Annotated in this window: 16 protein-coding genes and 1 tRNA gene (1 of these 17 only partly in view); 13 read left to right on the top strand and 4 right to left on the bottom strand. The window is 61.5% G+C overall.

What is annotated here, in order from left to right; all coding sequences use genetic code 11:
- Positions 1–522 precede the first annotated feature (522 nt).
- The 3 genes from ACILSR_RS27885 to ACILSR_RS27875 form a co-directional block, all read right to left on the bottom strand.
- A tRNA-Cys gene (locus ACILSR_RS27885) sits at positions 523–597 on the bottom strand.
- Positions 598–794: 197 nt separating this feature from the next.
- On the bottom strand, positions 795–2,219 hold the full coding sequence (locus tag ACILSR_RS27880) for a DUF1501 domain-containing protein (RefSeq protein ID WP_395753100.1): 1,425 nt from the start codon (positions 2,217–2,219) through the stop codon (positions 795–797).
- Between the two features lie 89 nt (positions 2,220–2,308).
- Entirely contained in the window at positions 2,309–5,248 is a 2,940-nt protein-coding gene (locus ACILSR_RS27875) for a PSD1 and planctomycete cytochrome C domain-containing protein (protein WP_395753099.1), read from the bottom strand.
- Between the two features lie 66 nt (positions 5,249–5,314).
- On the opposite strand from ACILSR_RS27875, the gene ACILSR_RS27870 reads away from it, so the two are divergent.
- From ACILSR_RS27870 to ACILSR_RS27820, 11 genes are all read left to right on the top strand, one after another.
- Positions 5,315–6,853: a cryptochrome/photolyase family protein gene (locus ACILSR_RS27870; RefSeq protein ID WP_395753098.1), complete on the top strand. Its 1,539-nt coding sequence runs from the start codon at positions 5,315–5,317 to the stop codon at positions 6,851–6,853.
- Positions 6,850–7,326 carry a TspO/MBR family protein gene (locus tag ACILSR_RS27865; RefSeq protein ID WP_395753097.1) on the top strand — a complete coding sequence of 159 codons (477 nt, stop codon included), beginning with the start codon at positions 6,850–6,852 and terminating at the stop codon, positions 7,324–7,326. The genes ACILSR_RS27870 and ACILSR_RS27865 overlap by 4 nt, the downstream gene beginning before the upstream one ends.
- Before the next feature lie 3 nt (positions 7,327–7,329).
- Positions 7,330–7,623 carry a DUF3253 domain-containing protein gene (locus ACILSR_RS27860; protein WP_395753096.1) on the top strand — a complete coding sequence of 98 codons (294 nt, stop codon included), beginning with the start codon at positions 7,330–7,332 and terminating at the stop codon, positions 7,621–7,623.
- A 599-nt stretch (positions 7,624–8,222) separates the two neighbouring features.
- A complete protein-coding gene (locus ACILSR_RS27855) occupies positions 8,223–8,687 on the top strand; it encodes an SRPBCC family protein (protein WP_395753095.1) in 465 nt (154 codons plus the stop codon).
- Between the two features lie 37 nt (positions 8,688–8,724).
- Positions 8,725–9,543, top strand: a complete 819-nt coding sequence (locus ACILSR_RS27850) for an oxidoreductase (RefSeq protein WP_395753094.1) — start codon at positions 8,725–8,727, stop codon at positions 9,541–9,543.
- Between the two features lie 395 nt (positions 9,544–9,938).
- The gene (locus tag ACILSR_RS27845; RefSeq protein WP_395753093.1) at positions 9,939–11,009 is read left to right on the top strand and encodes a hypothetical protein; all 1,071 of its coding nucleotides are present in this window, start codon (positions 9,939–9,941) and stop codon (positions 11,007–11,009) included.
- Positions 11,010–11,071: 62 nt separating this feature from the next.
- Positions 11,072–11,596: an RNA polymerase sigma factor gene (locus ACILSR_RS27840; protein WP_395753092.1), complete on the top strand. Its 525-nt coding sequence runs from the start codon at positions 11,072–11,074 to the stop codon at positions 11,594–11,596.
- Positions 11,586–11,939, top strand: coding sequence for a hypothetical protein (locus ACILSR_RS27835; RefSeq protein WP_395753091.1), 354 nt, complete (start codon positions 11,586–11,588; stop codon positions 11,937–11,939). Before ACILSR_RS27840 ends, ACILSR_RS27835 begins: the two co-directional genes overlap by 11 nt.
- Positions 11,936–12,799, top strand: a complete 864-nt coding sequence (locus tag ACILSR_RS27830; protein WP_395753090.1) for a Spy/CpxP family protein refolding chaperone — start codon at positions 11,936–11,938, stop codon at positions 12,797–12,799. Before ACILSR_RS27835 ends, ACILSR_RS27830 begins: the two co-directional genes overlap by 4 nt.
- A gap of 19 nt (positions 12,800–12,818) precedes the next feature.
- Positions 12,819–14,249, top strand: coding sequence for a hypothetical protein (locus ACILSR_RS27825; RefSeq protein ID WP_395753089.1), 1,431 nt, complete (start codon positions 12,819–12,821; stop codon positions 14,247–14,249).
- Between the two features lie 172 nt (positions 14,250–14,421).
- The gene (locus ACILSR_RS27820) at positions 14,422–14,901 is read left to right on the top strand and encodes an RNA recognition motif domain-containing protein (protein ID WP_395753088.1); all 480 of its coding nucleotides are present in this window, start codon (positions 14,422–14,424) and stop codon (positions 14,899–14,901) included.
- Between the two features lie 51 nt (positions 14,902–14,952).
- On the opposite strand, the gene ACILSR_RS27815 is transcribed toward ACILSR_RS27820, so the two are convergent.
- Positions 14,953–16,251 carry an MFS transporter gene (locus tag ACILSR_RS27815; RefSeq protein ID WP_395753087.1) on the bottom strand — a complete coding sequence of 433 codons (1,299 nt, stop codon included), beginning with the start codon at positions 16,249–16,251 and terminating at the stop codon, positions 14,953–14,955.
- A 152-nt stretch (positions 16,252–16,403) separates the two neighbouring features.
- Here ACILSR_RS27815 and ACILSR_RS27810 point away from each other — a divergent pair, with 152 nt between their 5' ends.
- Together ACILSR_RS27810 and ACILSR_RS27805 are read left to right on the top strand one after the other, a co-directional pair.
- Complete coding sequence (locus ACILSR_RS27810) at positions 16,404–17,264, top strand: hypothetical protein (protein WP_395753086.1); 861 nt, start codon at positions 16,404–16,406, stop codon at positions 17,262–17,264.
- 470 nt (positions 17,265–17,734) lie between these two features.
- Positions 17,735–43,010: the 5' portion of a beta strand repeat-containing protein gene (locus tag ACILSR_RS27805; RefSeq protein ID WP_395753085.1), read on the top strand. The gene runs 7,409 nt beyond the window's last position; only the first 25,276 of its 32,685 coding nucleotides appear in the window; it begins with the start codon at positions 17,735–17,737; its stop codon lies off the right edge, out of view.

The raw sequence follows: 43,010 nt of genomic DNA, 5'->3' as shown, positions 1-43,010 counted from the left end.
GCAGCGTTGCCACCACGACGAACAAGATCCTGCCAGCGCAAAGTCCGACGCCCTGTGGACAAATGGCCACGCATGATCAACACCTCTTCGTCGTCCACCTCCAGAAACTTCGCCGTCACAACGATTGCTTAGCGGCATTATATTTAGACCAACTCTCAAAAATCTTGGCACATTGCGGAGCGGCCCCATTGGCTGCGTTAGTCGCTTGCCTGTTATTCTTCAATAGCAGACGGCGCTACCGCCTTGCCACTGGGGCCGCTGCGCTTGCCGGTTCAATATGACAATCTTTTCGAGAGCTGGTCTACTTCCTGCCTTCGCAGCTTAGGCGCGCCGGAAAATATCCCTCGGCGCGGCCTTTTCCTCTTTCGCTGGTGCCTCCATAGCGCGACTTGTCCACTTTTTCACCCCCCTATTTACACCCGCAAACGTTGGTAAACGTAAGCGTCCTTGCTTTAAATCTCGCCTGAGGTGCTAAGTTAAAAAGTTAGTTTATTCCAACTTAATTCATTGAATGTGAATGAATGGAGGCGAGGGCGGGAATTGAACCCGCGCATACCGGTTTTGCAGACCAGTGCATTACCACTTTGCTACCTCGCCGTTCTCGATGTCGAGAGCCGGGGACGGTAGGGGGTGTGGGGAGGAAGTCAAGGGGAAGGGCGAAAGGGGAGGGTCGAGAAAGTTTAAGGTTTAAAGTTTGAAGTTTCAAGTTGGCCGGAGCGCCCGGAGGGCGTGGTTGCGGGGGCCTGAGGGGGTGGAGGAAGGGGGGAGGTGATGTGGGGGTGGGGGAGGGATTGTTACGAGAGGAGGGGTTTTACGACGTGGGAGGGTTCGACGCCGGTGAGTTTGAAGTCGAGGCCTTGGGAGCGGAAGGTGAAGCGTTCGTGGTCGATGCCGAGCTGGTGCATGACGGTGGCGTGGAGATCGCGGACGTGGACGGGGTTTTCGGCGACGTTGTAGCTGAAGTCGTCGGTGGCGCCGTAGGTGGTGCCGGGCTTGATGCCGCCGCCGGCCATCCACATGGTGAAGCAGCGCGGATGATGATCGCGTCCAGCCTCGGGGCTGTCCCATTTGCCCTGACCGGCGACGCCGCGGCCGAATTCGCCGCCCCAGAGGACGAGGGTGTCATCGAGCAGGCCGCGCTGCTTGAGGTCTTTGATGAGTGCGGCGCTGGGCTGGTCCGTGTCTCGGCAGCGGGCGGTGCACCAGCTTGGCAGGCGGCTGTGGTGGTCCCAGTCGGGGTGGAAGAGCTGGATGAAGCGGACGCCGCGCTCGGCGAGGCGGCGGGCGAGGATGCAGTTGGCGGCATAACTTCCGGCGCGGCGGGAGTCGGGGCCGTACATCTCGAAGACGTGGTCGGGTTCGTCAGTGAGATCGGTGAGCTCGGGGACGCTGGCCTGCATGCGGTAGGCCATTTCATACTGGCGGATGCGGGTGGTGATCTCGGGGTCGTGGGTCTGCTCGAAGCGCATCTGATTGAGCTCGGCGAGGCCATCGAGCATGCCACGGCGGAGGTGGCGGGGGAGGCCGGCGGGGTCGGTGAGGTAGAGGACGGGGTCTTTGGAGTTGCGGAGCTTGACGCCTTGGTAGCGGGAGGGAAGGAAGCCGCTGCCCCAGTAATGATCGTAGAGGGGCTGGTCGCTGGGGCGCTGCATTTTGGAAATGAGCACGAGGTAGTCGGGCAGATTGCGGTTCAGGCTGCCGAGGCCGTAGCTGATCCAGGAGCCCATGCTGGGGCGGCCGGGGAGCTGATGGCCGGTGAGGAACTGCGTCATCGCGGGCGCGTGATTGATCTGATCTGTGGTCATCGATTTGATGAAGCAGAGATCGTCCGCGACGCCTTGAAGATGTGGCAGCCATTCGCTGATGGTGGCGCCGCTTTGACCGCAGCGGGAGAACTTGGTGATGCCAGGCAGGATGAGCTGCTTCTGGCCGGAGGTCATGGTGGTGAGGCGCTGGCCGTTGCGGACGGACTCGGGGAGCTCGGTGCCGGCGAGGCGCATGAGGCCGGGCTTGTGATCGTAAAGTTCTAGCTGGGAGGGGCCGCCGGATTGGGTGAGGAAGATGACGCGCTTGGCCTTGGGGGCGAAATGGGGAAGGGAGGGGAGGCCGAAGGTTTCCTGCTGGGCCAATGAGTCCAGAGCCATGGCACCGAGGGAGACGCCGGTGCATTGGCCTAGGAAGTAGCGGCGGGTGGTGTGGAGGGAAGAGGATTCACTCATGGGTGATGGTTTTGGGGAGAGCAAGAGTCAGGGGGGAGGCGGAGACTGAGGCGGCATTGGAATGCCGCGGTCCCAGGGCCAGAGTGCGGCTACTCATGGGTGATGGCTTCGTCGAGATTGAGGACCATGGTGGCAACCAGGGTGTGGGCGGCGTGGTCGGGGGTGGTTTGCAGCTTGCGGGCGTCTTCGGGGTGCGCGCGGTAGTGGGAGAGGGCGCGGTCGAGTTCGCGCTGGAGGATGGTGAGCTCCTGGGTGCTGGGTTTGCGAGAGAGGACAGACTGGTAGAGGAGGGGGAGGCGGTCTGGGGCTTTGGCGGCGAGCATGCGTGTGGCGAGAGCGCGGGAGGCTTCGGCGATGGTTTCGTCATTGAGGAGGGTGAGGGCCTGCAGAGGGGTGTTGGTGCGGGTCATGGCGACTTCGCAGACGCGGCGCTGGGCGCTGTCGAACAGGAAGGTGGGGGCGATGCTGCGACGCCAGAAGGCGTAGAGGGTGCGGCGGTGTTGGGCGGCGCCCTGGCTGGGCTCATAAGTGAAGCGGCCCATGAAGATCTCCTCCCATACGCCTTCGGGCTGGTGGGGGCGCACGGGCGGGCCGCCGAGGGCGGGATTGAGGAGACCGGAGGAGGCGAGGGCGGCATCGCGGATCATCCAGGCGGGGAGGCGGAAGCGGGGGCCACGGGAGAGGAGGAGATTTTGCGGGTCGGAGGGGCTGGTATGGTCTGATGCCTGCTGGTAGGTCTCGCTGGTGACAATGAGCTTGATGAGTTTTTTGATGTCCCAGCCGTTTTCCATGAAATCGACGGCGAGCCAGTCGAGGAGTTCGGGGTGAGTGGGGCGCTGGCCTTGCAGGCCGAAGTCATCGGGGGTGCGGACGAGTCCGGCGCCGAAGAGCATCTGCCAGACCTGGTTCACAAAGACGCGGGCGGTGAGCGGGTTGTCCTTGGACGTGATCCATTTGGCGAGGCCGATGCGATCGCGTGCGAGGTCTGCGGGCCAGGGAGCGATGGCGGCGGGGACATCGCGCTGGACGACATCGCCTTTCTTGTCCCAGACACCGCGGAGGAGGACGTGGGTGTCGCGAGGTTCTTTGCGTTCGGAGAGGACCATGACGTTCAGTTTGCCGGCGGCGGACTGGACTTCCTTGAGCTGGGAGCTGGCGCGATCGAGGGAGGCTTTGGCGAACTGGTAGGGGGCGTGGTCTTCGAGGAACTGGGCGAGAAGGCGGTCGCGCTCAGTTTTGCCAGCGGCGAGTTGTTCGAGCGGGGTGGGGCCGAGTTCGCGGACGGCGGGGCCGGGCTGGTCGGTGGCGGAGACGCGGAAGCTGGCGATGTTGGCGTCGCCATTGGTGGAGCGGTGGCGGAGTTCGAAGATGAGCTCTTCGTCGCTTTCGAGTTCGAGGGGTTCGGCGAGGCCATAGAGGGCGGTGTGGGGCTGGTCTTTGGGGAAGCCTTTGGTGGTCCAGCCATTGCGCGGGTCGTCATCGAGCGTGCCTTTGACATCGCCGTATTCGCGGGCCTTGCCTTCGACCTTGGTGTCTGCGATGGCGTATTTGACGAGGATGTCGCGGATCTGGGAGCTTCCTTTGCGACGGACCTGGACTTTGATGTCGGTGAGGATGAACTCGCCGTCCTTGCCGCGGGAGAGGACGCCGTTTTGCGGAAGGATTTCGAGCTTCAGGCCTGTAAGGCGGGGGAGTTTGACGGAGGTGGAGATGAGGCGGTAGTCGTCCTGTTTGGGATTGGGGCCGGTGGCGGTGACGATGCCATCTTTGGACTGAGCGAGTTTGGAGCCTTCCTGAGATTCCACGGTGCCGTGGATGATGTGCCAGGCGGTGAAGCCGTTTTTGACGGCGGCCTGTTTTTCAGCGAGCCATTTCTCGAAGGGTTTTGCGGCGTCTGCTTTGGCTTTGGCTTCGACGGGCTTGCGGGCATCGACGAGTTTTTGGGATTCCTCGACGGCGCGTTTGGCGTGGGGGGACTGGTAGCTGAGGTAGGGCGTGGCTTTGGAGCCTGCGGCGCCGTCTTCGTCGATGCTGTTGAAGAAGGCGTTGAGCGCGTAGTAGTCGTGCTGGGAGACCGGGTCGAATTTGTGCGAGTGGCACTGGGTGCAGCCGAGGGTGAGGCCGAGCCAGACGGTGCCCATGGTGTTGACGCGGTCGATGACGTAGTCGATGCGCGACTCTTCTTTGTCGCGGCCGCCTTCGCCGTTGGTCATGTGGTTACGATGGAAGCAGGTGGCGAGTTTTTGCTCGGGCGTGGCATTGGGCAGGAGATCGCCGGCGAATTGTTCGAGGGTGAATTGATCGAAGGGTTTGTTCGCATTGAAGGACTCGACGACGTAGTCGCGCCAGGGCCAGTTAGTGCGGGAGGCGTCGGACTGGAAGCCGTCTGTGTCGGAGTAGCGGGCGGCGTCGAGCCAGTTCATGGCCATACGCTCGCCGAAATGCGGGGATGCCAGCAGGCTGTCGATGTTCAGTTGCTCCGATGTCGGAGGGAGGCCGGTGAGGTCGAAGGAGAGGCGGCGGAGGAGGGTGTGAGAGGGGGCTTTGGGGGAGAGGGTGAGGCCTTCTTTGGCGAGTCGGGCTTTGACGAAGAAGTCCACGGGGTGGCCGGTGGCTTTGGCTTTCACGGGTTTTTCGAGGGACCAGTGTTTGCCCCACTTGGCGCCTTCGGCGATCCAGCGTTTGAGCATGGCGACCTGATCGGGCTTGAGGGCGGGCTTGTGGGACTTCGGAGGAGGCATGAGCTCCTCGGGGTCGGAGGTGACGATGCGGTCGATGAAGTCACCGGATTTTAAGACTTCGCGGGCGCCTGCTTCGGTATCGAGGCGGAGGTCGGCCTTGCGGTGTCCGGCGTCCTGGCCGTGGCAGGAGAGGCAGTTGTCTGAAAGGAGGGGCATGACCTCGCGGCTGAAGCTCACCGGGTCCACCGCATGGGCGGAAAATGGCAGGGCGAGGAGCAGAGGGAGGAATTTTGACATGCGATGCACCATGGAGAGACCAACGCCGAGGAACATGCAGCGTGCTTGCATGGGCTTTGGACAATCCTGATATTTTTGCGTGGCCCGGGAGGGAAGGCGGGACGTAACCCAACGCGCATGCCTCGTGTCTCACGTCTTATTCTTGTACTCGGCGACCAGCTTGATCTGAAATCGGCGGCGCTGGAGGATATGGACGCGGAGCACGACGTGGTGTGGATGGCGGAGGTGGCGGAGGAATCGACCAAGGTGTGGTCCACGAAGGCGAGGATCGCGATGTTCATCACGGCGATGCGGCATTTTCGCGAGGCGCTGCGGGAGAAGGGCTGGAGGGTGATCTACCACGAGATGGGAGAGCATCCGAGTTTTGGCGAGGCGCTGAGGGCTGATTTGGAAAAGCTGAAGCCGGGCAAGCTGGTGATGGTGCAGGCCGGAGAATGGGCGGTGCAGCGGGAGATTGAGCGGGTGGCGAAGGAAAACGGGGTGCCGCTGGAGGTGCGTGAAGACGGGCATTTTCTGTGCACGAGGGCGGAGTTCGCCAAACATGCGGAGGGGCGAAAGCAACTGCGGATGGAGTTTTTCTACCGCGAGATGCGGCAGAGAACGGGTGTGCTGATGGAGGATGGGAAGCCGGCGGGTGGGCAGTGGAATTTTGATCACGACAATCGAGAGAGCTTTGACAAGCACGGTCCTGGGCTGCGGGTGCCGCCGAAGAGGTTCAAGCCGGATGCGATCACGCAGGAGGTGATCGAGATGGTGAACGAGCGCTTTGCGAAGCATCCGGGGGTGCTGGAGGAGTTTGACTGGCCGGTGACGGCGCGGGAGGCGAAGGCGGCGCTGCGTGATTTCATCGAGAACAGGCTGGCGGAGTTTGGGCGGTATCAGGATGCAATGTGGACGAACGAGCCGTGGCTTTATCATTCACGGCTGAGCGCGGCGATGAACCTGAAGCTGCTGGATCCGCGGGAGGTGCTGGCTGCGGCGGAGAAGGCGTGGCGGGAGGGGAAGGCACCGCTGGCGGCGGTGGAGGGTTTTGTGCGGCAAATCCTGGGCTGGCGGGAGTATGTACGTGGCATTTACTGGCATTTGATGCCAGAGTATCTGGAGCGGAACGCCATGCAGGCGCATGAGCCGCTGCCGGATTTTTACTGGACGGGTGAGACGGAGATGAACTGCCTTCGAGATGCGATCACACAGACGCTGCGGCTGGGCTATGCGCACCACATCCAGCGGCTGATGGTGACGGGGCTGTTTGCGCTGCTGTTTGGCGTGGACCCCCGGAAGGTGCACGAGTGGTACCTGGCGGTGTATGTGGATGCGGTGGAATGGGTGGAGCTGCCGAACACGCTGGGCATGTCCCAATACGGCGACGGCGGTGTGATGGGGAGCAAGCCGTATGTGGCGAGCGGAAAGTACATCCAGCGCATGAGCAACTACTGCAGCGGCTGCCGGTATGACCCGGCGCAGAGCACGGGGCCGAAGGCCTGTCCGTTTACGACATTATACTGGGACTATCTGCTGCAGCATGAGCCGAAGCTGCGGCAGAATCAGAGGATGAGCATGCAGCTCAAAAATCTGGCTCGGCTGGATGACAAGCAGCGCGCGGCGATCCACATGCACGCAAAGAAGGTTCGGGAAACGAATTTAAAAATGCCATGAGTACATCCTCCAACCAAAAACGCAGCGGCTGGGCGCTGGTGGTCTTTTTGCTGATCACGTTCGCGGCGCCGGCCTTGAGCGCGTTTATTGAGATGCCGGGGCCGTGGTTTGATGCACTGCGAAAGCCGCCGCTGAATCCACCGAAAGAGGTGTTTGGGCCGGTGTGGACACTGCTGTACACGCTGATGGCGGTTGCGGCGTGGCTGGTGTGGAAGCGTGAGGGCTTTGGGCCGGCGTTGAAGATTTATTTTGTGCAACTGGCGCTGAATGCGGCGTGGACGCCGATCTTCTTTGGGGCGCATGCGCTGGGGCTGGCGCTGGGAGTGATCGTGGCGATGTGGGTGACGATCCTGATGACGTGGCTGAGCTTTCGAAAGGTGAATGCGGTGGCCGGGTGGCTGTTTGTGCCGTATCTGGGGTGGGTGTCGTTCGCGACGTATTTGAACTTCAGTTTCTGGCAGTTGAATGGTTGAACGATGAAACATGGACCGCAGCCTGCTGTTCGTGAAGCCGCGCATGGTGTGGATGCGGCTGCGATCCGTGAATGCCTGCTGAGGCTGGCGGCGGGCAGGAGCGAGGGGGCCACCTATTGCCCCTCGGAGGCGGCGCGTCAGCTGAGTCGTGAGTGGAGGCCGCCGATGCAGCGGGTGCGCGAGGTGGCGGCGGAGCTGGTGGATGAAGGGCTGCTGGTTTGCACACAGAAGGGTGTTGTCGCTGATCCGGTGGCGGCGAAGGGGCCGATCCGGCTGGCGAGGCGGGCGAAGGCGTAGGCGGTGGGTGAAGAATTGTGATGTCGTGGTATGGCGGCGGTTTGTGTCACCGCTATGCGGTTCTACGGTGTTCGGGGGGCGTGGGTGGTGCGGGACCGTGAGTTGGCACCCACGGCTATGGTTGTTCCAGCCCTACGGGCTTACGGAGGGATGTCGCGGCGGGTTGGCAGCAAGGAAGGCGCAAGTTTTCGTGGCATCGAATGCAGGTCCTCAAACAATGGCTGGTAGGAAATGGCACTCGATTAAGGGCAATTGTTGTGATTTTCGGTGCTGCTACACGCAGGCGTGCGGCGATGCATTTTGCAGACGCTGCTGGCACAGGGCAGACCGCGGCGAAGCGCTGGCTTTGCTTCCCGATTTGCTCGTCGTAACCCAGGGTCGCCTCGCCGAGGCTCGGCTGACCCTGGGCCGTAATCCGCAGCCCTTTCAGGGCTGATGCGATTTCGAAAGCGATGATGCCAAGGGAGATTTAGCGGATCAGAAACGCGCCGCGAAAGGGAGAAGCAACTTCACGATGCAAGCCGTTAGCCGAGTGCCATTCATGTCAGGTAGCTCCTTGTTGAATCTACTCCGCGGTCGCGCGCGTAATCCGCTGCTGCATGGCTGTGCACACTTTGATTTCTGAGCAGACGATCTCCGCGCCGGTGGGGGAGGTGTGGGCTTTCTTTTCGAATCCGCGCAATCTGGCCCGGATCACTCCGCCGGGAATGGGGTTCTCGATTGAGGAGAATGGCCTGCCTGCGACCATCCGGCCCGGGCTTATGATCATTCACCGGCTGCGGCCGCTGTTGGGCATTCCGGTCACGTGGCTGGCGGAAATCACCCACGTGGTGGAGGGACGGCGCTTTGTGGATGAGCAGCGCGTGGGACCGTATGCAGTCTGGCACCATGAGCATGAGTTTGAAGACCTAGGCGACGGACGCACCCGGATGACCGACCGCGTGACGTATGTGCTGCCGTTTGGCCCGCTGGGGGAGCTGGTGCATCCCTGGCTGGTGGCGCCGAAGCTGAAGCAAATCTTTGCGCATCGGGAAAAGGCGGTGCGGGAGATTTTTCCGGGCTGATTTTTTTCGTCAACCGACACTCTAAAACGAAACACACATGAGTTCTAAAAAGTGGCTGATCACCGGATGTTCCAGCGGCTTTGGCCGGGCGATTGCCGAGGCGGCGCTGGCGGCGGGGCAGCAGGTCATTGCCACGGCGCGGGACGTGCGCAGCATCGCGGATCTGGAGAAGGCAGGATGCTGCGAGGTCATGGCGCTGGACATCACGGATGCGGAGAATATTCGCGAGGTGATCGCGGCGGCGGGAGCGCTGGATGTGATCGTGAACAACGCGGGCTATGGGCTGATCGGCGCGGTGGAGGAGTGCAGTGACGAGCAGATTCGCCGTAGTGTGGAGACGAACTTCTTTGGCCCGCTGAATGTGATCCGCGCGGTGCTGCCGGGACTGCGGGCGCAGAAGCGCGGGCACATTGTGAACATCAGCGCAGCGGCGGCGATTTCGAATTACCCGGGCTTTGGCATCTATGGCGGGGCCAAGGCCGCGCTGGAGATGATGAGCGAAAGCCTGCGACTGGAGTTGGCGCCGCTGGGTATTCAGGTGACGCTGGTGCAGCCGGGGCCGTTCCGCACGGATTTCATCGCGCGCGGTTTGGAAAAGGCTGCCACGCAGATTGCTGATTATGATGGCAGTGCGCGGAAGTTTGCCACGTTTTTAGAGACGGTGACCGGAAAGCAGCCCGGTGATCCGGTGCGTGCGGCGGAGGTCATCGTGAAGATGGTGCTGGATGGCGAGGCACCGCCGAGGCTGCCGCTGGGCAAGTATGTGGTGAAGAAGATGCGGGCCAAGGCGGCGACGCTCACGCGCGAGGCGGAGCGCTGGGGAAACGTGGCGGCGGCGACGGATTTTCTGGGCTGATCTGCAACAGCGAGTGGCGGAAGCAGAGGAGTCGTCAGGCATGCGTCAAAGGATGCGGGGGAAATAGGCGCAATTGCTGAGCCTATGCCGAGATTTTTTTGGAATATGGCGGTTGTGTCACCGCCTGAGGCCGTGACTAGACCAACTCTCAAAAATCTTGCCACATTGCCCGGACGGCGGAGCGGCCCCATTGGCGGCGTTAGTCGCTTGCCTGTTATTCTTCAATAGCAGGCGGCGCTCCCGCCTTGCCACTGGGGCCGCTGCGCTCGCCGGTTCAATATGACAATCTTTTCGAGAACTGGTCTAGGTCCGCGACGGGAGGGGAATTAGCCCGAAGAGGGGATGATCGTTTGTTCGACTTAGGGGCAGTTGAGGCGTAAACAAAGGTACCCCGAATGAGAATCCCCGTTGTCTATGAGCTGAACGGCCGCCGCTTCTGCCTGCTGGTGCAGGATGGGGAGACGATCAGCGTGGGGAGCGGGGAGGGCTGCAGCATCCGGGTGGAGCGAGAAGGGGTGAAGGAGCTGGAGCTGAAGGCGCTGGAGCTGAAGGCGCAGTTTGTGAACAACTGCCAGCTTGTGGTGGTGACTCCGGTCAACGGCGGCGTGCCGTATGCGCAGCCGCTGCCGTGGAAGCTGAAGCTGGAGGGAGTGACGCTGGAGCTGTGCCGGCCGGGCCCGGGGACGAAAGAGACTGCAGGCGGAGCTGGGCGCGAGGTGGTGCTGCAAGGACTGGGAGGTGGAGAAACGAGGGTGATGATGCAGGCGGGAGAGCCGCTGCTGGTGGGGGCGGGGGATGAATGTGGTGTTTTGATTTCCGACGAAGGCTGTCCGGAGGTGCTGCTGGCGCTGTGGACGGCTGGCCGCAAGGTTCTGGTGCAGGTGGTGGACCCGCGGTACGTGGTGGGCTGGCTGGGACGCGCGGGCGAGATGGAGGCGGAGCTGGAACTGCCGCTGAGTTTGAGCATTGGAGGACGAGTGATCCTGATCAGCGCGGGGGATGCATCTGTGAGCAAGACGCAGGGGCCCATGGCAAAGCCGACGGTGCCAGCGCTGGCACCATTGCCGAAGGTGCCTGGGATTCAGGCGAAGAATGCGGACTATGCTCCGAAGATTGTCTCGCGTCAGGCCAAGGCGCAGGAGGCCCCGGAGGATGAGGGGACCAAGCCGGCGGGCAAACCCGTGGTGCAGGCTGCGATGTATGGGAGCAGCCCGGTGCCGCTGCCGCGACACCCGACAGCCGAAGATCCGGCGCTTTTGAAGGAGCCGGTGATCAGCGAAGAAAAGCCGTACAGCCCGACGTTTTTTCTGCTTTGCAGCTGGCTGCTGGTGGTGCTGATTTTTGCGGTGGCGCTGCTGCCCGGGCAGGGAGTGCTGACAGCGGAGCAGATGAAGCAGTTGTGGTATGCCGCGGGGGGGACGCTGATCGTGACGCTGGTGCTGGGGCTGGGGGTGATGCTGAAATGAGGCTGGTTTTTTAACGTGGGTGTCATACAGCGGAGCATGCCGCGTCACTGAGCGGGAAATGAATGGAACGCGCCATCGCCGACCAGCTCGAAGCTCTGCACGCCGACGCCTTTGGCTGGGCGCTGCACTGCTGTGCGGGGGATCACGGACGGGCGGAGGACGTGCTGCAGAACGCGTACCTCAAGCTGGCGCAGGAACGTGCGGGGCACGACGGGCGCTCGAGCTTCAAGACGTGGTGGTTCGGGGTGATCCGCTTCACGGCGCACGAGGAGTTTCGGCGGCTGCGGTATCGCGAGTCCCTGCTGGGCAGGCTGCTGCTGCAGATCACGGGGGATGGGTGCGATTCGCGTCCTTCGCCGGCACGAAAGATGGAAATGGACGAGCGGAATGCCGAGCTGAGGCGCTGCCTGGCGCAGCTGCCTGCGAGGCAGGCGGAGGTGCTGCATCTGGTGTTCTACCAGGATCTGACACTGAACGAGACGGCGAATGTGATGCGGGTGAGCCTCGGCTCCGTGCGCCAGCATTACGAACGAGGCAAGGCGCGGCTGCGCGCTCTGCTGCAAACGGACCCTGGAAATGAAACCTGATTCTGACAACGATCTTCTGGAAGTCTTTGCGCATGCGCGCCGGTGCGACCGTGAGGATGCGCCTGCATGGCGGCCTGAGCTGCTGAACGCACCCGGACCCGTAAGGCGGCGCAGCGTGTTGCGGCGGTGGATTGTACCCGCACTGGAGGTGGCATGTGTGATCGTCGTGGCGCTGCTGCTGGATGATGGTCCACGGCAGGAGAGGCCGCTGAGTGAAGCGCTGCCGCCGCTGCTTGAGTCGCAGCCAGGAGAGCTGTTTGCGAGCCTGGAGCCTTCGCTGCTGACATTTGAAGCGCCTTCAGATTTTCTTTTTGACTCCCACCTCAACCCACACATTCCATGAAAAAGATATTCTGCTGTTTGTATTTGTCCGCCGCCGCCTGTCTGCCTGCCGCCCAGGTGGAAGAGTGGCTGAAGAGCGGTCTGCTGCATCCGGACATGATCGCGACGGTGCGTGATGAACTGGCGCTGACGCAGGAGCAGCAGGCGAAGCTGAATTCGCAGCTGAGCGAAGCGCGCAAGCAGGCCGAGCCGCTGGAGCAGGCGGTGAAGGAGCAGCAGAAGGCGCTGGGCCACCTGCTGCAAGACCCGGGGACGAGTGCTGACGCGGCCGCCGCGCAGCTGGCGAAGCTGCTGGAAGCTGAGGGCGCGGTGAAACAGCTGCAGCTGCGCGCGTTGATCGGGGTGCGAGATGTTTTGACGCCGGAACAGCTGGCGAAGGCCCGCAAACTGGGACCGCCCAAGATGGCCGGAGGCTCAAGCGGCAGCAGCAGCGGAGGCGGGCTGCAAGCCAGGGTGACGGAGAAGGCTGAAAAACTCAGGGCTGCTCTCGAAGGCCTCGGGGTGCCGCCGACGGAGGCGATGAAGTATCGCGGAGAGGAGATCGAAAAGCTCATCAAAAGCGGGCAGTTTGCGGATGCGAACGCGAAGCTAGATGAGCTGTATGTGGACTCCCATTACAAAGAGCTGGAGGCTGAAGTGGAGAAGGTGGACTTTTCCAAGTATGAGCCGGGGAGCACTGATCTGACCACCCTGCAGGAACGATTTGAAAGCGTGAAAGCGGCCGGGCAGGAGATCGTTTCTCTGCCACTGCTGCGCGAACTGCTGCAGGCGAAGGAAGCGTTTGAAGCGGCGAAGGATGCGCAGGACGCGGAGAAGGTGGGGCGCATACTCACCTATGTGGAAGGCAAGCTGAAGAAGTAGGCCGCTTTCATTCCTGTGTATGCGCAGCTTTGTCTTTCTGCTGGTTCTGGGTGGAGTTTCGGCGGTGGCTCTGACGCCTGAGGAGGCTGAGGGGCGGCTGCGCATGGCGGTGCAGATCGCGCGTGAGCGCAATGATCGTGCGCTGGTGGCGAGGGTGGAGAAGCTGGGAAGGGAGTTCAAAGCGGAACTGCCGGCCGATGCGGAGGTGAGGCTGCGCGAAGCGGAGACGGCGGTGGGCATTGACCCCGGCGGCTGGGCGATGGCGGGACAGCCGCTGTTTCATCCCACCGCGGAGATGAAGGCGAGGCAGGCTGAGCTGAATGCGCGACTGGCGGAGGCGATGAAGAGTGATGATGCCGCGCAGGTGCGGGCGGTGACGCGTGAGATGCTGAAGGTGCTGGGCGATCAAGCGGGTGTGCCGGATGGACGACGAGCGGGAAAAAAGGCGGAGCCCGTCACGCTCGGCGAGGCGGAGGCGACGCGGCTGTTTGTGGAAGCTTTGAAGAGCGAAGGAAGGCGGGTGCGCCAGCTCAGTGAAGGGCGGCCTTTTCCTGACCAGATGCTGCGGCTGTATGCCGATGTTTTGAACGGGGTGACGCATGTGCGGCCGTTTGCGGAGAAGCATCAGCCAGAGGCGGTGGTGGAACTGGACCGGCTGACGAGCGGGGTGGCAGGTATGTTGGTCCGCCTGCAGCAGCCTGCGGGCTTTTTTCCGTTTCCCGATCTGCGCGGCAAAAACATCCGCTTTGGTGCCATGATCACGCGGCAGGTGGAGGCTGGCACGGTGGAGGTCAAAGATGGCTGGGTGATCTCCGCGGATCCGGATGGGGGCACGCAGTTTGACACGGGCGTGTGCGGCGCGGCGCTGCTGCAGGCGGGCGTGCTGCATCAGAATGCGGAGTGGAAGCAGGCTGGACTGCGGGCTGCTGACTGGGCGCTGGCGCAGAAATGCTGCGCGAACTTTAACTACAACGCCTTCTCGGTTTCTCTGCTGACGCAGGCGTACCTGGCCACGGGGGACATGAAATATCTGGAGGGAGCGCTGAAGAAATTTCGCGTGGGAGTGGCCCCGGGACAGGCACCGAACGGGCGCTGGATGGACGCGCACAATGCGCGCACGGTTTACCATGTGATCATCGTGCGCGGGCTGGGAGAGCTGGCGATGGCGCTGACGCTGCCGAAGGAGCGTCTACAAGAGCGGGAGGAAGTGGATGCCGTGCTGAAACCGGCGCTCCAGGCCCTGCTCGATGAGTTTGACGCCATGGGCCTGACGGTGGAGGCGCTGCCGGAGCTGAAGATTTTGACGGCGCTTTATCCCGAGGATGGGCGTTTAAAAACCGCGGTGCAGAGCATGGAGGGGAGCATCATTGGCAAATGTACGGACGGAAAACAGGTGAAAATGGGGGCCAGCGTGACCCAGCTGGCATGGGTGGTGGGGGTGAAACCGTAGAAAAGTTTCGTTTGCCTTTGGCCCGTTTCCGGCGATAAAACGCCGTAAGTCACCTGTTAAGGGTCAGGCTCAGTCGTTCATCAGGTGATTTTGAAATCCGTTGGTGTTCATATACCGATGATCGGGGCTGGTTCTGAAACGAGGCAGAGGACCGCACCCAACAAAGAAAGATATGAATACCAAGATGTACGTGGGCAACCTGCCCTTCGCCGCTCAGGAACAAGACGTTCGTGAGCTGTTTTCCCAATACGGTGGTGTCACCGAAGTCTTCCTCCCGATGGATCGTGAAAGCGGTCGTCCGCGTGGCTTTGCCTTCGTGACCATGGACTCCGCGGAAGCGATGAATGCTGCGATCAATGCGCAAAACGGCCAGGAATTCATGGGCCGCAAGCTTGCCATCAATGAAGCCCGTCCGCGTGAAGAGCGTCCGGCAGGCGGTGGTGGCGGTGGCGGACGTGGCGGCTATGGCGGCGGCGGCGGTGGCCGTGGCGGCTATGGTGGTGGCGGCGGCGGTGGCGGCGGCTACGGTGGTGGCGGCGGCGGCGGTGGCCGTGGCGGCTACGGTGGTGGCGGCGGCGGCGGCAAGCGCGGCGGTGGCGGCGGCTATGACCGTGGCAACCGTGGCGGTGGCGGCGACGAAGGCGGCTGGTAAGACCTGCCCCCTCTAATCAGAAATTTACGCCCGTGACACGGCGAGCGACGTTCAAGCGTCCTCCTGAGTCACGGGCTTTTCTGCGTTTACAAAGAGGGCGAAGACCCCGGCGAGGACGAAGGCGCCGGCGCACATCCACACGCCTTCGTGGTAGTCGTTGTTGGAGTCGAACACGTTCAGCACACGGCGAAACATGAGCGCCATGAGACCGGCGCCGATATTGCCCCACATGTTTCCCCAGCCGAAGAGCTGAGCCTGGTACCTGCCGCTGATGTCCTGCATGGTAGTCCACATGGCGGGGAGGCCGAAATCGGCGAAGAAGGTGACGAGGCCAAAGGCGATGGCCATGCCGAGAGGGGAGTCCGTCCAAAGCGCCAGAGGGTAGCACGCTGCGGCGGCAAATTTGGTGAGGGACATGGGCAGCATGCGGCCAAGCCGTTTGCCGAAGCGGCGAGTGAGGGCATCTGTGACGGAGCCGCCGAGTGGGAGGGCCAGAATGCCGATGGAAAGGGCGGCCGTAGTGATCCAGCCGGCATATTTCTCCTCCACGTGCATGACGATTTTCAGATAGTCTGAAAGGTAGAGGACGAGGAAGGCCCAGCCGATGTTGGTGAAGAACTGCACGGCATTGGCATTCCAGAGATTCACGCTGCGGCAGGCTGCGGCGAAGGGGAAACGGCGCGGCGGATTTTTCACAGGCTGGAAGTCACCGCGCCCTTCTGCGAGGAGATCGATCTCGGCCGAGTTGCACTGCGGGTGCTGGCGGGGGTGATCCCGGAAGACGCGCCAGTACCACCAGGCGACAAAGATGCCGGCGCCGCCGTAGATCCAGCCTGCATAACGCCAGTTTCCCGCAGAGATGATGACATAGGCCGTCAAACCCGGGGCAACGGCACCGCCGACCCGCCCACCCCAGGCGATGATGCTGCTGGCGAAGCCGCGCGAGCCGATGTGCGCCCAGCGGGTGACCAGGCTGCTGCCGGCCGGATAGTAGCCGGCCTCTGCGAGACCGCACAGCAGGCGGGCAATGAGCAGTGTGGCGAACCCGGTGGCAAAGCTGGTCATGGCGGTGAACAAAGACCAGGTGGCGATGTAGATGGTGATGAGGATCCGGCCGTTGAAACGATCGCTAAGCCAGCCGGCGGGCACCTGAAAAAGCGCGTAGGCCCAGAAAAAGACGAGCTTGACCCAGTCGGCCTGAGTGACAGAGAGCTGGATGTCTTTCTTGAAGGACAGAGAACCAATGATGTCCGCCAGGCAGATGCGGTCCAGGTACATCAGGAAGGACACCATGGTCGCCGTGGCAAGGATTTGATGACGGACGATGGTAGGGCGGGAGGAGGAAGACATGGGCACAGACAAGACGCAGAAATTCAGCCAGCCCTAGCAGGATTCCGGCTTGATGAACAGACCGAAGTCGTGCAAGAGCCGGGTAGTCGAAGGCCAATTGCGATGTATTGAATAGGATTGCAGGCCGCGTAGTCTCACAGAACCTTCCCGCCATGACAGCCATTAAAAACCTTACAGCCTTGCTGGTGCTCAGTTTCCTTGCTTCCGGGGTGCTGGGCTGGTTTCTGTTTCAAGCGAACACGGACCTGGCGTTATTGCGAGCGGAAATGGAGACGAGCAAGGCCGAGCACCAGGAAGAACTGAAGGCGAAGGAAGGGGAGTTTCAGCGCACCCTGGACTCACAGGCAGCGCAGCACCAGAAGATGATCACGGCGCTGAACGACGAGCACGAGAAGAAGATCGACGAACTGCGCAAAGGAGAGCGCAAACGGCTGGCGATCGCGGCGAAGGAGTTTGAGAACATCTTTGAAGGCAACAAGACGACGCTGCAGTACATCGACCTGCTGGAGGACAAGGTGAAGGCGGGGCAGACGCTTTCGAAGGCCGAGGTGGAAAAGCTGACGATCATCACCACGGGGCTGGGCTACCTGAAAAAGCAGTACCAGAAGCCCATGCAGGAGTTTCAGGAACTGGCGAACTACTTTGATGCGCAGGCGTCCAAACACATCGAGAAACCGAAGGGCGGCTTTTTCAAGAGGCTGTTCAGCAGTGATTTCCGCGAGGCGGAGAAGCAATACAACCGCCAGGAGGGAGCGAAGGAGGCGTTTGAACAGGCGCAGAGCAAATTCTCCACGACCTACAAGCAGGCCCAGAAGGTGATGGGGAGCGTCAATCTCGACGCGGACGCCCAGCTGAAGAAGCTGAACGCCTACATCGACGAGAAGCAGCAGCAGAACGCGAGCGATCTGTCGTCCTTTTTCGACAACGCGCGGAAGGCTCTGCGGACCCATCAGGATGTGCTCGATTTCGAGCCGGAAACCCCTCAGCTGCCGGGGCCGAAACCGCAGCTTTAAGACGCCTAAAGGGGTTGAGAAGGCTCGGTCAGTGATAGAGTGATGAGATCATGCCGTGCGTCGTGATTTGAGGAACAGCTGTGTAGGCGACAATAGGTGTATTTCTTGTTAAGCAAGCCTTGCGCGCTCCGGATACAGTCTAGCCTGTGGATCTTGGTCGGGTGGGAAGGGGCCTGCAGCGAACCGCCGGGGCACGCCTAGCTGCAACTGGGTGGGGAACGGGCCAAAAGGGCATTAAAAATGTGCTTTTCCCAAGTATGCCCTAAATAATATTCTAGAATAAATCCAAGATTTATTCCCAAATAAGGTGGAATCTTGATGGGATAAGTGAAAACTTTATCTCATAAATAAGAAAAGCTTGTCTTGCGGGCCCTTCTTTCTTTATACTGACAGATTCCCGAAAAATTCGATCATTTATGAACTTTCTACGCCTCCATCGCCAATTTATCAGCTCCCTGATGATTGTGCTCATGCTGTCCTGGCAAATCGGTCAGCCCCTTCGCGCGGCGACGCTTTACTGGGATCAGGACAGCAACACACTCAACGATGTGACCACGGGAGGTGGGCTTGGCGGAGCTGGTACTTGGAACACGACCTCATCACAGTGGTGGAATGGCAGCAGCTTGGGCGCGAGCACGCAGTCCGCGTGGAACAACCTCAATAATGACACGGCGCTCTTTACGGGCACGGCGGGTACGTTGACCTTGGGCGCGAACATCACGGTCGGTGGTTTGCAGTTCAATACCACGGCCTACACGATCTCGAACGGCTCCAACACGCTGACCTTTGGTCCAGCAACCACTCTCACACTGAACAACATTGCGGCCGCGACGATTACTGGGGCATTGGCAGGCACGGGGAGCAATGTGACCCTGAATGGCGGAGTTTTTGGGGGAATCACTGCTGGAACGCTCACTCTCAATGGAACCAGCACGGGGGGCTGGAGTGGCACCACCACCATCAACAATGGCATGACGCTGGCTCTTGCCGGTCTGAACCAGGCTTTGCTCAACACGAGCGGCATCGCCCTAAACAATGGTGCAATCACGCTGACGAACACTGTTGCTGGCGAGGCTGCATTGAACCGTGTCAACGATGGTGCCACGATCACCTCGAACGGTGGCACCATCACCGTCACCAACACGGCGAGTTCCTCGATCAACTATGCAGAGACACTCGGCAGCATCGTTCTCTCGAGTGGCCGCCTTACCGTCACCAGCACGAACAACAACACGTCGCCTTCCACTCAGACACTGGCATTGGGAACCATTTCGCACACGGGTGGTGCAGCCAATACGGCGCAAATGAATTTGACTGGCGCCAGCCTAGGCGCAACGGCGCAAAATGTGATCACGATTTCTGGTCAGGGTGCCACCGCGGCAAGCATCGCGCCATGGATGACTTATGGGGGCACGGATTTCGCCGCCTACAGCGCCACCAACGGAGTGATCGCTGCAACGACGAGCAACGTTGCTGCCACCTCAACGGGTGCGACCACGGACTGGAACGTCTCTGCGACGACGACGATCACCGCCGCCACGAATCCTTCCTACAAAACACTCAAATTCGCCGGAGGTACTGCGTTCACCCTGACTGGCACGGGCAACACCATCTCTGTGGGCGGCATTGTCGTCTCGGGTGCCACTCATCTGTTGACGGCTGGAACCGTGCAGGCGCTTACAGCCGGGGATCCGATCTACATGTTCATCGGTTCGAACCAGCTGACCTCCAGTGCCGTTTATCAAAACGTGGGAGCCGGTGCTACTGCTAGTGCGCTCGTTTTGGGTGGTGCGGGCACACTGGTACTCAGCGGTGTGAATACATACACGGGCGGTACGGTGATCAACAGCGGAATTCTGAGCATCGGTGCGGTAGGCAACATCGGTACTGGTGGCCTCACTTTCAATGGATCTGGGCAGCTCACCCTGAGTGCCGCCATCGGATCTCCGTTCTTCAATCGCACTATTGCTTTGAATAACGGTGCGATCGCCACCCTCTCGAACTCCACTTTCGCGAACACATATGCAGGCGCGATCAGCGGCACGGGCGGTCTGAACATCATACCCTCCACGGGTAACGTCACGCTAAGTGGTGCCAACAGTTTCACAGGTCCGGTTACTTTGAATCCCAGTGGCGCGGCAAACATCATTGTGACCAATGCATCGGCGCTGGGCAGCACGAACAATCCGGTCATCATGGGCAGCACTGCCTCCACGGGCAGCCTGCAACTGAGCGGCGTCAGCGTTTCGATCGGCTCTTTGTCTGGTGGTGCTGCGACGGGTGGTGGTGTGAATCTGGGTGGTGCCAATACGCTGACGGTTGGCAACAACAACGAGAATACCACCTATGCGGGTGTTATCTCAGGTGCCAGCGGCGTGCTCACCAAAGTCGGCACTGGCACCCTCACGCTCACAGGCACCAGCACCTACACCGGTGGCACCAACATCAATGGTGGTTTGATCAACATCGCCGCTCTGGCCAATCTCGGCACAACCGGTGTCACTTTCGGTGGTGGTGGGGTGCAGTTTGCCGCGCCTGGTCTCGATCTCTCGACCCGTGCGCTGACTTTTGCCGCTGGCGGTGCCACGTTCGACACCAACAACAACCAGATTATCTTCGCAAATCCTGTCGGCAACGGCGGTGCGGGCGGCCTCACCAAGGTCGGCAACGGAACTCTTGTTCTCAATGGAGCCAATACTTACACCGGTGCGACCACGGTGCGCAACGGCACCCTGCGCCTTGCCAACGCCCAGGCACTCGGCACCGGTTCCGCAGGGGTCACGGTGCAGAATGGTGGCTCGCTCTTGATTGTTGGTCTCACCACAGGCGGGGCAGGCTTGGGTGGTTCCCTCACCCTCAATGGCACCGGCGCGCTTGCAGGTCAAAACGGTGCCCTCGTCAGCACCGGCACCAGCAGCTATGCGGGCGATCTCGTGCTCGGTTCATCTGCCACCGTCTCGGTGGACAACGGCACGCTCAATCTCAGCAGCACCGGTGCGGTCACTGGCAGCGGTGATCTCACTTTGGGCGGTTCTGGCACCGGCACTCTTGCCGGCAGCCTGCAGACCGGCACGGGTGGCTTGAACAAGACCGGCACCGGCACCTGGACACTCACTGGCACCGGCGGCGGCAACACGGGTGCGCTCAGCATCACGGGCGGTATCCTCAACATTGCAGGTGGTGCGTTTGGCACCCTGAGCGGCACCACTTTGGGCGGTGGCACCTTGAATCTCACCGGCGGAAACCAGAACATTGGCAATCTCACCATCTCAGCGAATTCGTTAAACACTGTGACGCTTGCCGCAAGTGCCCTGCTCGGCACCGGAAGCCTCGCGCGAAGCACGGGTGGCACCGTGACTTTTGACATTTCAGCAACCGGAAGTTCTGTCTCTTCCTCGGGCAGCGGCACAGGTACTAATAACATCCTTGGCTATGCGGTGGTCAACGATGGCACCGCGACTGGGATGGCCCAAGTCAGCGGCGGTAACATCGTTCGGTTTGATTCCACCTCTGCCACCGTGCTGGCCGACAACAGCGACAACGCCGCCACCGACTTCACCACCCTCGGCATGGCCAGCAACCCCCTGCTCTGGAGCAACAGTCTCACCACCCGTGCGGTGAATTCACTGACCTTCGATTCCTCCGCCGGAACCCAGACCATCCACATGGGGGCGACGGGCAACATCCTCACGCTCACCAGCGGCGCGATCCAGAAGACCAACGCCAATAACGCCACCCTCCTCGGCGGTCAGATTGGCGCGAACAATTCTGAGGTCATTGTTCAGCAGAACGGCACCGGCACCCTGTTCCTCAAGAGCCCCGTCAGCAGCGGCACCGGCAGCCTTGTGAAACTCGGCGCCGGCACCTTGCAAGTCTCTGGTGGCATTGTCACCCAGACCGCTACTCTGAATGGCACCACCACCGTCACTGTCACGGACGGCTCCGCTCTCGCTGTCGGCCAGGCCGTCACCGGCGGTGGCATTGCAGCTGGCACCACCATCGCCAGCATCAGTGGCAACACCGTCACTCTGTCCACTGCGGCCACGGCTTCCATGTCATCGCCTCTGACTTTCGGCACCGGCAGTACTTACACAGGTGCCACGATCATCAACGGCGGCACGCTCCAGGCCGGCTCTTCCAGCATTCTGACGCCGGGCACTATCAGCAACAATATCGCCTCCTTCCAGACCTACACCGGAGGTCCTGTCGGCCCGAACTCCGCCGTCTCTCTCTCGAACCTGTCCGGTGCGGCCTTTGACATCAATGGCTTCAACGTGGTGGTCGGCTCGCTTTCCGGCGGCGGCTTGACGGGTGGCAACGTCCTCCTTTCCAATGGCGGCACCCTTACCGTGGGTGGTGGCAACCTGATCCAGAACGTTTCCACACCCACCACCAGCACGACTTTCAGCGGCCTGATCTCTGGCACGGGCAACCTCACCATCACGGGCGGTGGAGGTCTTACGCTGACGAACAGCGGCAACACCTTCTCCGGGCAGGTCAACGTCAACAGCGGCACCCTTGTGGTCAGTGGCAATCTACCCGTCAATGCCAACAGCGTGCTCGGCAACAGCAACACGGTGATCGCCGTCAACGGCATCGCTTCGGGTGCGTTGAACAGTGCGGGTCTGCCCGGGGGTTCTCTTGTCGTGCAAGGCGGTCTGGGAGCCACGGGGCTGACCATCAGCCGCAGTATCTCGGTTTCCGGCCGTGGCAACAATGATGTCGGCAGCGTCTTCAGCAACATTGGCAACAACACCTACAACGGCATCTTCACCACCACCAACAGCACGGAGTCCCGCCTGGGTTCGATTGCGGGCACCTGGACGATCGGCAATGCCGGCACGCTCTATCTTGGCACGGCGAACGGTTCATTCTTCACTACCGTTGGCGCGGGCAATATCGTCCTCAACGGGGTCGTCAGCGGAGGCGCCCTCAATATCTATGGCCTTTACATGGGGCAGTCGGGCGTCGTCAACAAGACGATGGTGATCAACAACTACAACAACACCCAGATCGGCGACATCCGTGTGGACGCTGGCACCATCCGGGTGTCCAATGGCGAGGCACTTGGCCAGGCGACTGCGGCGGGCAATATCTCCAAGCTGCGCGGCAACAACAGCGCCGGCTTCGAAATTCGCACGGATGCGCCCGGCACGTTCAGCAACATCAGCGGCACCGGCTCGGACACGGCGATCGGTTTCGTCCTTGATCGCGCCGTCGGCGGTGCGGGGCTGGGCACGCAGGTGCAGAATGCGAGCACCGGGATGCTGAGCTATGCCAGCGCGGCGGGCAACATCGTCTTCGGCGAAATGCTCATCGGCACCGGCGGCGGCCGGACCTGGACCTTCGCGGGCCGCGACGGTTACGGTGCCACCTGGGGCAGCGGTTCGGACGGTCTCTTCAACACCGCCACCAACGGCAGTCCGACTTTGGTGAACAACTCCAATGGTGTGTTGACGGTGGACGGTTCCATTACCGTGAGCAGTGATGGCACGGCGCGAAACTTTACTTTTACCAGCCTCGGTGACTCGGTGATGACAGGCTTCGTCCGGCAAGGTGGCGGTGCTAACACGACCTTCGTCAAGAACGGTTCTGGAACATTGGTCATTACCGGAACCAATACGGTCGCGGCTACCTCCAGCAACTTGACGACTGGCTACGCCGTTAATGCAGGCACCCTGCTGCTTTCGGGCAATGCCGTGACCATCAATAATGCCATCGGGGGAGCGCTCCGTCTGAACAATGGCGCGTTTGATTATCGGGGCCCCGGTGAGACCACGACCAAGCTGATCAACATGGATGGAACCTCGGCCAATGCCATCCTCCTGGCCAACCAGAGTGCGGCATCGCCGCTCATCTGGAGCGGCAACCCCATCGCCGCCGGGCAGCTGGGGGCCAAGACCTTGTTCTTGGGTGGAAGCAATACCTCCGCCAATGAAATCGCCGGGGTTATCGCGGGCGATGGCTCACTCGCCAAGGTGGGTTCCGGCACCTGGCTTTATGACCCGGCTACCACGACCTACCTCGCTGCTGGCGCGAGCACGGGATCATCGGGTGGCGCTGCCAATTCGAATACTTTCACGGTTACGGGAACCTCTGGTACCATCACAGTGGGACAGAGGGTCACTGGCGGCGGCGGTATTCCTGCCGGCGCCATTGTTACCGCCTACAATTCTGGCACTGGGTTGGTCACGATTGACCGCAACATCGGCACCTCCCTCACCGGGGGCGCCGTCACCTTCAATGCCGCCACCAACTTCACCGGCAGCGTCACGGTTTCCGGCGGCACCTTGCAGGTGAAGCCGACCGCGAACGCGGCTGGCGGGGCGACCGGTGGCAACCTGTTTGGCACAGGGCAAGCTCTGATCTTCGCCAACGACGCTCTGACGAACAACGGTTTCGCCGGCGGCACCTTCCAGGTTAACGCTTTTGGGACCATGAATGCGCTCCAGTCCCAGACCATGGGTGCACTCACCCCCACGGCGGGTCACGGGAAGATTGTGGTGGACGCGGGCACTGGTGGGTTTGTGAACAATCTGAACTTCGCCAGCTTCGGCACCCGCGGCGCTGGTGCCACGCTGAACTTTGCTCCTGCTTCGAGCAATGCGACCATTACCTTCACGGCGGCACCCACAGGGTTGAGCGGACAGATCGGCGGCTACGCCTACATTACCGCCGGCACAGGTGCCATTGACTTTGTCACCAATTCCACGACGCCTTCGGCCCTCGCGGCTGCGACAGCGTTCTCCACCGCCACAGGCAGCACGGGCACGAGCAATTTCATTCTCTCGGGCACCAGCGTCCCTGCTGGAGCGGCGGCGGCCAACACCGTCCGCATTGTGGGTGCGGGCCAGACCATCACTCTGGGTGGCGCGCTGACGATTACCAATACCAGCAGTGTGGCCACGGGGGGCATTCTGTTCGACAACACGAGTGGCGGAGCCACGATCAATGGGAGCAACATCGCAGGCACTGTCGCGGCGCAGGAACTGATTTTCATCGTCGGCGGCAATGCGGGCAGTGCGTCTGCCAACGCGCTGACTCTCAACTCCACCATTGGCGCGGGCGCAGCATCCATTTTCACGAAGTCCGGCAATGGCATGATGATCCTCGGCGGTACGAACACGTTTTCGGGCAATGCTTTCATCAATGAAGGCATCGTGCAACTCGCCGGCACCACCACGGCGACGATTGGGTCGCAAGCAGCCGCCAGCACCTTTACACTGCGGCAAGGTGCCACCCTCGACATCAATAATTCCGGTGCCTCTGTGGCGCCTTACACGGGTGCGACAGCGCTGAGCACTACGACGATCGGCGCCCTGACCGGCGCGGGCAGCATCACCAACGGCCTCAGCGGCACTCCTGCCGCAGCCGCTATTTCTATCGGGGTTGCAGCGACCAATGTCGGCGGCGTCTTTTCCGGCATTATTTCCGACGGCACCAGCGGCACCGGTGGAATGACGGTCATTCGCAACGGCGCCTCCGGCGCGGTCGCGCTCACCGGACTTAACACCTACACTGGCGCGACCATTCTCAGCGGCGGTGCGACCCTCACGGCAAACGTTCTGGCCAACGGCGGCACGGCCTCCTCCATCGGCCAATCCTCCAACGCTGCCGGCAACCTTGTCTTCAATGGCGGCACCCTGCGTTACGAAGGGAACAGCACGACGGTTTACTCGGCCACACAAACACCCTCGGTTTCCATTGACCGTCTCTTCACCCTGGCGGGGAACGGCGCTATCGACTCCTCCGGCAGCTTCGGCAGCCAGCAGTTCAACACAAACGTTGCCGCCAATCATGCCGCCCTTGTCTTTAACGGCACCAGCGGGACGGGTGGCGTCACCGGTACGGATGCGATTGCTCTTGCCGGCAATGCGGGGGCTCGAACCTTGACGCTGACGGGAAGTTCCGCTGGCGACAACGCGATCAACTTGAAGATCGCAGACCAAGTCTCGCCTGCCATCACCATCGCCGTGACCAAGACGGGTGCCGGGCACTGGGTTTTGGGCAACGTCAACAACACTTACACAGGTGCCACCACCATCACTCAGGGCCAGTTGGTCGCGCAGGATGCCAACTCCAACGCCACCAGTGCCACCACGCTGGCTGCCGGGACCTCAACCACGGATTTCTACGTCAACAGCACCAAAGGTCTGAGCATCGGCCAGGCCGTCACGGCGGGCGGCACCGGCACCATCGCCGCGATCCTTGATGAGACCCACGTGCGCCTGAGCACGGCCCAGACCATCGCCAGCAACACCGTGCTGACCTTCGGCAGCATCAACAGCCTCTCCAGCAGCAACCTCCTCTTCAACCAGGGCACGAACACCAACGAAGCGATCCTCGAAAGCGTGGGCACCTTCACCCGGTCCATCGGCACGGGTGCCAATCAGGTGCAGTGGGGCGCGAACCAGCACGGTGGTTTTGCGGCTTCCTCCTCGCCACTCACAGTCACCTTCGGCGGCAGCGCCAGCTTCGGCACGGGTGGCATCGGCAACGGCACGGGTGAGTTCCAGTTAAACTCCACGACCGCCCTGTCGGACGTGACGGTGACCGCCAACCTGAACCTTAACGGCGGGGTGCGTACGGTGCGGGTTTTCGATAACACCACGACCAACACCGACTACGCCACCCTCTCCGGCGTCATCAGTGGCGGCGCGGGAAGCGGGCTGATCAAGCAAGGTGCAGGCCTGCTCTATCTCACGGGGGCCAACACCTACACCGGCAACACCACGCTGAGCGCAGGCACCACGATTGTGACCACGATCGGGGGCGGTTCCACAACATCGAGTGCCTTCGGTGATGGTGCTGGGCAGTTGAACCTCGGCGGCGGCACCTTGATCTACGCGGGCACGGGTGAGACCAGCAGCCGTCAGATCAATCTCAATGCCTCCAACACGATTGATGCCAGCGGCAGCGGTGCGCTCGTGCTCACGAATTTCGTGAACAACGTCGCGGGTGCCAAAACCCTTACCCTGCGCGGCTTCAGCAACGATGCCAATCAGATCACCCAGGCGCTGACCGACAATGGTGGTGCATTGACCCTCAGCAAGACGGACGGCGGCACTTGGATCATCAATGGTGCCAGCACCTTCACCGGCGGCATCAACAGCATCGGTTCCGGCTTCCTCGGCATCACGGGTGCCAGCACGGCCTTCACTGGCACCATCACGGTGAGCAACGGCGGCATCTTCGCCACCAACACCGGCGGGCTGACCATTGCCAATGCCTTCACCATCGCATCCAACACCTCCGTCAACTTCACCGGCACAAACTCCATCACCACCAGTGGCCTCATCAGCGGCGCCACCGGCAACCCGTGGGATATTTCCAACACCATCTCCGGGGGCACGCTGACGCTCAATGGCAACTTCAATAACAATGAATCCGCCACGGGCCGAACCATGACGATCCGAGGCACGGGCAACACCTTCTGGAACGGCATACTCACCAGCGCTGGTGCTGCCACGGGCCTGGCCTTCAACACCTCCGGCACTGTCACCCTCGGCGGCAGCACGGCCTCTGTGGCCGCGCACACCAGCAGCACGTTCATCGAAGGCCGCGTGATCAACAGCCGTGCGGGCAATCTGAATCCTTTCGGCAGCCTCAGTGCCCTCGTGGTCAGTGGTGGCTCTTTGGAGTCCACTGTCGCTCTCACGGGTGCCAATGCGCTCGCCCAAGGTTTGCGACTCGACAACAGCTACTTCGTCATCACCGGCAGCCAGTCCATTGATTTCAGCAGCAACGCCACCATCGCCTACGGCATTCAGAACAACGCCGGCAACCGCACGCTGACCAACAACCTGAGCGGTGGTGCCACCCTGACCTTCAGCGGCCAGGACATTGAGCTCTCCAACGACGCCACCAGCCGCACTTTGACCCTTGTGGGGACGGGCATTTACAACATCAGCACCCCGATCATCAACGGCAGCACGAGCACAGGCGGTGTCTTCACCTACAGCGGCACGGGTGCCCTGAATATCACTTCCACCAACACCTACGGCGGCGCCACGAACTACAACGGCGGCACGACAACCCTCAGCGGTGCGGCGGGCAACGTTTCCAACGCCAACGCCACCGGCCTCATCACGGTGGCCAACAGTGCGACGCTGACTTTGGACAACACCACCGCCTTTGCTGGAAACCGCCTCAACAACAAGCCCATCACCCTCACCGGTGCCACGTTGAACTTCATCGGCAACAGCGCGGGCACCACGGAAGGCACGACGGCGACCGCGTCGAGCATCCTGACCGCCAACAGCGGCCAGTCCACCCTCAACATCACCAACAACGGTGGCAACACGATCATGAACTTCGGTTCGCTCGTCACCGGCACGGGTGGCTACCTCAACTTCACCTCCAACACCCAGCTTGGCGCTGCCAACAACCAAGTGTTCTTCAATACGGCCCCGGTCCTCGCTGCCACCAACACGGTCGGTGCCCTCTCCCGGGTGACTGTCAGCGGCACGGCAGCCGCCAGCGGAGGCATTGAGTTCGGCACTTACAACAACACCGGCCTGGCAGCGAACGCCCTCGGCCTCCAAGCCTTTGCGGGATACAACCAGTTGACCTTGAGTTCTGCCACGGTGACGGGAACCAACACCACGGTGACTGTTGCCAGCACCAACGGCCTGACAGCTGGCATGGCGGTTTATGGCTCCACGGTGTCTGCGGGAGCCACGATCGGGACGATCTTAAGCCCTACCACTTACACTATAAATGGGACGATCACCGGCGGCGCGGCTGGCCAGATCCTTGTCTATGGCAACACACCGTATACGGACATCAATGCCTCCGGTGCCGCCGACACCCTCAAGATCGGCACGAGCTTCATCACAACGGATGACATCATTGTCTCCCGCGCGGTCAACGCTCTGAACATCGTCAGCGCCGTGAACATCGGCGTCACCAGCACCAACAACGCCACCCTGACACTGGGCACCTCTTCGGGAGCTGGTATCATCGTCAATGCGGGTGCCTCGACTCTGAGCATTCCGCGTGTGGCTCTCGCCGGGGAAGGCGCGTTGCACATCGCCTCCGGCGCCTCCCTCAACATGACCGGTGCCTTCACCGGCACGGCAGGCCTGAACAAGAACCTGGCGGGCAGCCTGACCTTCACCGGCCAGCAGTTCTACACCGGCCAGACCACTCTGAACGCCGGTACGACGACACTGGCTTTTGGCACCAACACCCTGTTCTTCAACAATACCTTGCAGATCAACAACGGCGCGACCCTCGACCTCAACGGCAACACGCAATACGCCGGCAGCTTCACCAGCAACGGCGGCGTCGTTCTTGGCTCCGGCGGCACCCTGACCACGAGCACCGGCACGGGCAACTTCATCACCAATGCGGCGAACGGCACTTGGGCGGGCAGCATCACGGGCAAGGTGAACTTCTCCCGCCTCGGTGCGAACACCCTGACGGTGATCGGTGGCAACACCTACACCGGAACCACCAGCATCCTCGGCGGCCAGATCACCCTGCGTGACAACGGCACTTTGACCAACACCTCTGCCATCACCATCGGCTACGGCACACTGGCCATTGACAACAATGCCGGTATGTTTATTGACAACACCAACCGCATCAACGACGCGGCTCCGATTTCCATCAGCGGCGGCACCATTTCCTACAACAGCCGCCCCAACAGCAACGGCTATGAATTCCTCGGTGCGCTGACCGTGAACCAGGGTGCCAACGTCATCACCTCCGGGGTACAGGCCGTCGGCACCTACCAGACCGGTGATCTCGTCTTTGCAAGCTTCAGCCGCAGCGACAGGACGACGGTCAACTTCACCTCGGGCGGCGGCACGCTTGGTTCCGAAGGTTCGAATCCTCGCATCCTTTTCAACAGTGGGCTGGCCAACAATGCCAGCACCAATGCGCTCGGAGCATGGGCCATCGCTAACAGCGGAGATTACGCGGCCTACAACGTGGCACAAGGTGTCGGCGCTGTGGGAACGAGCGGCTACATCGGCTATACACCAGGTTATGTGAACGGCAGTGACTTGGCGGGCTTTGCCAGCGGGGCGGTCACTGAAGTGCTGGCGCGCACCAACCAGGCCATCACCCTGCCCACGGGCACGACCTCGACCAGCCTGCTGCGTCTCACCAGCGCGGCAGCCGGGGTGCAGAACGACATCCTCTTTGCCAGCAACACCGACAAACTGAACCTGATCGAGGGTGGCTTGCTGCGGAACAATATCTCTGCTGGCTCTCTCATCGGCAATCAAACCACCGGTGGCATCGTGACCGCAGGCGGCGTGGACGTTGGAACCAAGGAGCTGGTCATCTACAATGCCAATACGACGACAGCAACCGGCACGACCTCGGGTGCGACGACTAATTCGACCTCGGTTACACTCAACGCGGTAACGACCACGATCACTCCCGGCATGATGGTTACCGGCACTGGTGTGACTGCGGGTACGTATGTCACGTCCGTGAGCGGAGCTACCATTGGATTGAGCACCGGGTCTACAATCGCCAATGCTGCAGCCTTGACGTTCACCCCAGCGATCGTCGTCAATTCCTCGATCCAGGATTTCGACACGGGCGGCGGATTCCTCACCTCACTCGTCAAGTCCGGTGCGGGAATACTCACGCTGACCAATGCGAACACCTACAGCGGTGGAACCGTCGTGAATCAGGGCACCTTGAACCTCGCCAGCTTGGGCACGGGCGGCCTGACCACCATCGGCACCGCGACCAACGTGGTGATCCCCGGCGACCTCACCATCAACGGCGGCGTCCAGGGAACGGGCGCTGCCGTGACGATGCTGCTCAATGCCGGCCAGATTGCCAGCTCCAGCAACGTCACCATCAACGGACGTGGCCTCCTCACCCTGGCCGGTGCCTTCGGCTTCAACAACACCCTCAACAGCGTCACCTTCAACAATATCGGTGGTGACACTGGCGCGGCTACGGTGACCAACGTGGCTGGCAGCATTCTGACACTGAGCAGCTCCACCCCCATCAGCGTGGCCAGTTCCAGCAACGCGGCCTTCACGCCCACCGTCACCGGCGGTTTCCTCTCCTTGGCGGCAGGCACGGACACCATCAATGTGGCTGCCACGCAGCTCAATGGAGTGAGCTATGCGCCGGTTGTGGCTGGCTTGACCATCTCATCCGTCATTGCCGCGGCCGGGACCGTTTCGGTGACGTCCAGCAGCACCGGAAGCACGGCGGTCACTGTGGCCAGCGTGCCGTCCACCCTTGTGGTGGGTTCGACCTTCCTCGGTTCGACCGTTAGTGCCATTTCCGGAAACACCGTCACCCTGGCTGCCAATGCCAATACGACGATTTCTTCAGCCACCTCTGTTACCTATGTCGGAGCCTCCAGCGCCGCCATCAGCAAGACCGGCAACGGCATTCTCCAACTCAACGCGGCGAACTTCTACACTGGCGGCACCATTGTTGGCGGTACTGCGGGGGGCTTGATGTTGAGTGCGGCCAACACCAACGTCACCACGCTGGTGGCCGCGGGTCTGGGTGCCAACGCCACCCCGTTTGCCAGCGGCCCGGCGGGCACCGGCGCCATCACCATGGGTTCCGGCACCACGCTCTATGGCGACGGCAACACTCGCAGCATCGTCAACGCCGTGACCTTCTCCGGGCAACCGCTGTTTGATGCGAACACCAACACCGCGACCGTCATCAACCTGAACGGCACCACCACTCTCAATGGCGGCGCTGACCTCGTCGTCAACGTAGTGAATCCGAACATGACCGTTAACATCAACGGTCCTGTCTCGAACATCGGCTCCCTGACGTCCATCACCAAGAACGGCCTGGGTGCCTTCAATCTCAACCTCACAGGCTACGGCAGCACACTGCCGATCACGATCAATGACGGTGGCGCCCTGAGCCTCATCACGGATGGCGACGGCACGGGGACCTCCAATGCGGTGAACTTTGGAGCCATTACTTTCGACAGCGCAGTGCCGGTGGTGACCATTGGCCGCGCTGGCCAGACGGTTCTCTTCAACCAGGCGGCGAACAAGGTTATCACTCCCGCCAGCTTCCTGACTCCTGGTGGCAACAGCATCGTGGGCAATGGCATCACGCTGACGACGACCGCCGCCACCGGCGGTTATGGCCTCTCCCTGGCTGCTACGGATGCTGTCGTTCTCGGCAGTTTCAGTGCCGGTTCCACAGTGGCCGGTCCGACCTTTAACATCGGCACATCCGCCACGAACTCCAATGTGGTCCAAGGTTTGACGGTCAATGGCTTGATCTCGGGCGGCGCCACCGGCGCTACTTCGATCGTGCTTACCAAATCCGGTGTGGGCACTCTGGAACTGACGAACAGCGGCAACACCTTTGGTGGCAGCAGCGCGATCATTGACGTCACGGACGGTATCTTGTCCGGCACGAGCAATGGAGCCTTCGGCAACTCCACCAACGTCATCCGCCTCAGTGCGAACTCGGGCACCAAGGGCCTGCGGCTCGGGGGCGGCACGACCTACACGCTCACAGGTCGCACCATCAATCTCAACGCAGCCTCCGTGGGAATCGACGTGACGCCTGGCACGACGGCAGTGATTGATACTCCGTTCACCTTCAGCGCCGCAGGCAATGCGTTGCAGAAGAACGACCTCGGCACCCTGGTCATCACGGGCAACAACTCGACCCGCACTGGCACTACCACCATCGCTGGCGGTGTCCTTGTCGTGGACAATGACAATGACCTTGGCTCTGGTCAGGTGATCCTCAGTCCCGGGACCACCACAAATTCGAACGGCGGGGGAGTCGCGCTCTATCTTACGGGAGGCGTCAACTTTAGCCGTGCCATCAATCTGGCGGCCACAGGAGCTGGCAGCGCCAGCGGCATCAACAGTACGGGAACAGTCTTCTCAGCCAGCGGCATCAACACCATCAGCGGTTCCATCACCAACACGGCCAGCTTGGGCATCTTCCTGGGTGCCGCCAGCGGAGCCACCTTGAACATCAGTGGCCTCGCGTTGAGCAACAGCCCGACCTTCAATGCGGTGGGCACGGGCATCATCAATGTCAACGGCAGCATTGGCGCGAATGGGGTCACGATCTCCAAAATCGGCACCGGCACACTGAACTTCACTTCTGCGCAGACGACGATTATGGCGATCGCGGTGACTCAGGGCACCTTCAACGTCTCAGGTGCCGGTCAGTTCACCGGCGGGACTGGTGCTATCACTGTTCAGAACAATGGCCTTCTTAGCATTAACGACACCACGGGCGGACCGCTTGCCCGCTTGAGCGGTGGCACTGCCCGCAACGTGACTCTGAATGCCGGCAACTTCGCCTACACCGCCAACGGCACCTCCGCTTCCGCCGAAACTTTTGCAGCGCTCGCTGCCGGCCCGGGCGGGAGCAAGCTCACGCTGAACAATGCAGGAGCAGCCAATGGCACCCTGACCTTCGCTTCGCTTACCGTGCCAAGCACAGGCGGTCATTTGCTCTTTGAGAGTGCACAGACCTTCAATGCCACCACGAACCGCATTATCTTCACCACCACGCCAGTGGCGGCGACGATGCCTGCTACTTTTGTGAGTTCGACTCCGGTCAATACCGCGACGGCTGCGGGTGATGGAATCATTTTGCGCGCAATCGTAAGGGACGCCACCGGCACGAACTTCGCCACCTACACCGGCTCCGGTGCCGCGGGCAACCTCAAGGCTTACTCGACCTACACCACCATTGATGGTACCGGCACTGGCACGGACCTGGGATACACCAACATCAACGGCGGCACTGCCTATGGCATGAATGCCCAGGATGCAGCCACTGTGACGGGAGGGCGCAATGTCATCAACATTACTGGTGACACCGTGGCGCTTAGCAACCCCGGCCTGAACCTCCGCACGACCAATGCTCTGAAGATCTCTGGAACAGGTACCGACGTCACCTTCGCGACCTCCGGTGGTACGCAGCTTGCCATCAACACAGGCATGATCCTTGCCACTGGGGCTGGTCAGACCATCGGCAACTCGACTCTTGCAGGCCTCGGTTCCGCCCCGGCCATCTTCTTGGGCACTGCCCCGCAGCCTGCCGCCACCAGTATTGCCGCCATCGTCTTCACCAGCGTCGCGGGCGCGATCTCAGTGGACACCGGTGCCGACCTCACGGTCAATGCCGCGTTCTACAACACCCAGGATGTTACCAAGAGCCTTGCAGGCACCCTCACCTTTAACACCAAGCAGTTCTTCAACGCAGGCAACAACTTCTTTACCGTGGCTGGTGGCACGACCGTCCTCAACGGCGGTGAGAACACCCTCTGGCAGGGGGCGCAGGGGGGCACGGCGGGGCAGAACCTTGCGGTTGGTCCTGGTGCGACACTCAATCTTGGCGCGAATGCGCAGATGGTCGGTGAAATCAGTTCGCCGAACCGCCTGGCCTTTGCAGGCTCTGGCGGCACCATTACCGGCACGGGAACTCTCATTTCTGCGCACTCCTCCGGCACGACAGGCGGTTGGGGCGGCAGTATCCAGGGCAGTTTGTTCTTCAACAAGGCGGGTTCCGGCTCCAACCCGAACAATGTTTTCTACTCGGACAATAGTTACACTGGCGGCACGCTCATCAACGGCGGCACGCTCACCTTGATTGATGAAGGCCGCCTGTCCGGAAACGGTGCCATCGCCATCAGCTACGCCACGCTCGCGCTCAGCGATGCCGGCACCATGGCGCAAGCTGATCGTGTCAACGACACCTCGGCCATCACGATCCGCGGCGGCATCATCAACTTGACCGGGCGTGACCTGACCAATACGACAGAAACACTTGGCAACGTCTTCTTTGCAGAAGGCAACAGCAACATCACCGTGACCGCCGGGCTCAACGGCCCGGTGCGCTCCGCCGTCCTGTCTTTGGGCACAGTGACCCAGGGCAACGGTGCCGTGTTGAATCTTAACACCCTTGGTGGACAGATGGGCAGTGCATCCCGTCTGATCGTCGCCAACGGTTCCAGCCTGATGACGAACGGCATCATCCCATGGATGGTGTTTGGTGGTGCTGACTTCGTCAGCTACGTCACACCGGTCGGAACAGAATCCGGTGGCCTGGCGGCCATCACCGCCGTGGGTTACCGCGGATATGACGGCACGGTTCTTCCGACCACAAGCAACGCCACAGGAAACTACAAGGTGGGGACCGTCGGCGCACTCGCGCTGCCAACGGGCGGGCTCAATCTCAATGCCCTCAATTTAAATCCAGCAACCGCTCAGTCACTGAACTTCGCCGCCGCCACAGACGTGCTCAACTTGACTGCAGGGGCGTTCATCAAGACGGGTGTAGGTGTCGCCACCATCGGCGGGACTTTGGACAGCGGTCGTTTCACAGCGGGCGGAGCGGTGGACTCTGCAGCGATTGATCTCAACATCATGATCACAGCCGGGGCAACCCAACAGGTGATCATGAACTCCCGCATCGTGGACAACAGCACCGAGGCGCTGCGTCTGGTCTTTACGGGCTACAACGGCGGCACGCTTCAGATCAACAACGGCCTCAACAGCTACAGCGGCGGCACGATCGTCAACGGTGGGCCATCCCAGCCGAGCGGCGGCACCCTCGATCTCAATGTCACCGGTGCGGACGGCACTACGGGCAACTCGGCTATTCCGCTGGCGACCACAGTCGCTGACTCCCTGATCATTAACGGGGGCGGTGTGCGCTTGCTGCAGGCCAATCAGATCAACTTCGGCATTACTCCGGTTCTCAGAGGAAATGCAGCCACCCTCAATCTCAATGCGTTCAGCCAGACGCTGGCTGGTCTCAAGTTCGACAATGACGGCGGCACTACCGCACCGTCTCTGAACATGGGTGGTGCAGCCACTCTGACCCTCACGGGCAACGTGACGGCCACCTCATCCAATGTGGGAACGGTCTCCGCGATTACCAGCACGGTGGCTGGAGGTATTCTCGACCTCAATGGCAGCACACGCACTTTCAATGTGGCTCCTGTGACAGTGAATGGCAATACGACCGTCGCCAACGTGACACCGAGCCTGGTGATCGGCAACACCGGGACACCCGCCAACTTGGTGGTGAGCAGTTCCAGCAACAACGCAACCACGGGCATTGCCAAAACCGGCAATGGCCTTTTGCAAATTCTTGGCGCGAACACCTTCGGCGGCGGTGTGAATGTGCAGGCGGGCGGCCTCGCTGTCGGTGGCAGCACCAACGTGACCACGCGTGATGGCGCAACGGGCATCGTCTCCGCCTTCGCCAGTGGCCCGATCGGCACCGGCGCTCTCACCACCGGTGCGGCGGGCACCTACCTGACCTCCACGGGCGCAAATACTTTGAGCAACGCCCTGGTGCTCAGCGGCACGCAGATCACGCTCAAGGGAACCAACAACCTGACCATCCAGGGTAACAACACGACGACCACATTGCTGGGCAATACCACGATCACAGTGGATGCGCCCCAGGCGGTGCTGGCCCTGAACATGCTTCTGGATGACGGCGGCAATACCTACGGCATCACCAAGGAAGGTCTCGGCACGCTGCTTCTGGGAAGTAACAACACCTTCACGGGTGGTGTCACGGTCAACGCGGGCACGCTCACTCTCGCCGGCCTCAACGACAATAACACGGCCCCTGTCTTCGCCGGCACCGTTGCCACCATCGGCAACGGAGGTCTGCTCTCCCTTCAAAACAACGGCACGGCCAACAATGGTGTCATCTCTTACGCCAACAACATTGTGATCAACGGTTCGCTTGCCACTGCGAGCATCAACGTCGGCAACAATGGTGCCAACACGGGCAACACCATCGCCATCAACGACCTGCAACTCAATGGCGGCCAGATCCTCAACGTCTCGAGCGCCAACGGCTACACTCTGCGCCTGGTGAACGTCAGCGGCGACACGGCGGGTGGTGCCGCCCCCTTGATCAACGTCGCCTCGGGTTCCACAGTGGTCGTCTTCGGCTGGTCCGGAGACAAGCCTGTCAATGTCGGCCAGGGCAACCTGCTCTTTACCGACCAAGTTCAGATCGGCACCACGACGACGCTGGGTTCTGGCGCTCCGATCGTCCTCAACGGCGCTTATCCTATTCAGATCAACAGTGCCGTGCTCACGGGTGCGAACATGACCAGCTTCGGCTACAGCAGCGGCGGCCTCAACGGCTCCTTTGCCCAGCTTGCTGCGGCACCAACCGCGACGGTCTCCCAGGCATTCTCCGGAGTGGGCTTCTCGGGTTCGAACGTGTTCATCAACCAGCTCGCTGACGGCATCATCGCCAATCGTCCGACCGCTACTGCTGGCTCCTTCACCAATGGCGCCGCCGCCTTCTCCGGCTTTGTGAACATTGCAACAGGGGGGAACTACACCTTCCGCTCTGGTTCCGACGACGGTCTCGCCCTTTACATCGATGGCGTCGCTGTCGCCAGCGACGGCACCTTCGGCCACGGCCTCAGCGACCTTGCCAACGTCACCGTGAACCTCACCAGCGGCTATCACTCGATTGTTTACAAGGTCACGAATGCTGGCAGCGGCGGCGGCTTCCGCCTGTTCTACTCCGGTGCCGACACCGGGAACACCTTCCAGTCCATTGGCTCCAGCAATCTCTTCGGCACCCTCGCAGCTCCCACTGTTGCGAATGGCTACAATGGCGCTGCCATCATCAACAATGCCTACTACCTGGCCGCCGGCACCACGGCCACGCTCGACTCCTTCGGTTCACAGTTTGGTGCGGTGGTCGCTCCCCAGTCTGCCAACCAAATCGACGCAACGGGTAATCAAGGCGCAGGCACCTTCTCCCTGGTGCTGGGCAGCAACTCCATCCTGAACGTCACCAATGGTCCCTCCGGCAGCTTCGGCACCGGCTGGTTCGGCGCGGACGGCCTGATCTCCATCGGCACGGGCGCGATCATTGCCACCGCGAATGCTGGCACCAATGCCAGCGCTGGCACGTTGAACCTCATCGGCACCATCACCCAAAGCGGTACGGGTCTGGTCACCGGCACGGGGACCAGCGGCGCGCTTCTCAAGGCCGGCCAGGGCACCCTCATCCTCGGTGGTGACAACGCCACTGCCGGCACCTTCACCGGAGATCTTGCCATCCAGGACGGCACCGTGATGCTCAATAACGCAGGGGCGCTGCCTTCAGGCCTCGTTACGGTGTCTGGAACTACCCTGACCGCCCAGGCTGCCGCCACGACTGTCAGTGGTTCTGCCGTAATCACGGGCATCTCTTCCACCGCGAGCATGCAGCAGGGCATGGCGGTCACTGGCACCGGGATCCCGAACGGCGCCTACATTGTCAGCGTGGACAGTGCCACGCAGATCACCATTTCGCAGGGTGCTACGGCATCAGGAACCATCGCCAACTTGGTGGGTGCCACCAACGGCATGCTGGATGTGAATGGTTTTAGCATCAGCAAGGCGCTGACCATCAACGGCACTGGCACCGCTCCCCTCGCTGCCAACTACAAGGGTGCCATCTGGAACAGCAGCGCCACGGCGGCAACGCTGTCCGGTGCCATCACGCTCGGCAGCGCCGCCTCGATCGGCGGTTACGGAGATTTGACCTTCAGCAACGACATCACGGGTGCCTTTGCCCTGACCAAGACCGGCACCAATACCCTGACGCTCTCGGGCTCTGGCAACAGCTTCACCACTCTGGCTGTCAATCTAGGCACCTTGAAATTGGGGAGCGCCAGTGCCTTGAGCGACACGACGAACGGTACGACGATCTCCAGCGGCGCATTGCTTGATCTCAATGGCCTGACCATCGGTGCTGAGCCGGTCACCATCGCTGGTGCTGGCTTCGGCGGCGGCGGCTCCATCACAGGCGTCGGCACCGTCAGTTCTCTGGCTGCGTTGATCAACTCATCCTCGACTGCGGCCAGCCTTGCCGGCGCGGTGACGATGTCAGCCGCCACCAGCATTGGCGGCAGCCGCATGAATGCACTGAGCGGTGTGACTGCCGGCGACATCACTCTGAGTGGTGTGGTCAGCGGGGCTTTCACCCTCACGAAGGTCGGCACCAACAACCTCACTTTGACCGCAGCCAATACCTACGGCACGGCGACGACGGGAACTACCGTGATCAACCAGGGCAGCATCACGCTTAGCGGCGCTGGAACCCTCGGCATCTTCGGCACCACCGCCACCACCCTCAACAACGCGACCTACACCGGCATCGTCCCGGATGTGAAGCTCTCACTCGACAACACGGGCACTGCCAGCAGCGTCCGCCTCGGCACTCGTGCGGTCACCTTGAACGGTGGTCTGCTTGAAATTCTGGGCAACAGCAGCACTGCGGTGAATGAGGCGCTGGCAACCGACGCGCAGCTTACGATCAACGTCGGGTACAACCTCATCTCGCTGGATAATACCGGAGCGAACCTCCGCATCACGACCGCTGGCGCCGGCACGCTCTCCCGCGCCAACGGCGCAACCTTGTTCATTCGTGGTGACGCTCTTGGCCAGGGCACGGGTGCCACCAACACCAACATCATCCTCGCCACTACGACGGCGCCGACCAACTTCCAGACGATCATTGGACAGACCGCCACCAGCGGCACCAACACCCGCATCCTCCCATGGGCGATCGCCGACACCTCGTTCACGAGCAATGGTACCACGGCTACGACACAGTTCGTGACTTACGATGCCACGAATGGCATCCGCCCGTTGAATGCTGCCACCGAAATGGCCACGGCCTTCACGGCTAATGCCAACATGCGTGTCACTGGGGCTTTGAACTCCGGCGCTGTAGCCACGGGTGTCTCCTCCAACAGCGTCAACTCCATCACCTTCGAGAGCTCCGGTCCGTTCACGGTGAACGCTTTCCGCAACCTGCAGGTCGAGTCCGGCGGCATCCTGGCCAAGACCAGTGCGTCCATCACCGGCGCAGGCACACTGACCACCACCACGGCCTCCACCGCCTGGACCATTCACACCATGGGCAGCGGCACGACGCTGACGCTGGATGTGGCGCTCGGCGGACGTGTGGCACCGACGACAGGCGGATTCTTCAAGAGCGGCGACGGCAGGGTTCTGCTCAACTCGACCGCCGGTAACAACTACACCGGTGCCACCATCATCAACCTCGGCACGGTCGAAATCGCCGCCGGTGCTCCGGACAACGCCATCTTCTACCGCTTTGCCACGGCACCGCTCATCAATGCGAACACCACCACCGCCAACAACGATGCTCTCGTCCTGACAGCTGGCTTGCTCGAGTTGAACGGCAACGATCAGATTGTCGGCGACCTTCTCAGCCGCGACGCCACACCGGGCAGCGGCGGCATCATCAACAACGCGGGCTCGCTTGCGACGTTCATCACAAACGTGAACACGGCTCGTGACTGGACCGGCCAGATCAATGGCAGTCTGAATTTCATCAAGACCGGCGGCGCGCAGCTCAACCTGCGCGACAACAACCAGTTTACCGGCAACGCCACCTTCATGGGCAGCATCACCGCGCTTGTGGATCAGGGCCGTCTGTCCGGCATGACTGCTGGTGACACCATCAGCATTCGCAACAGCCTCCTGCGCTGGGATGACTCCGGCATCCAGGCCATGAGCAACCGCATCAGCAACGCCGTGGCGATCAACCTCGATGGCGGTGCCTTCGAGTACATCAGCCGCAGCGGCACCGTCGGGTCGGTCATCTTGGGCAATCTCTCCGTCACGGGCGGCAATGCCGTCATCCGTGCCAACGTCGGCAACGGTGGTCTTGGCCAGGCCACCCTGAATCTTGGCGGCACCTTCAGCCGTTCCACTGGATCCACCCTCACCTTCACTGCGGGTGGCGGTGTGCTGGGCAGCAATCCGTTCGTCACTGCCACCGCAGCAGCCCTGACCACCAATACCAACAACATCATCGGCGGCTGGGCCACCGTGGTCACCACTGACGGTACCACCGCTGCTGCAAACGCCGAGTTTGCCAAATACGACCCTGCCACTGGCATCCGCCAGCTGAACGGCATCGAACAAACGACCACGCTGGCAGCGGCCACGGGCACCAGCAATGTCCGCTTTAACGGCACTCAAAGTGTGATTACCGGAGGCCAGATCATCAACTCCCTCACCCTGAATGGTGCGGCTTCCACGGTGAACTTCGCTGCTGCCACCGACACCCTCACCCTCGCCTCCGGGGGCCTCCTCTCCGGCACTGACAATAACGCACGCACGATCGGCTCTACGACGGTTCGTGGCCGCCTGACCACCAGCGGCTCAGAGCTCTTCCTCCACAGCGGCGCCAATATCCTGACCATCAACTCCGACATCGGCGCCAACGGCACCGGTACTTTTGATCTGGTGATGGACGCCATGGCCCAGGTTGCGAACAACCCGACCATCAACCTCACCAACGCCAACACCTACACCGGCACCGCCTATAGCAATGGCGTTATCCTTCTCCTGAATAATCAGACCGGTTCTGGCAATGCCATCACCGGCAACTTGGTGGTCACAGGCGGCACTCAGAGCGGCGGTGACACCGCAGGCGTTGGCAATTCCACCACACGCAATCTCGCCAGCCAGCAGATCGCTGACACCGCTACGGTCACAGTTCGTGGCGGCGCAGCCTGGGATCTCAATGGCTTCAACGAAACGGTTTCCAAGCTCGCCTTCCAGTCGCAGGGTGGATTCCTGGCGGCGGCGAGCGGCCCTGGCAGCACCTTTGTCATCAGTGGCATCGGCACGCTGACGCTGGGCAACAGTGCGGACACCATCAGCGCCAGCGCATTGGATGATGTGCGCATCGTGCCCATGATCAGCGGACGTCTCGCGCTGCCCTCGACGGCAACCATCACCGTGGCCCAGGTGGCTGGCGGACTGACTGCAGTCCAAGGCACCGCCGGTCAGTCGAATGAGCAGAGTGGTCTCGCCATCAACTCGAACATCCTTACCAGCGGCACGATCAACAAGGAAGGTCCGGGCGTCCTTCAGCTGGGAGGCTTCAGCAGCCAGACACTCACGGTCAATGTCAATGCCGGAACTCTGGTGCTCGGACCAAACACGGGCACGGCAGCCTCCAACTATGCCGCCACTGCGGTCAATCTTGCCAATGCAGGCACCATTCTCGACATGCGTGGCAACAGCAACATCGTGGTTGGCACCATCAGCGGCGTCGCAGGCACCGTCATCAAGAACTTCAACGTCAGCACTGGCGCTACCTTGGTGACGGGTGACAGCACCTCCGGCACCTTCGCGGGCACTTTCCTCAGCGACTACACTTCCGGCCTGCTCTCGGTCACGAAGGTTGGTTCGGGAGACTGGACGCTCACTGGCGACAGCTCAGGCTCTTTGCTGGGCACGCTGACCATCCTCGGTGATGCCGTTACCCTGGACCAGGCCACCGGCAAGGTGGGTTTTGTGACGACCAACCTCGGCAAGGGAGGTGTTCTTACCTTGAACGGCACCGGAGCCATCAGTGACCGCCTCGGTGGCACCACCTCCATCCAGGCCACGGCTGCCGATCGTGTTTTCAACAACCGTGGTGGTATCCTGAACTATCAGGGCAGCAGCAGCTCCGCCGTGGTCGAAACTCTGAACACGGTCACCAACCTCGCTGGCCAGACCCAGTGGAATCTGACTCAGAATGCCAGCTTCCAGACGCGAATCAACCTGGGCACGCTCTCCGCACAAAGTGCTACAAACAACGGCAGCTTGGTGCTCAATGCTGGTGCGACCGGCACCTTGGGCGGTGGTGCGCCGGGCGCGAACCGGGTGAACGTCATTGCGACCACGCCGACACTGGTCGGGACCAATCCTGCAGTCGGTGGTTCGAAGACAAACGGCATCCGCCCTGATGTCATCGGCATCGACATTAGCAACACGGTGGGTGCCTTTGTCACGCATGATGCCAATGGCTTCCGTCTGCTGACTTCATCTGAATATCAGACCCTCCCCACCGGGGTGGGAGTCGGTGCTGTTCTCACGGGAGCGTCCACCAATGCTGGCGCTGCTCAGACGACAGCCACTTACACCTTCACGGATACGACCGGTTTGGTTCTTGGCCAAACCATTGCCGCCGCTGTCAATGGCATCCCCGCCGGGGCCGCAATCAGCGCCATCTCGGGCAACAGCGTGACTCTTTCTTTTGCTTCCTCCACCATCACCGCTGGCACAGGTCGCTTTAACTTCATTGTGCCGGCTGCCGTCAATGCGCTCGCTACGGGTGTGACCAGCATCCAGCAGGCTGCGACGGTGCAAAGCCTTACACTCAACAATGGCGGGGGTGTTGGCTACTTCGGTGGCGGCAACCTGAGTTCCACGAACAGTCCTAGCGGACAGTTCTACGGTCTCAATGGTACCCTGAACACCCTGACCATCACCAGCGGTGGGGTCATCGCCAACAGTGGCAACACTGGCTTCAGCGGTGGCACCCTCACGGCGGCTGCCAATCCTTGGAACTTCCACGTCCTCGGTGCGGGCACCACGCTTACCATCGGCTCGACTCTGCTGGGCACGGGCGGCATCTCCAAGGATGACTCCGGCACGGCGGTCCTGACCAAGGCCAGCTACAATTCGGGACCGACCACCGTAAACAATGGCACATTGAGGCTCGGCGCCGGCCTTGCCGCGAATCCGTTGCTTGTGATCCCGACGGCAACCGCCGCGACCGTTGCCGACCTGAACGTCAACAGCGGCACGTTCGACCTCAATGGCAACACCCAGGCCGTCCGCAGGCTGACCAACACCACCGCCAACATCTACGCTGGTGGCGCTGGCACCGTCACCAACAGCAGCGGCACGACTGCCACGTTGCTGGCGGTTCAGGACAACACCGCCATCACCTTCGCGGGAG

This window comes from Prosthecobacter sp. (assembly GCF_044222565.1).
In the GTDB taxonomy this organism is placed as follows: Bacteria; Verrucomicrobiota; Verrucomicrobiia; order Verrucomicrobiales; family Verrucomicrobiaceae; genus Prosthecobacter.
Note: the sequence above shows the minus strand (reverse complement) of the source record. Positions and strands in the feature narration are given on the sequence as shown.

What these genes read in the sequence shown, in the direction of transcription:
- ACILSR_RS27840 (WP_395753092.1), top strand. Translation starts at nt 11,072, where the DNA reads ATGGAACGCGCCATCGCCGACCAGCTCGAAGCTCTGCACGCCGACGCC.
- ACILSR_RS27825 (WP_395753089.1), top strand. Translation starts at nt 12,819, where the DNA reads ATGCGCAGCTTTGTCTTTCTGCTGGTTCTGGGTGGAGTTTCGGCGGTG.
- ACILSR_RS27880 (WP_395753100.1), bottom strand. Translation starts at nt 2,219, where the DNA reads ATGAGTGAATCCTCTTCCCTCCACACCACCCGCCGCTACTTCCTAGGC.
- ACILSR_RS27860 (WP_395753096.1), top strand. Translation starts at nt 7,330, where the DNA reads ATGAAACATGGACCGCAGCCTGCTGTTCGTGAAGCCGCGCATGGTGTG.
- ACILSR_RS27830 (WP_395753090.1), top strand. Translation starts at nt 11,936, where the DNA reads ATGAAAAAGATATTCTGCTGTTTGTATTTGTCCGCCGCCGCCTGTCTG.
- ACILSR_RS27870 (WP_395753098.1), top strand. Translation starts at nt 5,315, where the DNA reads ATGCCTCGTGTCTCACGTCTTATTCTTGTACTCGGCGACCAGCTTGAT.
- ACILSR_RS27810 (WP_395753086.1), top strand. Translation starts at nt 16,404, where the DNA reads ATGACAGCCATTAAAAACCTTACAGCCTTGCTGGTGCTCAGTTTCCTT.
- ACILSR_RS27835 (WP_395753091.1), top strand. Translation starts at nt 11,586, where the DNA reads ATGAAACCTGATTCTGACAACGATCTTCTGGAAGTCTTTGCGCATGCG.
- ACILSR_RS27865 (WP_395753097.1), top strand. Translation starts at nt 6,850, where the DNA reads ATGAGTACATCCTCCAACCAAAAACGCAGCGGCTGGGCGCTGGTGGTC.
- ACILSR_RS27855 (WP_395753095.1), top strand. Translation starts at nt 8,223, where the DNA reads ATGGCTGTGCACACTTTGATTTCTGAGCAGACGATCTCCGCGCCGGTG.
- ACILSR_RS27815 (WP_395753087.1), bottom strand. Translation starts at nt 16,251, where the DNA reads ATGTCTTCCTCCTCCCGCCCTACCATCGTCCGTCATCAAATCCTTGCC.
- ACILSR_RS27820 (WP_395753088.1), top strand. Translation starts at nt 14,422, where the DNA reads ATGAATACCAAGATGTACGTGGGCAACCTGCCCTTCGCCGCTCAGGAA.
- ACILSR_RS27850 (WP_395753094.1), top strand. Translation starts at nt 8,725, where the DNA reads ATGAGTTCTAAAAAGTGGCTGATCACCGGATGTTCCAGCGGCTTTGGC.
- ACILSR_RS27845 (WP_395753093.1), top strand. Translation starts at nt 9,939, where the DNA reads ATGAGAATCCCCGTTGTCTATGAGCTGAACGGCCGCCGCTTCTGCCTG.
- ACILSR_RS27875 (WP_395753099.1), bottom strand. Translation starts at nt 5,248, where the DNA reads ATGCAAGCACGCTGCATGTTCCTCGGCGTTGGTCTCTCCATGGTGCAT.